We start from the raw sequence: 57671 nt of genomic DNA, 5'->3' as shown, positions 1-57671 counted from the left end.
ACCGATTGGCGTAAAAGCCCATCTCGCGCCGTTTGTGCCGGGTCACAGCGTGGTTCAGATTGATGGCGTACTGACGCAGCAGGGCGCGGTATCCGCTGCGCCTTTCGGCAGCGCCTCCATCCTGCCTATCAGCTGGATGTACATCCGTATGATGGGCGCGGAAGGGCTGAAACAGGCCAGTTCGGTAGCCATCCTGAATGCTAACTATATTGCCACCCGCTTGCAGTCAGCTTATCCCATTCTCTATACCGGGCGAGACGGCCGCGTGGCGCACGAATGTATTCTGGATATTCGCCCGCTGAAAGAGCAGACCGGTATCAGCGAGCTGGATATTGCCAAGCGTCTGATTGACTACGGTTTCCATGCGCCAACCATGTCGTTCCCGGTTGCCGGCACGCTGATGGTGGAGCCGACAGAATCGGAAAGCAAACTGGAACTGGACCGCTTTATCGACGCGATGCTGGCAATTCGTATGGAAATCGATCGCGTAGCAGAAGGCGAATGGCCTGCGGAGGACAATCCTCTGGTCAACGCGCCGCATACCCAAATGGAAATTGTGGGCGACTGGTCGCATCCTTATACGCGTGAGCTGGCGGTGTTCCCGGCAGGCAGCCATAACAAATACTGGCCGACCGTGAAGCGTCTCGATGACGTTTACGGCGACCGTAACCTGTTCTGCTCCTGTGTACCGATGAGCGAGTACGAGTAATTTTCCGCCGCTGGCGACGCTATTATTAAGGGCACATAAGGTGCCCTTTTTTCTATTCGGCGTTTATATGAAAACGCATGGGTAACCGACGGCAGCATTATCGATTCGGCAGGCGGCAGGTAACAGCCCCTCACAGTTTATTTTAGCTTACAGGTGTACTCTGAAATTTTTCTACGCTACGCTGATCGTGCGCGTTTTTCAGGCAGGCTGAGCAGGATTTAGCAAAACGTCGGGTCTGCGCACCCTGCGGCTTCAGCCTGTCTGCTTGAGAAAATGGAGAACATCTGCAATGGCTAATAAAAAATTACTCGACCAGGGCTATTCCCTGGCCGAAGAAATTGCCAACAGCATCAGTCATGGTATCGGATTTATCTTTGGCATCGTGGGGCTGGTTTTGCTGCTGTCGCAAGCGGTAGAAAGCCGGGCAGATACGCTGGCTATCACCAGCTACAGCCTTTATGGCGGCAGTATGATCCTGCTGTTTCTGGCCTCTACTCTCTATCATGCCATTCCTCATCCGCGGGCTAAACTCTGGCTGCAAAAGCTGGATCACTGCGCTATCTATATTCTGATCGCCGGTACCTATACGCCTTTTCTGCTGGTGGGTCTGAAGTCGCCGCTGGCGCATGGCCTGTTGGTAGTGATCTGGAGTCTGGCGCTGGCAGGCGTGCTCTTTAAGCTGGCGTTTATTCACCGCTTTGAGGCATTGTCGGTGATCACTTATATGCTGATGGGCTGGCTTTCGCTGGTGGTGATTTATCAGCTGGCGTTAAAGCTGCCTGCGGGTGGGATCTGGCTACTGGCAGCAGGCGGGATAGTCTATTCACTTGGCGTGATTTTCTATGTTTCAAAGCGCATCCCTTACAATCACGCCATCTGGCATGGCTTTGTCTTAGGGGGAAGCATCTGCCACTTCCTCGCCATTTATCTTTACGTCATGTAACGATAAACCCGGGGCCGCCGCTGGCCCCGGTAAACATTAACTCAGCGCGTAAGGCAGTGGTTGTATCGCCAGCTTGCCGCCTTCATCGCCCTGAACGCGCAGTTCAGCGTCCGGCTCCAGATCGTTATTCAACACTGCCTGCACCCAAACATCGCCATTTTCCAACTGGCAGGCCGCCAGAATGGTGCCGGTGCGACGCCAGTTCTCACCCAGCTTCATCTCCAGCGAGTCATTTGCAGCGGGAATGCGCCCGGCCGAACCCGCCAGCCAATACAAGGCTCGCTTATTCGCTCCGCGGAATTTTGCACGCGCGACCATCTCCTGGCCGGTATAGCAGCCTTTTTTAAAGCTGATGGCATCCAGTGCCTGCATATTCGTCGCCTGAGGGATAAATTGTGCGCTGGTTGCGGCATCAATTACCGGCAATCCGGCTTCGATATTCAGCGCCAGCCATTGCGTGCTGTCATTGAACTGTGCCTGACCGTCAAGTGACTCGCGCAGCGCCTGCGCTTTATCCGCGCTGGTAATTAGCAGGAAGCGTTCTGCGGGAGCACTGAACCAAAGCAGAGTCGACTCTTCCTGCTGAACAACCGGGTTTTCGGCATCAGGCAGCGTGGTGAAGAAACCGGCCAGCGCCGCTCGCGCCTGGAACCCCGCTACGCCAAGCAGCACGGCTTCATCATCGGCTTCAATCGCAACTTTGGCGAAAATGGCATATTTTTTTAGTTCGCTAATCTGCGTGTCCCGCAGGCTACGGCGCTCAAGATAAGCCAGATTTTCGCCGCGATGAAACAGGCGCAGATTGCTCCACATTTTTCCTTTGGCATCACAGTGGGCAGCAGGCAGATGGGCATTGGCGCCGAGGGCCGCAACATCCAGCGTAAGCTGCCCCTGTAAATAGCTGACGCGGTCTGCGCCCGTTACGTTCACCAGCGCCCACTCTTCCAGCGAGATCAGCGTAAGCGGCAGACGCGCCGAAGCCGCAGGTTGACGCGGCGGAAAAGAGAAAGTCGGCATGATTGAGTCCTGAAGTAAGATAAGCCCTGCTACTCATGTTAAAAGAGCCGGGGGGCTTTGCAACCGGTTTTCTGAAAATGACGCACAAAACGCGTGATAACCCTGCAACGTATGCAGCTGTTTTGCAAACCATTACGCAGGATGAAAATTGCTGCATCAACATCCCCGCGAAAAAGCGCTACACTAGCGCCCATATTTGACTGACTGACGATGGGTAAAATGGATATTAGTAATAAAGCTCGTGTTCACTGGGCATGTCGTCGCGGCATGCGCGAACTGGATATCTCCATCATGCCGTTTTTTGAGTTTGAATATGACTCGCTAAGCGACAGCGACAAGCATCTGTTTATTCGACTGTTGGAAAACGACGATCCCGATCTGTTTAACTGGTTGATGAATCATGGTGAACCCGCCGATCCTGAGCTGAAGCGCATGGTGAATTTGATTCAATTGCGAAACCAGCAACGTGGCCCTGTGGCACTCTGACCTGCGGGTTTCCTGGCGTGCCCAGTGGATCTCCCTGCTGCTACACGGCGTAGTGATTCTGGCATTGCTGCTGGCCCCCTGGCCTGCCAGCTATACGGTGGTCTGGATGTTGTTGGTCACGCTTGCGGTGTTTGAATGCGTGCGTAGCCAACGGCGGATCCGCAGTCGGGAAGGGGATATCGCGCTGCTGGAAGGGCGTCAGATGCAGTGGCGGCGACAGCAATGGCAGATCCACGGTCGGCCGTGGATTACCCGGCAGGCAATGTTACTGACGTTACGCTCGGCGAAAGGCGCGCAGGAGAAGCTCTGGCTGCTAAGTGACAGCATGAGCGAAGACGAATGGCGGCAGCTGCGTCAGCAGCTGCTCAATCCGGGCAGGCGTCTCTAAACATAAAAAGCCTGGAAAAGACACCATGAGGTTTGCACGAATTTGATGGGGACACCCTGGTAACGCATGCCGTTCAGGACATGCGTTACCAGGGTAATGCAAAGCCCGTTAATTTTGCTCAATATGCAAAATAAACGGGCTTTGCCGATCCTGTTTTTCTGCAATCAGGTAAGTCAGCCCATAAACCACAAGGAGTGGTTAACGCCACTTCTTACCGAGTCATAAAACATCGTAAAACCATATAAAAACGAAGAGGTACTATGGCGCTTTATAACTTCACTCTGACACTCTCAGGCGTAACGTATGAGACCGAAGGACTGGAAGATGCGCTGTTCGAAAGCGGCTGTGACGATGCGCTGATTTGCGCATATGGCCGTTCTGTTTATCTGGAATTTGACCGTGAAGCTGACTCACTGGACGACGCTATTGCATCAGCAATTGATAACGTGGCATCGCCGATCAGCTTGTCGTAAACCTTCTTCAGTGCGGCTTCTGGCAGGCTTTTGAGTGAATCAGCGCCGTAGGGTCATTACAAAGTCCTTACAGCGCCTCAGCCATTTCCGTCAGGATTTGTTCGCACCACTGGGCAATGCGCTCGTCCGTCTCTTCAAACTGGTTGACGTCATCCAGCGCCAGGCCAACGAACTGTTTACCGTCAGCCGTTAACGGCTTCTTGCTGGTAAATTCGTATCCTTCATTGGGCCAGAAACCAACAAATTTCACGCCTGAAGGCACCAGCACATCATGAAGCATGCCCAGCGCGTCAAGGAACCACTCGCTGTATTCCGCCTGATCGCCCATGCCATAAAGCGCCACAATTTTACCGTGAAGGTTAAGGTCAGGAAGCTCAGTCCAGATAGCTTCCCAGTCCTCCTGTAATTCGCCAAAATCCCAGGTAGGGATGCCAAGGATCAGCATGTCGTACTGCTCCATCAACCGCGGCGAGTCGTCTTTCAGGTTATGCAGCGTGACCAGGTCATCGCCAATAAAATCGCGGATCTTTTCTGCTGCCATTTCGGTGTAGCAGGTGCTTGAACCATAAAACAGACCAATATTCATATGCGCTAAACTCAATTTACTTGGTGCAATGGCGCGAATTATATCAGAATTGAGCTTTGACGGCGGTTTTGCCAACCGGCATCCGCAAAAGGAGATGATGTGCAGGACAGCGACCTGATCGAACAGTTTCTTGATGCCTTGTGGATCGAGCGCAACCTGGCGGAAAACACCGTGGCCTCTTATCGTCTCGATTTAATGTCACTGGCCAGCTGGCTGGCGCATCATGAAAAAGACCTTCGCCACGTCGATTCCGTTGATTTGCAAAGCTTTCTCTCGGAACGGCTGGAGGGAGGTTACAAGGCAAGCAGTTCGGCGCGCTTGCTAAGCGCCATGCGTCGCCTTTTTCAGTATCTCTATCGTGAAAAGCTGCGCGAGGACGATCCGAGTGCGCTACTGGCTTCGCCGAAGCTGCCCCAGCGGCTGCCGAAAGATCTTAGCGAGGCACAGATTGATCGGTTGTTAAATGCGCCGTCGACGGAAATCCCGCTTGAGCTGCGTGATAAAGCGATGCTGGAACTGCTTTACGCCACGGGATTACGCGTCACCGAGCTGGTCAGCCTTACCTTAAATAACGTCAGCCTGCGTCAGGGCGTGGTGAGAGTTATTGGGAAAGGTGATAAGGAACGGCTGGTGCCGCTGGGCGAAGAAGCGCTGCACTGGCTGGAACAGTATATTGAATATGGTCGTCCGTGGCTGCTTAACGGACAAACGCTGGACGTGCTGTTTCCCAGCAACCGTGCGCAGCAAATGACCCGGCAAACTTTCTGGCATCGGATTAAACATTACGCCACACTAGCGGGCATCGACAGCGAAAAACTTTCTCCTCACGTGCTGCGCCACGCTTTTGCCACGCATTTGCTGAACCACGGAGCCGATCTGCGTGTCGTACAAATGCTTTTGGGACACAGCGATCTGTCAACGACCCAAATTTATACCCACGTCGCCACTGAGCGACTGCGTAAGTTACATCAACAGCATCATCCCCGTGCCTGATGTGGAATCAAAACAGCCCGCGAATGAGGCTTTAAGGACCATAAATGAAAAAGCGTTACCTTTTACTTTCTTTGTTGATCTCGGCCGTTACTGGCCTGGCACACGCCGATGATGCCGCTATCCAACAATCATTAAAAAAGCTTGGACTACAGCAAATTGATATTCAGCCCTCTTCGCTTCCGGGGATGAAAACAGTCCTGACCGAAAGCGGCGTGCTCTACGTTACCGAAGACGGCAAGCAGTTTATCCAGGGGCCGCTGTATGACGTCAGTGGCGGGCAGCCGGTCAACGTGACCAACAAGCTGCTGGAGAAAAAAGTCGCCGCGCTGAGCAACGAAATGATCGTGTATAAGGCAGCAAAAGAGCAGCATGTGATCACGGTCTTCACCGATATCACCTGCGGCTACTGCCATAAACTGCACGCCCAGATGGCTGACTATAACGCGTTAGGCATCACCGTTCGCTATCTTGCTTTCCCTCGCGAAGGAATGAACGGACAAGTCGCGAAAGAGATGAAATCCGTCTGGTGTGCGGCCGATCGCAAAAAAGCTTTTGATGCCGCGATGAAAGGCGAAACGGTCGCGCCAGCTGACTGCAATATCGATCTTTCTCAGCAATATAAACTGGGCATTCTGTACGGCATCCAGGGAACGCCCGCTATTCTGCTGCAAAACGGCATGATGATCCCTGGCTACCAGGGACCCCAGGAGATGAAGCAGCTGCTTGATGGTCAGAAAGCGGGCAGCAAATAGCCGTGAACCGTAAAACTGAACTCCGCCGCCGCGTGGCGGCGGAAGGATGCGAGCTTCCTGATAATCTGCATCCCTTATTACGTCGCCTTTATGCTCATCGTGGTGTGCAGCAGCCTGTTGAGCTTGAACGCGGCGCTAAAAATCTGCACTCCTTTTACTCGCTGAGCGGCATCCAGCGCGCGGCAGAAATTCTGCAAAAAGCCATTGCGGATAATTTGTGCATCATGATCGTGGGCGATTTTGATGCCGATGGCGCAACCAGTACCGCACTGACAGTGCTCGCATTGCGCAGCATGGGCGGACGCAACGTTAAATATCTGGTGCCCAATCGTTTTGATGATGGTTACGGCCTCAGCCCCGAAGTGGTCGAGCAGGCCGCTGCACGCGGCGCGCAGCTGATTGTTACCGTCGATAACGGCATTTCATCCCATGCTGGCGTAAGTCTGGCGCATGAGAAAGGCATTGCCGTCGTTATTACCGATCACCACTTACCGGGTGAGACGCTGCCGGACGCCGAAGCAATCGTTAATCCTAACCTGCCAGACTGCGAATTCCCTTCGCGCTCGCTGGCGGGCGTGGGCGTCGCCTTTTATCTGATGCTGGCACTGCGGGCGACCCTGCGCGACAGCGGCGCAGAAACCTTGCCCAATCTGGCCGGGCTGCTGGATTTAGTGGCGCTTGGCACCGTAGCCGATGTGGTGCCGCTGGATGCGAATAACCGCATTCTGGTCTGGCAAGGATTGAGCCGCATACGTGCAGGCCAGTGTCGTGTCGGCATTAAAGCACTACTGGAAATCGCCAATCGCGACGCGCGTCAGCTGGCGGCAAGCGATCTCGGTTTCGCGCTTGGGCCAAGGCTGAATGCCGCTGGGCGTCTTGACGATATGTCCGTCGGGGTAGCCTTACTGCTGAGTGAGGATATTTCTCAGGCGCGGATGCTGGCCAACGAGCTGGATGCGCTGAATCAGACGCGCAAGGAAATTGAGCAGGGGATGCAAACGGAAGCGCTGGCGCTCTGCGATGCGCTGGAGCGCAGTAATGAAGCGCTACCGCTTGGCATTGCAATGTACCATCCTGAGTGGCATCAGGGCGTAGTTGGCATACTGGCCTCGCGATTAAAAGAGCGTTTCCACCGTCCGGTGATCGCGTTTGCGCCAAGCGGCGACGGGACGCTGAAAGGTTCCGGGCGCTCAATTAGCGGACTGCATATGCGCGACGCGCTGGAACGGCTTGATACGCTGAATCCGGGACTGATGCTGAAGTTTGGCGGACATGCGATGGCGGCTGGCCTGTCGCTGGAAGCATCGAAATTTGATGAGTTCCGCCAGCGTTTTGGCGATCTGGTGGGCGAATGGCTGGATGAGGAATCGCTACAGGGCGTGGTCTGGTCAGACGGCGAGCTGATGGCGCAGGAGCTAACGTTACCGACTGCCGAGCTGTTGCGCGAAGCCGGTCCGTGGGGCCAGGCGTTTCCTGAGCCGCAGTTCGACGGTAAATTTAAACTTATCCAGCAGCGGCTGGTCGGCGAGCGTCATTTAAAAGTCATGATCGAACCGCTGGGCGGCGGCCCGTTACTCGACGGCATCGCCTTTAATATTGATACGGCATTGTGGCCGGATCCGAGCGTGAAGCAGGTTGAGCTGGCCTATAAGCTGGATATCAATGAGTTTCGCGGCAACCGCAGCGTTCAGCTGATTATTGAGCATCTCTGGCCGCTGTAGCTGGCTGAGTGCGCCTGTTATCCTGTCGTAGCGGCCAGCCTGGCCGCTACTGACATATCCTCTCAGCCTTAAGCCTCATCCCGACCTTCAATGCTACAAACTACCCGCAAATTCAGTTAAACTGCACAGATCACTCCAGTCTGTTGAAGATCTTAAATCATGTTTGAAATTAATCCGGTAAAGAACCGAATTCAGGATCTCTCTGAGCGCAGCGGCGTTCTTAGGGGGTATCTTTGACTACGATGCCAAGAAAGAACGTTTAGAAGAAGTTAACGCCGAGCTGGAACAGCCGGATGTGTGGAACGAGCCAGAGCGCGCACAGGCGTTGGGTAAAGAACGCTCCTCACTGGAAGCCATTGTTGAGACGCTGGATCAGATGAGCCAGGGTCTGGAAGATGTTGCGGGTCTGCTTGAACTGGCGGTTGAAGCGGATGATGAAGACACCTTCAACGAAGCGGTCGCCGAGCTGGACGGGCTGGATAAGAAACTTGCCGAGCTGGAATTCCGCCGCATGTTCTCTGGCGAATACGACAGCGCCGATTGCTACATCGATATTCAGGCCGGTTCCGGCGGTACAGAAGCGCAGGACTGGGCGAGCATGCTGGTTCGCATGTATCTGCGCTGGGCAGAAGCCAGGGGCTTCAAAACCGAAATCATCGAAGAATCTGAAGGCGACGTTGCCGGTATTAAGTCCGCTACGCTGCGCATCATGGGTGATTATGCCTTCGGCTGGCTGCGTACCGAAACCGGCGTGCATCGCCTGGTGCGTAAAAGCCCGTTCGACTCCGGCGGCCGTCGCCACACCTCATTCAGCTCCGCGTTTATCTATCCGGAAGTGGATGAGAACATCGATATTGAAATTAACCCGGCCGATCTGCGTATTGACGTTTACCGCGCCTCCGGTGCGGGTGGTCAGCACGTTAACCGGACAGAATCTGCGGTACGTATTACCCATATTCCGACCAATACCGTGACCCAGTGCCAGAACGACCGTTCTCAGCATAAAAACAAAGACCAGGCGATGAAGCAGATGAAAGCGAAGCTTTACGAACTGGAAATGCAGAAGAAAAATGCTGAGAAGCAGGCGCTGGAAGACAACAAATCCGATATCGGTTGGGGTAGCCAGATCCGCTCCTATGTGCTGGATGATTCCCGTATTAAGGATCTGCGCACCGGTGTTGAAACCCGAAATACTCAGGCGGTACTGGATGGCGATCTGGACCGATTCATTGAAGCAAGTTTGAAAGCAGGGCTATAAGGAACTGACATGTCAGAACAACAACCGCAGAACGCTGATGCCGCAGTTGAGCTAAATAACGAACTGAAAACGCGTCGCGAAAAGCTCAGCGCGCTGCGCGAGAACGGCGTGGCATTTCCAAATGACTTCCGTCGCGACAGCACTTCTGACCAGCTGCATGCCGGTTATGATGCGAAAGAGAACGAAGAGCTGGAAGAACTGGGCGTTGAGGTCAGCGTTGCCGGTCGTATGATGACCCGCCGCATTATGGGCAAAGCGTCGTTTGTCACGCTTCAGGACGTTGGCGGCCGCATTCAGCTGTACGTTTCCCGTGATGACCTGGCGGAAGGCATCTATAACGAGCAGTTCAAGAAGTGGGATCTCGGCGATATCGTCGGTGCTCGCGGTAAGCTGTTTAAAACCAAAACCGGCGAACTGTCAATTCACTGTAGTGAACTGCGTCTGTTGACCAAAGCGCTGCGTCCGCTGCCGGATAAATTCCACGGCCTTGCCGATCAGGAAACGCGCTATCGCCAGCGCTATCTGGATCTGATCGCTAACGAAGAATCACGCAACACCTTTAAAGTGCGTTCGCAGATTATGGCGGGTATCCGCAGCTTCATGGTCGGCCGCGACTTTATGGAAGTGGAAACCCCAATGATGCAGGTGATCCCAGGCGGCGCTTCCGCGCGTCCGTTCATCACCCATCACAATGCGCTGGATATCGACATGTATCTGCGTATTGCGCCGGAGCTCTATCTGAAGCGCCTGGTGGTGGGCGGCTTCGATCGCGTATTCGAGATCAACCGTAACTTCCGTAACGAAGGCATCTCGCCACGTCATAATCCAGAGTTCACCATGATGGAACTCTACATGGCTTATGCGGATTACAAAGATCTGATCGAACTGACCGAAAGCCTGTTCCGTACGCTGGCGCAGGACGTGCTGGGCACCACCGTAGTGCCTTACGGCGAGCAGGAGTTCGACTTCGGTAAGCCGTTTGCCAAACTGACGATGAAAGAAGCCATTCAAAAATATCGTCCGGAAACCAACCTCGCCGATCTCGACGATTTTGATAAAGCGGCGGTTATTGCGCAGTCGCTGGGCATCAAAATTGAGAAGAGCTGGGGTCTGGGCCGCCTGGTCACTGAGATCTTTGAAGAGACGGCAGAAAGCCATCTGATCCAGCCAACCTTCATTACTGAATACCCGGCTGAAGTGTCACCACTGGCTCGCCGCAACGACGAGAATCCGGAAATCACCGACCGCTTTGAGTTCTTCATTGGCGGCCGTGAAATCGGTAACGGCTTCTCCGAGCTGAACGATGCTCAGGATCAGGCTGAACGCTTCCTGCAACAGGTTAATGCGAAAGATGCGGGTGACGATGAAGCGATGTTCTATGACGAAGACTACGTAACGGCGCTGGAACACGGTCTGCCGCCAACGGCGGGTCTGGGCATCGGCATCGACCGTATGGTCATGCTGTTCACCAACAGCCACACCATCCGTGATGTGATCCTGTTCCCGGCACTGCGCCCTTCAGGAAAATAACAGCCGGCTTGCTGACGGACTCTGAACCCCGCGTTTTCACGTGGGGTTTTTTTTGACGACTATGATTTTATCGCCTCATTCAGCCAGTCTTTAAAGCGAGCGTAGGGAACGTAGAGCGACACGTTCTTGTACAATGTCTTGCCCGTTTTGATGTCGTTGATACGGCTGGAATAGCCTACAATCACGCCGCCTATCGAATCATCCGAAGCGTTATAAACCGCGCCGCCCGACATGCCTTTAACCACGCCAGCGTCAGAAGCCACCACCACGCAGCTCAGTTTGTTGTAGCCGTTATTCAGCCCGGTATTAACCAGGTTGGTGCCGCTTGACGCCACCGGCATCGCTGAAATAAAGCTGTAGCCATACAGGTTGATCTTGTCCCCCATATGGCCGTTGCGAAACTGCGGGGCAGGGATATTGCCGTTGTTATGGTACACCACCGCTAAATCGCACTCGGGGTGCCAGGATTTAACGCGATAAAGTGAATATTTTGCGACGTGAGCCGCCGTCAGGCTGTATTGCGAAGTCAGTGGGATCGTGGTGCCTAAAGTCCCTACGCCCAGTACGGTCGGGATACCGGTCACTGTCATATCAACACGTTTTTCCGCTTCGCTGCTGTACTCATATTTTCCTACTGAGCATCCGGAAACCAGCAGGGCCAGCAGACAGATAGCAAGTCGCATCTTTACTCCTCGGTAATGAATCGATCAGGCACAGCACAATTAACGCCCGTTGAATCCTTCATCGAGGTATCGGCTAACACGTATGAAACTTTATGTATTTAACATGACAACAGGTTTCTTGATTATCAGATAATTGATAATTTTCCGTAATATATCGCGACCCGTATCGCCTGATACTTAACCATAAGCGTCACAAAAGTGCGTAAAATAAAATCAAGTATAGCCAGGCGTGAGGGGAGGGAGAGTGCAGACAAATCAGGATAATGGCGATTTTTGCAGACTTAAGTGCAATTTTCGGCGAGTTTATTGCTCTTTTAGCAATAGTGCTTTGCCAGCCTTGTACTGTAAGTTATTGAGCAACTGTGATTTAATAATATTTGTGATCTGAATCAAAATTTACCATTTGTAATACTTTATCAACCTTGATCGATCCTGGGGCATTTTAGCGCCGGGAGAACGATCGTTTTTTTTGGAGAGTGAGAAATGCCTGTTTCTTTACTGGCGTTGGCGTTAAGCGCGTTCGCTATCGGTACCACAGAGTTTGTCATTATGGGCCTGTTGCCCGAGGTGGCAGGCGACCTGCGGGTCTCGATTCCCTCAGCTGGCTGGCTAATCAGCGGCTATGCGCTTGGCGTGGCAATCGGCGCGCCGATCATGGCATTACTCACGGCAAAACTGCCGCGCAAACGCACGTTGATTCTGCTGATGTCCATTTTTATTATCGGCAACCTGCTTTGTGCGCTGGCTTACAGCTACAACCTGTTAATGATGGCCAGGATAATCACCGCGCTGTGTCACGGTGCCTTTTTCGGCATTGGTTCCGTGGTCGCGGCAAGTCTGGTTGCGCCAGGCAAGCAGGCCTCTGCGGTGGCGCTGATGTTTACCGGTTTAACGTTGGCTAACGTGCTGGGCGTGCCGCTCGGCACCTGGTTTGGGCAGCTGTTTGGCTGGCGTGCCACTTTCTGGGGGGTGGCGGTGATTGGCGTGCTCGCCTTTATTGCTTTAATTGTCAGCCTGCCCACCAATCGTGACGAGAAGCCGGTGAACCTGGCAAGCGAAATCGGTGCGCTGGCAAACGGCAAGCTCTGGCTGTCGCTGCTGATGACGGTTTTCTTTGCCGCCGCGATGTTTGCGCTGTTCAGCTATATCGCACCGCTACTACTACAGGTAACGGGCATGAGCGATAAGGGTGTGAGCTGGACGCTGTTCCTGATCGGCGGCGGACTGACGGTCGGCAATATTCTGGGCGGGAAACTGGCGGACTGGAAAGTCTCTTTCAGCCTGATCCTCAGCTTTTCGCTGATTGCGGTGTTTTCGCTGCTTTTCAGCTGGACCAGCCATGCGCTGTGGCTGGCGGAGGTGACGCTTTTCCTCTGGGCGATGGCCACTTTTGCTACCGTGCCCGGCTTGCAGATCAACGTGGTTCGTCACGGCAAAGATGCGCCGAATCTGGTTTCCACGCTTAATATCTCCGCGTTTAACATTGGTAATGCCTTTGGTGCCTGGGCTGGCGGCGCGGTGATTGCCGGCGGCTATGGCCTGACTTCCGTGCCGGTTGCTGCCGCAGTGCTGGCGGTGGCCGGTTTGCTTGTCTGCCTGCTGACTTTTCGTCGCGCTGGCGGCAAACCTCAACCCGCTCGCGCTTAATGTAATAACGTCTGAAGGCGCTGGTTGAACAGGCTGATGTGCTGCTGCAAATGCGTGCTGAATGCCTCAACCAGCGCGGAAGAAGGGCGATGCCGTGGGCGGATCAAACTCACGGTAAAAGGCACATCAATGCTGAAGCGGCGGATTACCACGCCGCTGGTGGCATAATCCAGCGCGGTGAGCGGATTAACGATCGACACGCCCACGCCCGCTCTGACCATGGCGCAAACCGATGCCGCGCTGTGCGTTTCCATGACCATTCTGCGCTGAACGCCATGTTCATTGAACAGCTGATCCAGCAGTTGCCGGTAGCTGTCGGTGCGCGACAGGCTGATATAGTTTTGTCCGGCAAAATCCTGTGGCGTCAGGCTGGTTTTTTCAGCCAGGTGATGATCCTGCGGAAGAACGCAAACTTCATTTCCGGTAAACAGCTCGGTACGCTCAGTGCCCGCTGGGATATGGCTGGTTTCGATTAACCCTAAATCGTAGCGCTGCGCCGACAGCCACTCCTCCAGCAGGGGGGATTCCTGAGGAATAATATTCAGGCTGACGTCCGGGTAGTGCTGTAAAAAAGGCTGGCAGAGTAACGGCAGCAGCGACTGTGAAAATACCGGCAGGCAGGCAACGGAGAGTTCACCCTGTTTAAACTGCCGTAGTCCTTCCGCCGCACTAATGATTCTGTCCAGGCCATACCAGGAACGCTGCACCTCTTCAAAAAGATGCAGGCCCTGAACGGTAGGTTGCAGGCGGCCACGCACCCGATCGAACAGCTTCAGACCCGCCAGCTTTTCGAAGCGAGCCAGCTCGCGGCTGACGGTTGGCTGCGACGTTTGCAGCATTGCAGCGGCTTCGGTCAGATTACCGGTGGCGATTACCGCATGAAAGATCTCAATATGTCGCAGCGTGATGCCAGCCATAATAGTTCCTGAGGGCGAAAAACGATTATCCATATCATGAATGAATAGACTGCGCTAAAACAGATATTTTCAATCCGTTTTCCGCCGTGGCGTAATAGCGCTATTCATCTCAGGAGAATTTTCATGCCACGGCCTCTTAACAACACTGAAACCGCGCTGACCCGCGACAACCTTTTATCTTTAGCACGGCAGTATGGCGGCCCGGTTTGGGCTTACGACGCGGCGGTTATCAACGAGCGCATCGCTCAGCTTCAGCAGTTTGACGTGGTGCGTTTCGCGCAGAAAGCCTGTTCAAATATTCACATTCTGCGGCTGATGAAGGCGGCAGGCGTAAAGGTGGATTCAGTGTCCCTTGGTGAGATTGAGCGCGCGCTGGTGGCCGGTTTCCAGCCTGGCGGAGATGAAATCGTGTTTACCGCAGACGTGCTGGATACGCCAACACTGGCTCGCCTGGCGGAACTGCAAATCCCGGTCAATGCGGGTTCAGTTGATATGCTGCACCAGCTGGGTCAGGTTTCAGCCGGCCATTCGGTCTGGCTGCGGGTCAATCCAGGTTTTGGTCACGGACACAGCCAAAAAACCAATACCGGCGGCGAAAACAGCAAGCACGGCATCTGGCATGGCGATCTGGCGTTAGCGCTGGAAGCTATTCAGCGCTATCAGCTGAAGCTGGCAGGCATTCATATGCATATCGGTTCGGGCGTAGATTATGGGCATTTGCAGCAGGTTTGCGAAGCGATGGTCGATCTGGTGGTGAACTTCGGTCAGGATTTGGAGGCGATATCAGCCGGCGGTGGCCTGTCGATTCCGTATCACTTTGGCGAAGAATCTATTGATACTGAACACTATTTTGGCCTGTGGGATGCTGCTCGTCAGCGCATTGCACGGCATCTGGGACATGCGGTGAAGCTGGAAATCGAACCTGGCCGTTTCCTTGTTGCCGAATCAGGCGTGCTAATTTCTCAGGTAAGAGCCGTCAAGAACATGGGAAGCCGTCATTTTGTGCTGGTTGACGCAGGTTTTAACGACCTGATGCGTCCGGCAATGTATGGCAGCTACCATCACATCTCTGCGATTGCGGGAGATGGGCGCGAGTTGGAAGGCGACGATACCGTAGACTGCGTGGTGGCGGGGCCACTGTGCGAATCCGGCGACGTCTTTACCCAGCTGGAAGGCGGAAAAGTGGAAACGCGTGCGCTGCCAAAGGTGAAACCTGGCGACTATCTGGTATTCCACGATACCGGCGCTTATGGCGCATCGATGTCTTCAAATTACAACAGCCGGCCGCTGCTGCCGGAGGTGCTGTTTGAAAATGGCCAGCCGCGTCAGATCCGTCGTGCGCAAACCGTGCAGGAACTGCTGGCGCTGGAAATGTAACGGCTTATCCGGTGCGGCAGCGCTTTATGACTCTGTCCGCACCAGGCCGGGCGCGCCGACGGAATGACGACGTACCAGCGTCGGGCTGAACATGTTGGTCACCTCGGGCAGCGGCTGATTATTTGCCAGGGCCAGGGCCAATTCTGCGGCCTGCTGAGCCATGGTGACAATCGGGTAGCGTACCGTGGTCAGTCTGGGGCGCACGTAGCGCGAAACCAGCACATCATCAAAGCCAATCAGCGACATCTCTTCCGGCACGTTGATGCCGTTATCACTCAATACCGCCAGTGCGCCAGCTGCCATCGAATCGTTATAACAGGCGACAGCGGTAAAAGGTTTGCCGCGTCCAAGCAGCTCGGTCATCGCCTGCTCGCCGCCGATTTCATCCGGCTCGCCCAGGGCGACCAGCCGATCGTTACAGGGCAGGTTGTGCTCCCGCAGCGCATCGTAATAGCCTTGCAGGCGATCTTCCGCATCGGAAATCGGGTGGGTCGAACAGATAAAGGCAATATTTTGATGGCCCTGCTGGATCAAATGGCGGGTCGCCAGCCAGGCACCGTAGCGGTCATCCAGCGCGATACAGCGTTTTTCAAAGCCGGGCAGCAGGCGGTTAATCAGCACCATGCCTGGAATCTGCTTCATGAGCGGCACCAGATCGGCATCGGGGATTTTTTTGGTATGCACCACCAGCGCGCCGCAGCGATGGCGAATGAGCTGTTCAATAACCTGACGCTCTTTCTGCTCCTGATGGTAGCCGTTGCCAATCAGTAAAAAGTTGCCGGTTTCATAGGCGACCTGTTCAACGGCTTTCACCATGGCGCCAAAAAACGGATCGGAAACATCACCGACAACCAGCCCCATGGTTTCCGTAGACTGCTGGGCCAGCGCACGCGCATTGGCATTTGGATGATACTGTAGCTGTTCCATTGCGCTGTTAACGGCCAGTCGTGACGCCTCGCTGGCCTTCGGCGAGTTATTGATAACACGTGAGACCGTTGCGACAGAAACGCCAGAAAGCCTGGCAACATCCTTAATGGTGGCCATAGGTCTAATGCCTTCAAGGGTAATCGTTTACATTGTGCTTAAGTGTTGCGGAATTTTCCTGCTACTTCAAGCACACAGAATGTCATCCCTGTCGCAAAGCAGGTGAAAACAACCCTTGTCGACAGGAACAGCTCGTTAATATCGCCGTGGGCTTTCAGGTCAGCACCGATGGAGTTGCTAAATCACGCGTAAAAAATGGTAATCTGAGGATCCAGAAAAAATAACACCTGCCGGATCGTCCGATGACCATAAAAAAAGTGCCGCACCTCGCCCATTGGGGCGCCTTCACCGCCGTTGTTGAAGATGGCAAACTCTTACGCTGTGAACCTTTCTTCGCCGATCGCGATCCGTCGCCAATGCTGAACAGCATTCCTGAACTGGTCTATTCGGACAAGCGTATCCGGCAGCCGATGGTGCGCCGCTCATGGCTTAAATCGCGAGAAAAAAGCGACCGTACGCTGCGTGGACGTGAAGATTTTGTGGCGGTGGACTGGGAGACTGCACTGGATCTGGTCGCGGAAGAAAACCGCCGGGTGCGCGATCGTTATGGCGCGGAAGGGATTTTTAACGGCTCTTACGGCTGGTCTTCGGCGGGAAGGGTAAACCACGCGCGTACGCTGGTTCGCCGCTTCTATTCTGCCGGCGGCGGCGGCATCGATCAGCTGGGAAATTACAGCTGGGGGGCCGCACAGTTTTTCCTGCCTTATGTTATCGGCACCTATATGCCGCTAACCGGACGCGTCACCGACTGGCCGAGCGTGGTGGAACATTGTGAAGTGTTTGTCGCTTTTGGCGGTCTGGCGCTGAAAAATGGACAGGTCGCTTCCGGTGGGGCAGGCCAGCACAGCCTGAAACCTGCGCTGCTTGAACTGGCCGCGAAGGGAACGCCGGTCATTAATATCAGCCCGATGCGGGATGACTGCCCGGAATTTGTTAACGCCGAATGGATCCCGATCCGGCCAAATACCGACGTGGCGCTGATGCTGGCGCTGGGGTTTGAAGTTGAGCGGCTTGGCGCGGCCGATCGCGCTTTCCTCCATTCTCACTGCACCGGCTATCCGCAGCTGCGCAGCTATCTGCTGGGCGAAACTGACGGCATCGCGAAAACGCCGCAGTGGGCCAGCGACATTACCGGCATTCCGGCAGCGCGGATTGAACTGCTGGCGAAGCAGCTGATTGGCAAACGCAGCTTTATGACCTGTTCCTATTCGGTTCAGCGCGCGCATCGCGGCGAGCAGCCTTACTGGATGATGATCGCGCTCTCCTCAATGCTGGGTCAGCCTGGTTTGCCGGGCGCAGGGTTCTCGTTCGGCCATGGTTCGATGAACAGCGTAGGAAATCCGCGTATTGAAGGCCCGGCACCGCTGATGTCTGCCGGGGTGAATCCTGTTGCCGACCGGGCGATCCCGGTGGCGCGTATCAGCGATATGCTGCTTAATCCAGGCGCGCCCTACAGCTTCCAGGGGCAAACCCACACCTATCCTGATATTCATCTTATCCACTGGGCTGGCGGTAATCCGTTCCACCACCACCAGCAGCTTAACCGGCTGGTAGAAGGCTGGCAGCGTCCGGATACGGTTATCGTTCAGGACATTGTCTGGACGCCTGCCGCACAGATGGCCGATATCGTGTTACCGGTGACAACGACGCTGGAGCGTAACGACATTGGCGGATCGTCCCGCGACCGTTTCGTGCTGGCCATGCATCAGGCAATTAAGCCTCAGCACCAGGCACGTAACGATTTTGATATTTTTGCCGATCTTGCCGACCGACTGGGCTATCGCGAAGTCTTTACGGAAAACCGCAATGAAGCACAGTGGATTGAGCATTTGTATCAACAGTGTGCGACAGCGCATCAGCTCAAAGGCCTGCACTGGCCTGATTTCGACAGCTTCTGGAAAGAAGGTTACGTAGAAATTCCCGAGCCGGAAAAGCCGTATGTCTTTATGGAGGCGTTTCGTCAGGATCCGGCAGCAAATCCGATCCAAACCGCCAGCGGCAAAATCGAACTGTTTAGCGAAACGATTAAAGGCTATCAGCTGGCCGACTTTGCCCCGCACCCGGAGTGGCAGCCGCCCGTTGAATGGCTTGGTGCGGATATCAGCCAGCGCTTCCCGCTGCATATGATCTCTATCCAGCCCGGCGACCGTCTGCACAGCCAGATGGATGCGACGCCATCGGTGCAGGCAAATAAAACGGCAGGGCACGAGACGCTATGGATGCATCCGCAGGATGCTAAGCCGCGCGGTATTGCCGATGGCGATGTCATTGACGTCAGTAACGATCGGGGCCGCATGCGGGCAGGCGTCCGGCTTACCGAAGGCGTCAGCCCGAGCGTGGTGCTGATTGCTACCGGCGCCTGGTTTGATCCTGGCTTTGGCAAAGCGTGGCAGCCTTACGATCGTGCAGGGAACCCAAACGTCCTTACGCTGGATATCGGTACCTCTTCTCTGACGCAGGGGCCTAACGCGATGAGCTGCCTGGTAGAAATAAAAAAGGTTTTCTAAAAAGTTAGCCTCTTTTAACTCTTTGTCCCTGTGATATGCTTGATGGATAAATGAACAGGGGGATGTATGAAAAGTACACCAGTCAATGCCGAGAATCTCTCAAACATGTTAACCAAAGCTCGCAAAGCGGGCTCCGTGCGGATTGCAGGCGGCTCCTATGATGAGCGTCGCGCGCAGTTCATTAAAGATGTCATGAGCATGGAAGACGCTCACAGGTTTGAAGGAACAAACCATGGCCAGAAGAAAAAGGATTGCGCACGTTGAAACCAGTGCCTTATTTCAGGCAATCAGTAATGAGTATGGTTTTGATAGCGAGGTCGTGCTTTCATATTATCAGGATATCGATGATCTCCAGCAGTTATGGGAGAAGAATCATGAAGTCTGGGTCTATTCTCAGGGTGAAAAGCATCAATATGGTTGGGTAAAAGAGTCCCACATCAAAGGTGATGGAACGCTTGTTCCTTTCTACATTGGCCTGCACCACACGCGAGTCATGGACGATGATGAAGAAAATGATCCGCTATTGGTTATTTCATTTGAGGAACGCCAGGGGTTGGTCGATCCCGTGCTTATGATTCTTACCATGATTGATCATGCCGATATGTTTGGTGCACTGGGTCCAGCAAAACACAATATGCAACAAATGCGCCTCATCAACCAAAAGTTGGATAATTTGCTAAAAGGCAAATTTTCTGATGACAAAAGCTAATTAGCCTCCAGCCTGAAAAGTTGCAAAACCGTAGTCTAATCACATGGCTGGTTACATTTTGCGGGTAACTGTTGCGAATAGGCGCTGGCGAGCCGCCTCGTCAGATTGCTACAGTTTAAGTCCCAGAGGTATTGATGGGTGAACATCAAAAAGTTTTTACTTTGTTTCACCGACCTGCGCAGATGCGCAGGTTTTTTTTATCTCAATCTCCTGCTGTCCGCTAACTTTCTGAATTAATTATCTGCATCAGGTTTGTCGACCGTCATAAAACCGCCAGTAATCACGATCTGAAACACAGTTTCTCTGTCATCATCACCGCATTTTTTGTATAACTCCCCGACAGTTATCCTCCAGCCATTAATAGAAGAGCTATGCCCCGCTTAAAGAAATCACTGGCCAAAGACCAGGCAAAAACGCCATTCCATCCTGTTCGCTTTCGTCTTATTTGCTTAGGGGTATTTGGCTGTCTGGTGCTGCTGCTGGCATGGGTAGGGGATTTACAGCTTATCAACCATCCGATGCTGGAAAAGCAGGCGGATGAACGCTCACTGCGTACCGTTACGCTACCGACCAATCGCGGTACGTTGCTGGATCGTAATGGCGAAGCGCTGGCGCTGAGCGTGCCTTCGCGCGACATCATTGCCGATCCCCAGCGGGTACTGGAAGCGCATCCCGACTTCACCAGTGCAAAATGGGAATATCTGGCGAACGCGCTCGACCAGCGCCCTGAGCAGCTGGCTCAGCAGATCAAGGCGAATCCTCACCGTCGCTTTCTCTACCTGGGGCATAAAATTGAGCTGGGGATCGCGAAAGATATTTCTCAGCTGCATCTGGCCGGCATTTCTACCGTTTACGACGACAGCCGCTTTTATCCCATGAGTGAAGCGACCGCGCCGCTGATCGGCATCGTCGGCGCAGACAACACCGGACTGAACGGGCTGGAAAAAGGCTTTGATAAAGTATTGCAGGGCACGCCGGGCGAAGAAAAATACCGCCAGGATGCCCACGGCAACATTATTGCGATGATCAATTACGAGCCGCCTCGCCAGCCGCCGACCGTGCAGCTGAGCATCGACAAATTCGACCAGTACACCATGTACAGCAAACTCCGCGACGGCGTATTGCTGAACAAAGCGGACTCTGGTGCGGCGGTATTAGTCAAAATCGATACCGGTGAAATTTTGGGGATGGCCTCTTACCCTTCGTACAACCCAAATAACTTTGTCAACGTTTCGCCTGCCCAGATGCGTAATGCGGCGATCAACGACAGCTATGAACCGGGATCTACCGTTAAGCCGCTGGTGGTCATGGAAGGACTGAACCGTAAGCTGGTTCGCCCGGATTCGGTGCTGGACACCACGCCGTATCGCGTTAACGGGCATTTAATCCGTGACGTAGGCCACTGGCCGCGCCTGACCATGACCGGTATTTTGCAAAAATCGAGTGATATCGGCGTCTCGCATATCGCTCTGGCGATGCCCGCAGAAGTGCTGGTGAACACTTTCCACTCCTTTGGCCTCGGAAAACCCACCGGTTTGGGGCTGACGGGCGAAAGCGTTGGCTACTTCCCGCTGCACCGCGAGCGCTGGGCCGACATTGAACGCGCGACGTTCTCGTTTGGTTACGGCTTGCGCGTCACGCCGTTACAGATTGCTCGTGAATACGCCACGCTTGGCTCATTCGGCGTTTACCGGCCGCTCTCCATCACTAAAGTGACGCCTCCGGTAATCGGAACGCGCGTGGCAGACGAAGATAACGTGCGCTCGGTAGTACATATGATGGAAAGTGATGCGTTGCCCGGCGGCAGTGGCGTGCGTGCGGCGGTGCCCGGCTATCGGTTAGCGATTAAAACCGGTACGGCGGAAAAAATGGGTGCCAGCGGTAAATATGACGGCGGCTATATCAACTACACCGCTGGCGTCGCGCCAGCCAGTAACCCTCAGGTCGCGTTGGTAATTATGATTAACCATCCCACCGCAGGCGATCACTTCGGCGGATCGGTAGCCGCACCGGTATTCGGCAACATCATCGGTCCGGTACTAAAGCATATGAATATTGCGCCAGATGCGCTTTATGCCACGCATAGCGGCTAACTTCACCAACAGCAAGCTGTTTATCCAAACCCACGGCTCGCGTGGGTTTTTTTTTGAACCTCTTACCTCGCCATTCCACCTTTAACCGCTAAACATCCCTAAAAACCCGCGGCTGTTCACGCGATCGAAAACATCCGCTACTGTTAAATTAATCTTATCTGTTTCCCGCGTAATGGGATCTAAACTGTATCTGTCAAAGCATGGATGGCTCTGTTTTTCCGCTATTGCGATTTAAGAGGATCATCGTGCGAATTCATCAATCTGTTCCTGTACATTCATTTAATCATCCTTTGTCGTTGCTGGCCGTTTTAATCGCTACGCTTCTGCTGAACGGCTGTGGCGGCGGCGGTGGCGGCGGTGGCAGTAATAACGACAGCGAGACTGTTACCCCAACACCCACAACGCCCACAACGCCCACAACCCCAACGACACCGGTAACCACAACGACACCGGTAGCAACGACGCCGACAACCAACGTGGTGACGTACGGCAAAGTAAAAGTCGGGATCGTTGACTCAGGGCTGGCAGCCGGTCGGCCGGATATCAACTACGACAACGTACATTTTACTTCTTACCTGTCCGGCGGCAGTCAGACCCTGAATGATAATGGCGGAAGCGCCGGGCACGGCACCGTGGTTGCCCTGGCGCTGGCGGGTATTGCCAGTGGGAGCTATACCGGAGGCGTTGCGCCAGACAGTGATTTATGGATCGCCCAGGCTTCCAGCAACAATCTTTTTTATTATTCCGATACGCAGAAGGCGATCGCGGGCCTGCTGAACAGCGGGGTAAAAATCATCAACATGTCCTACGCCTCCAGCGAGCGTCTGACCAGCGCAGCAGCACTGGAAAGCGCGCGTACCAGCGGGCGCTACGATCTGCTGCGTGACAGCCTGAGCAGCATCGTGCAGGCGAACGCGCTTGGCGTAGTGGTCACCGGTAACGGCGGGACGTCCACGCCTTCACCTAACGCGCAGGTGCCGCTGATTTATAACGATCCCAGCTTGCAAAAGGGGCTGATTGCCGTCACCGGCTATATTCCAGGCTATACCGTAGCGCAGGGCAGTCGTCCCCCTGAGCTGTGGGTTTTTGATGCCTGTGGCGATGCTGCCGCCTGGTGTCTGGCGGCGCCGGGTTATGCCGATTATCTACAGGATGACGGAACGCTGGCCCGTGAATATGGCACTTCTTTCGCCGCGCCGCGCGTGGCCGGAGTGGCATCAAGAGTGTCGGCACAGTTCCCGTGGATGACCGGTTACAACCTCCAGCAAACGCTGTTAACCACGGCGACTTACCACACCGATGCCGTAGCGGGCGTGGCGGCGGACACGGCCAATGGACGTCCTTATAACGACACCTTTGGCTGGGGGGATGTCAATGTCGATAAAGCGCTGAAGGGGCCGGGCATGTTTTACGGCGCTGATTTTACCGCTGCGCTGACCTGGGGCAGTTACACCTTCGCTAACGATATCAGCGGCGACGGTGGGTTAATCGTTAGCGGTGACAGCGACGCGGGCGGCGTACTGACGCTGACCGGTAACAATACTTACACCGGGTCTACCCGAGTGCAAAGCAACAGCCTGTATATTGACGGAACCGTGGCCAGCGATGTGCAGGTTACAGGCAGCGGTCTGTTGGCCGGTAAAGGTATTATTGGCGGCAACCTGAGCAACCAGGGAACGGTGGTCACTACGTCCGCCGGTGGCCTGCATGTTGTTGGCAGCTATCAGCAGAGTGCCGACGGAACGCTGCGGATCACACTCTCCCAGCCGTTGACGGTTGCGGGGCCAGCCACGCTGAATGGCGCATTGCAGGTCTATCTGCCTTCTGACACCTATATTGTGCAAACCAGCGAATCGCTGTTGCAGAGCACGCAGGGGATCAGCGGGCAGTTTTCCAGCGTAGACACTGGCGTATTCCTGACCGGCTCGGTGAATTACAGCGCTAACAGCGTCAACGGTAGCTTCCAGCGCGTGAATACCGTCACGGCGGCAGAAGCGGCAGGGCTGACCGGGGCGGCAACCCTGAAAAGCGCCGCAAACGTTGAACAGGCGCTACGGGTTGCGGACAGCCTGTCGACTCAGACAGCGCGATCGGCACAACAGGATGAGCTGTTATCAGCCGCCGCTGCGTTTCAACAAATTGGCAGCAGCGCAGAAGCCGGTGCCACGCTGGACTCGCTTTCCGGTCAGGCGCATTCCAGCGGTAATGCGATCCTTTTCAACAGCCTTGATTACCAGAACCAGTTGTTGAATAACCGCCTCGATCCGGCACAGCAAAAGCCTTACGGCATGTGGGCGGAAACCGGCACGCTGCATGGCGATCTGCAACAGGACGGCTATCTGGGAAGCCACTATCGTATTAATACCACCGCAATCGGCGTTGACAGCGACTTCGACGTCACCGGCCTGAGACTGGGTGCTGCCGTGACGGACAGCGAAATCAGAGCCAGCTATGACGGTAGCGGCGGCAACAGCAGCAACAGCTTGCAGGGCGTGATGTTCTACGGTCAGTACGCCGTGACGCCAGAATGGATTTGGCAGGGCAACCTGAGCTATCAGCATGGCGATACGGAACTTAACCGTGTACTGCTGCTCAATGGCATTCAGGCCACCTCGTCAGATACGCGCAACGACAGCTGGCAGGCACTGGTCAAAACGGGCTATCGCTGGTCGCTGAACGATCGTCTGACGCTGGAGCCCTATGCCGGAATGAAGCTGAGCCAGCTCTATACTGGCGGCTTTAACGATGAAGGCAACGCATTGGGTCTGGAAGGCGACAGCGCCCGTTACAGCCGTACTGTAGGGATGAGCGGGCTCAACCTTAGCGCACCGCTATTAGAGATGGGTCAGTGGTGGTCGATGCTGTCGGTTTATGGCGAACATCAGCACGCGTTTACCAATCCATCCATGGACGTCACTGCCCGCTGGGTGGGAACGGGCGATGAAGGCGAGCGTTTTGCTATCCCCGGCATGACGCTCGACCAGGATTCCCAGTGGTACGGGATGAGGCTGGACGTGGGCAAAGCCAAAGATGCCCGCCTGTTCCTGCGCATGGATAAACATGTGGCGGATAAAGGCGACGAATCGGTGTTCCGTGGTGGTGTGGATATCGCGTTCTGATTGCGTCTACTGATTAAATCCTGGCCGGGAGGTCAGGGTTTTTTCCGCTGTTGATCATGACCAGCTGCCGTAAGGGTAAGTTTTGCCTTTGATAAATTCTTTTATATCCTGGTCGTAGCCAGAGGAAAAATCACTTTTAGTGACGTTCCTGCAGAGGTCCAGCTTATCTCCTGAGACGGTTTTCAGTTTTATTACCGGTACCGGGTAATTATCCCCGCCGCCACTGTTCTGTAACCAGACCCGTACCTTACCTTCCGGGGCCAGCCCAAACAGCATGGTGTCATACCAGGCGGGCTCTTCCGGACGATATTTATTCCAGGCGGGCGCGATCATCTTCCGCCACACCGACTCCGGAAAAAACATACTCGTCTCATAAACCTTTTTATCAATGAGTGAGTCCCAGCAGAACACCCTATACTGCGGCGGAGATTTTGCCTGATTGAAATGGATTGAGCTGCGCCTGATCTTTTCGCTCCATGTCCCTACTGAGTAGGGATTACCTTGGGTGCTGTCCAGCGTATAAAACTGGTACAGGTACCCTGAGGTGCCCACAATTCCCACCCGAGTTACCATGGCTGGCAGCGCATTCGGCGTGAAGAAGGCAAACTTCCATTTGCCATACGGCAGCTTTATAGTCGCCTTTAGCAAAAGGGGGAGCCTTGTGCGGCCCCTGACAGCCGGTCAGGGCGTTGAGCAAAACCGAGCGTCTCCGAAAGCGATACGCTTCCCTCGGCCCATAGCGGCGTGGCTGATGGGGATTAGGGTCACAGGGACGCTTATGCATATTTACCAGACGGAAACCCCTGTCATGGGCGTCGTCAAATTCATACTCTTCACGGATGTGCATCCAGGCAAAAATGGGGGAAATAATGCGCTCATACTCTTCGGGCGCAAGGTCATCTTTTGGCAGATAATAGAGATAAATTCCTGGCAGGCTGAAGCTCATCATCCCTTCCCTGGGTGATTAAAAGAGTCACCAGCGTATTTTTTCTGACCAGTGAAATATTGATTAAAAATAAAAAAAGGTCAGAGCAAAGGGGAAGATTGGGATAATTGTGCTGCTGCTTGCAGAGTAGCCCGTTAAAACGGCCCGGAAATCCACACAACTCTTAACTGATTTTTTGCACAAAAGTTACAACCCTCTCCGGACGGAAAGGGTAGGGTAATAGCATCACTGCCTGACACCGCATTCCTCAGGTGGTGCCAGCCCCTTTCCGTGTTGGTAGCGCTGTCAGGGGCAACTTTCCTGCTGGCAAAAAGCCCCAGAAAAACCGGAAGCGTTTCGACATTTAATTTAGCAAAAACTTAACACTGTCAATCTGACGGCGCTTCTATAATCATCCTCTTTTTTGAGAATATTCACTCTCGTTACTATTTTATTTAATTGAGAATTCACCATGCGCTTAACGATCCTTCCAGCGAGCCTGATTTTTTTACTGGCCGCCTGTGACCAGAGCTCCTCGCCGGTGGCCAGCAATCAACCTACATCGGTCGGTGTGGCGACGCTGAAAAGCGAGCCGGTAACGCTATCCACTCAACTACCCGGCCGGACCACCGCCGTCCGCACGGCAGAAGTCCGCCCGCAGGTAAGCGGTATCATTCTTAAACGACTGTTTACCGAAGGCGGCGAAGTAAAAGCGGGCGATCCGCTGTATCAAATCGATCCTGCCAGCTACCAGGCCGCTTACGACAAGGCCGAGGCGACGCTGACGAATGCGAATAAGCTGGCTAAACGCTACAAGCCACTGGCAGCTGCACACGCGATTAGCGGGCAGACCTATGACGATGCCGTTGCCGCCGCACGCGAAGCGCAGGCCGATCTGGAAACTGCACGGGTGAATCTTAACTACACCAACGTTCGCGCGCCGATTTCCGGCCATATCGGACGTTCTCTCTCCACCGAGGGCGCGCTGGTTACTAACGGACAAACCAGCTATCTCACCACTATCCAGCAGCTTGATCCTATCTATGTTGACGTCAGCGAATCCTCACAGGATCTGCTGCGGCAGCGTCGTGCGCTGGCGGAAGGCAAGCTGAAGGCAACCGGCGAAAACGCCGCAGCGGTCAAACTGACGATGGAAGATGGCTCGACTTATGCGCAGGAAGGCAGGCTGGAATTCTCTGAGGTGACGGTCGATCAGAGCACCGGTAGCGTGACGATGCGCGCGGCCTTCCCGAATCCACAACGCGTGCTGTTGCCAGGCATGTTCGTTCACGCCAGCTTCCCACAGGGGGTTGCCGATAGCGGCATTCTTGTACCGCAGGAAGCGGTGATGCACGACACCAAAGGCAAGCCTTACGTCTTCGTGGTAAAGGCAGATAACACCATCAGTCAGCAGAGCATTACCACGGGTGAAATGATTAGCGGCAAATGGCTGGCGACATCGGGCCTGAAATCCGGCGATCGCGTCGTGGTGGAAGGGCTGCAAAACGTGCGTTCGGGCAACAAGGTCAACCCAACGGAAGCCGCGGCGAAAGCGGCACCGCAGGCCAACCTGACTACCACCGACCCTTCAGCGCAGTAGAGGAAACCTGATGTCTAAATTCTTTATTGAGCGTCCCATCTTTGCCTGGGTGGTGGCGATCATCGTGATGCTGGTTGGCGGCCTGGCGATCCTTAAGCTACCGATCAACCAGTATCCCAATATTGCACCGCCGGCGATTTCGGTGCAGGTGACATACCCGGGAGCCAGTGCTGAAACCGCGCAGAATACCGTGGTACAGGTGATTGAGCAGCAGCTGAACGGCATTGATAACCTGCGTTACATTGAATCGCAGAGCAACAGCGACGGCAGCGCAACGATTATCGTGACCTTCAATCAGGGTACCGATCCCGATACCGCGCAGGTTCAGGTACAAAACAAGGTTTCGCTGGCGGAGTCGCAGCTGCCCAGCGAAGTGACCGAACAGGGCATCAACGTCCGGAAATATCAGGCCAACTTTATGCTGGTGGTCAGTCTGATCTCCACCAACGGGAAAATGAGCAACGGCGACCTCGCTGACCTGCTGGTTTCCAAACTGGAAGACCCGGTTTCGCGCACCAAAGGCGTTGGCGACTTTATGGTGATGGGATCGGAATACGGCATGCGTATCTGGCTCGATCCGGGAAAACTCTACAAATATCAGCTGATCCCCAGCGATGTTTCCACGGCTATCAGTCAGCAAAACGTGCAGATCTCCAGCGGCAAGCTGGCCGGTTTGCCGTCGATTCCCGGCGCAAAATTCAGCGCAACGATTGTCGGCAAAACCCGACTTCAGTCCGTTGCGCAATTTGAAAACATCCTGCTGAATGTGAATGCAGATGGTTCTCAGGTGCGCCTGAAAGACGTGGCAAAAGTCGATCTCGGCCCGCAGGATTACAGTATTTCCGCCACCTATAACGGCAAACCTTCTGCCGGTATGGCGCTGCGTCTGGCAAGCGGCGCTAACGTGCTGGACACCATCAATGCCGTACGCGCCACGGTTGATGGGGTGAAATCTTCGCTGCCTGACGGTGTGGAAGTCACCTTCCCGTACGATACCGGGCCGGTCGTTAGCGCCTCGATTGAGGAAGTGGTGAAAACGCTGTTTGAAGCGATCGGACTGGTCTTTCTGGTGATGCTGGTGTTCCTGCAAAACCTGCGGGCCACGCTAATTACTACCATGGTTGTTCCGGTTGTGCTGTTGGGCACCTTCGGCATTCTTTCCGCCTGTGGTTACACCATCAACACGCTGACGATGTTCGGCATGGTGCTGGCAATAGGGCTGTTGGTGGATGATGCCATCGTGGTGGTGGAAAACGTCGAGCGCGTGATGCATGACGAAGGGTTAGATCCGAAGGCCGCAACGATAAAATCGATGGAGCAAATTCAGGGCGCGCTGTTTGGTATTGCCCTGGTGCTGTCGGCGGTGCTGCTGCCAATGGCCTTCTTCAGCGGATCGACCGGCGTTATCTACCGCCAGTTCTCTGTCACTATCGTTTCCGCAATGGCGTTGTCGGTACTGATGGCGCTGATCTTCACGCCCGCACTCTGTGCGACGCTGCTGAAACCCGGCTCGGCGGATCATAAAACTACCGGCATGGCGGGCTGGTTCAACCGCAAATTCGATGCGGGTACGCTGCACTATACCCACAGCGTTGGCGCGGTGATCTCGAAGCGGAATCTGTTTTTAGCAATCTATCTGCTGCTGATTGTCGCTACCGGCTACCTGTTCACCCGTGTTCCCACGTCGTTCCTGCCGGATGAAGATCAGGGAGTGATGATGATGCAAACCACGCTGCCCGCCAACGCCTCATCCGAGCGGACGCAACAGGTGCTGGATGATATCCAGGCATGGCTGCTGAAAAACGAACCGGAAGTCAGTTCGGTCTTCTCGCCAAACGGATTCAGTTTCTCCGGACGTGGCGAAAACACCGCCATGTCGTTCGTCTTGCTCAAGCCATGGGCGCAGCGTAACAGCGACCAAACCGTTCAGAAACTGGCTGCCCGCACCATGGCCCACTTCGCCACGCTAAAAGAGGCCAAAGTCTTTGCGCTGGTGCCGCCGGCGGTAATGGAACTGGGCAACGCCACCGGTTTTGATTTCTATCTTCAGGATACCAACAACAAGGGACACGAAGCGCTGATGGCGGCGCGTAACCAGTTCCTCGGCATGGCGGCACAGGATAAACGCCTGATGGCAACCCGACCGAACGGCATGGATGACGAACCGCAGTATCACCTGATCATTGATGATGAACGCGCCCGCGCGCTGGGTCTGAGCCTGGAAGATATCAACGACACGCTTTCGACCGCCTGGGGTTCGAGCTACGTAAACCAGTTTATCTATAACGGCCGCGTGAAGAAGGTCTACATCCAGGGCAACGCCGGTTCACGCGTCACGCCAGAGGATTTGAACAAATGGTACTTCCGTAATACCAGCGGCGACATGGTGCCGTTCTCCGCTTTTGGCAGCGGCGAGTGGCAATACGGTTCGCCTCGCTATGAGCGTTTCAACGGCATTTCGGCGGTAGAAATTATGGGCTCGCCAGCCAGCGGCTACAGTTCGGGCGATGCCGTCAAAGCGGTGAATGAAATTGCGGCCAAACTGCCGCCGGGCTTCAAGGTCCAGTGGCATGGCATGTCCTATGAAGAACAGACGTCCGGCTCGCAAACGCCTGCGCTGTATACCATTTCTATTCTGGTGGTCTTCCTCTGTCTGGCCGCGCTGTACGAAAGCTGGTCTATTCCTTTCTCGGTGATCATGGTGGTGCCGCTGGGCGTGCTCGGCACGATTCTGGCGGTACTGATGCGCGGGCTGGAAAACGACGTGTTCTTCCAGGTTGGCCTGTTAACCACCGTCGGGCTGGCGGCAAAAAACGCCATTCTGATCGTCGAATTCGCCAAAGAGCTGCATGAGAAGGAAGGGAAGGGACTGGTGGAAGCCGCGCTGGAGGCGGCCCGGTTACGTATCCGGCCAATCATCATGACCTCAATGGCCTTTGTGCTGGGCGTGATGCCGCTGACGATTTCCAGCGGCGCAGGTGCCGGAAGCCAGCACTCAATTGGTACCGCCGTTGTCGGCGGAATGATCACCGCCACGTTCCTGGCCATCTTCTTTGTACCGATGTTCTACGTGGTAGTGGCGCAGCGTTTTTCGGGCAAAAAAACAAACACTGAGGTTAAGTAATGCGTAAGACTTTTTCACTGGCTGTAATGCCGCTGGCGGTAATGCTGGTGCTGAGTGGCTGTACCATGGAACCGAAATATGCGCGTCCTGCGCTGCCGGTAGCGGCGCATTATGACCAGCAGGGAAACAAAGCGGGCAACGGCGCGGACATCAGCTGGCAAAACTTTTTCACCGATCCGGTGATGCACAAGCTGATTGCCAGCGCGCTTGAGAATAACCGTGACCTGCGGGTCGCGGCGCTAAATGTTGATGTGGCGCGTTCACAGGTACAGATTGACCGGGCAGCGCTGCTGCCTTCCATCGACCTGAGCGGCTCGCAAACGGCGGCTCATCTGCCGGGCAATCTGTATAACACCGCCTCAACCGGGCCGGTGACTTATCACGAGTTCAACACCAGTCTGGGCGTCAGTGCCTGGGAGCTGGACTTCTTCGGTCGCCTGCGCAGCCTGCGCGATGAGGCGCTGGAGAGCTATCTCGCCACCGCCGCCACGCAGCGGGCGACGCAGATCAGCCTGATTTCGGAAGTCGCGTCGGCTTATCTTTCGTTATGTGCGGATAACGAGCTGCTGACGCTGGCGCAGAGCACGGTAAAAAGCCAGCAGGATTCTTACAACCTGACCAAACGCAGCGTGGACGGCGGCGTCAGCAGCGAGCAGGATCTGGTGCAGGCGGAAACGTCGGTGCGTGCCGCGCAGGCTGATGTGGCGTCTTACACACGCCAGGTACGGCAGGATGTGAACGCGCTGGCGCTGCTGGTCGGTACCGATTTGCCTGCCGATATGCTGGCCAATGCGCGGCTGAAAAAGGACTGGCACTTCCCGGCTACGCCAGCCGGACTGCCGTCCGATCTGCTAACGCGTCGTCCGGATATTATTGCTGCTGAACACACGCTGAAAGCGGCCAATGCCAATATCGGCGCGGCCCGTGCGGCCTTCTTCCCGAGTATCAGCCTGACCGCGTCGGGCGGATCCACCTCCAGCAGTCTTGGGCATTTGCTGGAAGGCGGCACGGCGGCCTGGTCGTTTGGACCGAGTATCAATCTCCCTATCTTTGACGGCGGCGTGAACTCCGCTAATCTTGATGTCGCTCATTTGCAAAAGCGTATTGAAATCGCGGACTACGAGAAATCCATTCAGACCGCCTTCAAAGAGGTCGGCGACGCGCTGGCCGGGCAGGATACGTATCAGGACGAGTTGAATGCGCGTAAGCAGGATGAGCAGGCCAACCAGCGAAACTATGACTTTGCCCATATCCGCTATCAGGAAGGCGTGGATAACTATTTGAACGTGTTGGTGGCGCAGCGTTCACTGTATGCGGCGCAGCAATCGCTAATAACCACGCAGTTAGGGCAGTTAAACCAGCAAATTACACTGTATAAAGCGCTGGGTGGTGGTTGGAAATCATGATTTACGCGTGTTGATTACGCAATCCTTACGTTACAAGGATGGAAATTAATCAGCGTGCTCAATCATAATAGCGCTGGCCATTTTTTGGCCCGCGTTTTTCAGGCGGTGGCGGAGTGCTGCCGTTTCTTTGTTATTGCTGATTTTACAGAGCCTCATGACCCCAACGACTGCGAAAACCTCATCCCTACGACGTAAAAAGATCCTTTTACTGCTTCTGGTCATCCTCGTTGCACTACTGGCATGGCGCTTCTGGCCGAAAGGTTCCGGTGCGCCACAAGGCGCGGGGGGGCCTGGTGGTCCCGGCGGCCCCGGTGGCCCCGGCGGCATGATGATGTCAGGCCCAACGCCGGTACATGCAGGCGTCGTCACCACGGCGGACGTGCCGGTTTATCTCACTGCGTTGGGCACGGTGATCCCTAATGCAACCGTCACCGTTACCAGCCGGGTTGATGGCCAGCTGACCAACGTCTTTTTCACTGAAGGGCAGAAGGTCGCCGCAGGGCAGCTGCTCGCGCAGATCGATCCGCGCAGCTATGAGGCGACGATGGCGCAGTACCAGGGCGATCTTAATCAGAACCAGGCGCTGTTGAACAGCGCGCAGTTAACGCTGGCGCGTTACCGCAAACTCTATTCGCAGGATTCATTATCCCGTCAGGACCTGGATTCTCAGGTTGCAACGGTGGGGCAGTATAGCGGTGCGGTAAAAGCCGATCGGGCGCAGATTGCCGCGGCAAAACTCAATATTGAATTTGCCCGCATCACGTCACCTATCTCTGGTCGGGTTGGCCTGCGTTTAGTTGATGAAGGAAATATGGTGCACAGCAGCGATACGACCGGCATTGTCACCGTTACGCAGACCCAGCCTGCCGCCGTTACGTTCAGCGTGCCGCAAAGCAATATATCCACGCTGATAAAGGCGCTGCACAACGGCCAGAGTTTACCGGCCGCCGCCTTCGATCAGGATGGCAACAGCCAACTGGCGACCGGCAGCGTGAAATTTATCAGCAACCAGATCGACACCAGCACCGGCTCAATCGAGCTGAAAGCGCTGTTTTCCAATGAAGATGAGGCGCTCTATCCGAACCAGTTTGTGAATCTGCGGCTGCAAACCGGCACGCTGAAACAGGCCACGGTGATCCCCGCCCAGGCGTTGCAGCTGAGCAGCGACGGCAGCTTTGTCTACGTGATTAATAAAGACCAGACCGTGACGCGCAAAGCGGTAAAAACCGGCCCGACGCTGGGCGATTCGCAGCAGGCGATCCTGGAAGGTGTCACCGCAGGCGAGCAGGTTGTGACCGTGGGCATCGATCGTCTGAGCAGCGGCAGCAAAGTCTCTGTGGTAACGGCTGACGAAACCAAAGCGGCCAGCGGGAACGCGAAAGCGCAATGAATCCTTCCCGCCTGTTTATCGAGCGCCCGGTCGCGACAATTTTGCTGATGATCGGCGTGCTGATCTCCGGCATCTTTGCCTATAAATTTCTTTCCACCTCGGCGCTGCCGCAGGTGGACTATCCCACTATTCAGGTGACGACGCTCTATCCTGGCGCCAGTCCCGACGTGATGGCATCCAGCGTTACCGCGCCGCTGGAGCGCCAGCTCGGGCAGATGGCGGGCCTGAGCCAGATGGCGTCCAGCAGCTCAAGCGGTTCCTCGGTAATTACGCTGAAGTTCTCTCTTGACCTCTCGCTGGACGTGGCCGAACAGGAAGTGCAGGCGGCGATCAATGCGGCAGACAGCCTGCTGCCGTCCGATCTGCCCAATCCGCCGACCTATAAAAAGGTGAACCCGGCGGACACGGCGGTTATCACCCTGGCGGCCAGCTCGGATACGCTGCCGCTGATTAAGGTGCAGGATCTGGTTAACACGCGGGTTGCGCTGAAGCTGTCGCAGATTTCCGGTGTGGGAATGGTGACGCTGGCCGGGGGGCATCAGCCCGCTATTCGGGTGCGGATGGATCCGAAAGCGCTGGCGGCGCACGGCCTGACGCTGGAAGATGTCAACACGCTGATTAGCAACAGTAACGTCAATGGGTCGAAAGGGGGCTTTGACGGCACATATCACTCGGTGACCATTGATGCCAACGATCAGCTACGCACCGCCGAAGAATATGGCAACCTGATCCTGACGTATCAGAACGGCGCGGCGCTCAGGCTGCATGATATTGCCCATATCGAAGAAGCGGCGGAGAATACCTATCAGTCTGCGTGGGCCAATAATACGCCTGCCATCGTGATTGCCGTGCAGCGTCAGCCCGGCGCTAACGTCATCTCGGTTGTCGATAATATTAAAGCCCAGCTGCCTGCGTTGCAGGCGGCGCTGCCGGATGGCGTAAAAATCCAGATCCTCTCCGACCGCACGCAGACTATTCGCGCTTCCATCAGCGACGTGCAGTTTGAGCTGATGCTGTCGATTGCGCTGGTGGTGATGGTCACTTTCCTGTTCCTGCGCAACGTTGCAGCCACGCTGATCCCCAGCGTGGCCGTTCCGCTGTCGCTGGTCGGCACCTTTGGCGTGATGTATCTCTCGGGCTTCAGCCTGAATAACCTGTCGCTGATGGCGCTGACCATTGCCACCGGCTTCGTTATCGATGACGCCATCGTAGTGGTGGAGAACATCTCCCGCCGGCTGGAGCAGGGCGAAACGCCCATGGAAGCGGCGCTGAAAGGCTCGGCGCAAATCGGTTTTACCATCATCTCACTGACCTTCTCGCTGATCGCTGTCCTGATCCCGCTGCTGTTTATGGGCGATGTAGTAGGGCGGTTGTTCCGCGAGTTTGCCATCACCCTGGCGGTGTCGATTCTGGTTTCAATGCTGGTTTCCCTGACGCTGACGCCAATGCTCTGTGCTTATCTGCTGCGGCATATCCCGGAAGAGAAGCAGACGCGTTTTTACCGCAAAGGCGGACAGTTCTTCGATAAGCTGATTGCGGGTTATGACCGTCTGCTGACCATTGTGCTTAACCATCAGCGCCTGACGTTGCTGGTGGCGCTGGCAACGCTGGTGTTTACCGCCTTGCTTTATCTCATTATTCCAAAAGGCTTTTTCCCGTCGCAGGATACCGGTTTGATTCAGGGTGTGACGGTTGCCTCGCAGGATGTTTCCTTCAGTGAGATGGCAAAGCGACAGCAGCAGCTGGCGGAAATCGTGCTGAAAAATCCGGCGGTGGACAGCCTGTCGTCCTCCATCGGTATTGATGGCACCAATACCAGCCTGAACAGCGGTCGTTTGCAGATCAACCTGAAGTCTTTTGACGAGCGCGACGAACGTGCCGATGCGGTGATTGCCGAGCTGCAACAGGCGACGAAAAACGTGCCGGGGATCCAGCTTTATATGCAGGCTGCGCAGGATCTGACGGTTAACGATCAGGTCACGGCGGATAAATATCAGTTCTCGCTGGACGATGCCGACAGTGAAAACCTGGTAAGCTGGTCGCCTAAGCTGGTGGCGGCGCTGCAAAAGCGGCCTGAGTTCAGCTCGGTAGTGAGCAACCTTCAGGATCAGGGACAGGTGGCTTACGTTGAGTTGAACCGCGATGCCGCCGCGCGCTATGGCATTACCGCCTCTGACGTCGATACCGCGCTTTATAACGCGTTTGGCCAGCGGCTGGTCTCGACGATTTTTACCCAGTCAAACCAGTATCGCGTGGTGCTGGAAGTTGCGCCGCAGTATCAGCAGTCACCGGCCTCGTTTAACGATATCTGGCTGGCGGCCTCTTCCAGCACGGACAGCAGTTCCAGTTCGGCAAGCAGCACCAGCGCTTCGTCATCAAGCTCCTCTTCTGCCAGCAGTTCATCAAGCGGCAGCAGCACGACCACCAGCACCGGCATGGTGCGTCTGACCTCAATTGCCAAAATTCATCAGCGGATTGGATCGCTGGTGCATATGCGCCTGAATCAGTTCCCGGCGGTCACGGTCTCTTTCAACCTCAACGACGGCTACTCGCTGGAAGAGGCACAGAAGGCGATTGCAGAAACGCAGGAAAGCCTGAAACAGCCTTCCAGTATTACGCTGCGCTATCAGGGCGAAGCCGATGCGTTCCAGAGCGCCACCAGCAACACGCTGTGGCTGATCCTGGCTGCCTTGATGACCATGTACGTGGTGCTGGGCATTCTGTATGAAAGCTTTATCCATCCGGTGACTATTCTTTCCACGCTGCCGTCGGCAGCGGTCGGCGCGTTGCTGACGCTGCTGCTGGCGGGCAGCGAGTTCAGCCTGATTGCGTTAATCGGCGTGATACTGCTGATTGGCATAGTGAAAAAGAATGCGATTATGATGATCGACTTTGCGCTGGATGCGGAGAAAAACCAGCATCTCAGCCCACGTGAGGCGATCCATCAGGCCTGTCTGCTGCGTTTCCGGCCGATTTTGATGACGACCATGGCGGCATTGCTGGGGGCGCTGCCGCTGATGCTGGCATCCGGGTCGGGCGCGGAGCTGCGCCAGCCGCTGGGTCTGGTGATTGTCGGCGGGCTGATTTTCAGCCAGGTGCTGACGCTGTTCTCCACGCCGGTCATTTATTTGTGGTTTGACCGTCTGGCAGAGCGTGGCCGTCGCAGAATGCGTAAGGCGCGTGGATGAATATTTCCCGCTTCTTTATCTTCCGGCCCGTCACGACCCTGCTGTTGACGCTGGCCCTGCTGCTGCTCGGCGCGCTGGGCTATCGTCTGCTGCCCGTTGCGCCGCTGCCGCAGGTTGATTTTCCGACCATTATGGTTTCCGCCAGCCTGGCGGGAGCCAGCCCGGAAACCATGGCTGCGACGGTCGCCACGCCGCTTGAACGTTCGCTGGGGCAAATCGCGGGCATTACCGAGATGACCTCCAGCAGCTCGCAGGGTTCCACTAATATCATTTTGCAGTTCGAGCTGAACCGCGATATCAACGGTGCGGCGCGTGACGTGCAGGCCGCGATCAATGCAGCGCGCAGCCTGCTGCCGAGCAGTATGGCCTCGCTCCCCACCTACCGTAAGGCCAACCCGTCTGACGCACCGATTGTGATGCTGGCGCTGACGTCATCGACCCGTTCCAAAGGCGAACTTTACGACCTGGCCGAAAGCAAAATCGAGCAAAAAATTGCGCAGGTGCAGGGCGTAGGCGATGTCTCGCTAATGGGAAGCGCGCTGCCCGCGGTCAGAATCGATCTGCAACCGCAGATGTTGACGCATTTCGGCGTCTCGCTCGATAAAGTGCGGGAAGCGGTGGCCAACAGTACCACCAATCTGCCTAAAGGCATGTTGCAGGGCGACAAACAGTCGTGGGTGGTGGATGGTAACGGACAGCTTGAGCAGGCCAGCCAGTATCGTAACCTGATCGTTAGCTATCAGGACGGCCGCGCCATCCGTCTGAGCGATGTCGCGACCGTTTATGACTCCGTCGAAGACAAATACAACCTCGGTTATTACAACGATTCACCGTCGGTGATGATTGGCGTAACCCGCCAGGCGGGCGCCAACATGCTGGAGACGATTGATGCGATCAAAGCGCAGCTTCCCGCTCTGGAAAAAGATCTGCCCGCGGATACGAAACTCCATATCGTTGTGGATCGTTCGCCTAACGTTCGTGATTCACTGTATGACACCGAAGAAACGCTGCTGATCGCCATGATGCTGGTGATTGGCGTGGTGTTTGTTTTCCTGCGTAATTTGCAGGCGGTGGTGATCCCGGCACTGGCGCTGCCGGTGTCGCTGATAGGCACCTGTGCGGTGATGTATTTGCTGGGCTACAGCCTGGATAACCTCTCGTTGATGGCGCTGATTATCGCTACCGGTTTTGTGGTCGACGACGCCATCGTGGTGCTGGAAAACATCACGCGCTATATCGAGGAGGGGCTAAGCCCGGTGCGTGCTGCGTTAAAAGGCGCACACGAGGTGAGTTTTACCGTGCTGTCGATGACGCTGTCGCTGGTGGCGGTGTTCATTCCCATCTTGCTGATGGGCAGCATTGTCGGACGCCTGTTCCGCGAATTTGCCGTCACGCTGACCGTTTCCCTGATCATCTCCATGATCGTCTCGCTCAGCCTGACGCCAATGCTCTGTTCGCGCCTGCTGAAACGCAAGCCGGAAGTGACACGGCAACCGCATCCGGTTTACCAGTGGATCGAAAACGGGCTAAATCGTCTGCTGGCAGCCTATTCCCGCGCGCTGAACTGGGTGATGCGTCATCAGCGCCTGACGTTGTTCAGCCTGATCCTGACGGTGATCCTCAATCTGTTCCTCTATTCGGTGGTGCAGAAAGGCTTCTTCCCTAATCAGGATACCGGCCTGCTGATGGGCATGCTGCGCGCCGATCAGAACGTCTCTTTCCAGGACATGAAGCCGAAGCTGCAACAGTTCGCCAAAATGATCCAGCAGGACCCGGCGGTCGATGGCGTGATGTCATCGATGGGCAGCGGGGCGTTCGGCTCGCGGAATACAGCGAATTTCTTTGTGCATCTGAAGGACTATAAGCTGCGCGACGCGACCGCAACGGAAGTTGCCAACCGCCTGAGCGGGAAAACGAAAAATATTCCCGGCGTCGAGCTGTTTCTGATGGCGGCGCAGGATATTCACATTGGCGGACGCAGCGCCAACGCCAGCTATCAGTACAGTTTGCAGGCTGACGATCTGGATACGCTGCGCGTCTGGACGCCAAAAGTGAAAGCCGCACTGGAAGCGATCCCGCAGTTAACCAGCGTGGACTCCGATTCTCAGACCGGCGGTCAGGAAGTGATGATCAATATCGATCGCGACCGCGCCAAAAGGCTCGGCGTCGATGTGAATATGATTGATACGATGCTGAACAACTCTTTTGCTCAGCGGCAGGTGGCGACGCTATATAAAACGCTGAACCAGTATCACGTGGTGATGTCGTTGCAGGATGCTTACACCCGCGATCCCGAGATGCTCAATAAGCTGTATGTGGTGAACGATTCTGGCGAGCAGATCCCGCTTTCCGCCTTTGCCAGCTTTAGCGGCGCGAATGCACCGCTGTCGGTCGCGCACCAGGGGCAGTCTGCAACCAGCACGATCGCCTTTAACCTGGCGGACGGCGTCTCGCTGGAGCAGGCGCAGGCGTTAATCAAAACCGCGATGGCGAAGATTGCCTTGCCGGATACCGTTCAGGCGGGCTTCCAGGGCACGGCGAAAGCCTTTGCCGATCTTACTTCTTCCATGCCGTGGCTGATCCTGGCGGCGCTGATTGCCGTCTATATCGTGTTGGGCATGCTCTATGAAAGCTATATTCACCCGCTGACCATTCTCTCCACGCTGCCTTCTGCCGGGGTCGGCGCGCTGTTGCTGATGTTGCTGACCGGAACGCAGCTGACGGTCATCGCGCTGATCGGCATCCTGTTACTGATCGGCATTGTGAAAAAGAACGCCATTATGATGATCGACTTTGCGCTGGCCGCCGAGCGTAATCAGGGGCTTTCACCTCAGCAGGCGATTACGCAGGCGTGCCTGATGCGCTTCCGTCCGATTATGATGACCACGCTGGCCGCGTTCTTTGGTGCACTGCCGCTGGCGCTCGGCAGCGGGGGTGATGCCGATCTGCGCAGTCCGTTAGGGCTGGCCATTGCGGGCGGTCTGGCGCTGAGCCAGTTATTAACGCTGTTCACCACGCCGGTGGTGTATCTCTATCTTGACCGCGCCAGCCGTGCTACCAAACGGCAGTGGGCACGCCTCAGAGCTAATTAATGATGAAAATGAATAAACTCACACCCGTTTTGCTGGCGTTGCTTCTCAGCGGCTGCGCCGTGGGGCCTGATTACCATCGCCCGACGGTCAACGTGCCAACGCAGTATAAAGAGGCAAAAGGCTGGCGTGAGGCCACGCCGCAGGATGCGCAAAGCAAAGGCGAATGGTGGACGGTCTACCATGATGCCACGCTGAGCGGATTACTGAGCCAGGTCTCTGTTTCTAACCAAAACGTCGCGCAGTATGAGGCGCAATATCGCCAGGCGAAGGCGCTGGTTTCGGAATCTCGTTCCGATCTGTTCCCCAGCGCGACCTGGACCGGTTCCTCTACGCGCAGCGGAGCCGCGGGGAGCAGTACCAGCGGCTCCGGCCAACGAACGACCAGCAACAGCCAGTCTCTGGAAGCCAGCGCCAGCTGGGAACTGGATATCTGGGGCAAGCTCAGGCGCACGCTGGAAGAGAACAAAGCCAGCGCGCAGGCCAGCGCGGCCGAACTGGCTAACATTACCCTCAGCGCGCAGTCTGAGCTGGCGCAGGACTACTTCCAGCTGCGGATAATGGACCAGCAGATTGCGCTGTATCAGCAAAGCGTTGACGCCTATCAGCGCTACCTGACGGTGATTAATAATAAATATCAGGCAGGTAGCGAATCCCGCGCCACGCTCGCTCAGGCACAGATGCAGCTGGAAACCGCCCGGGCTTCCGCGCTGGATCTCAGCTGGCAACGTGCGCAGGCTGAGCACGCCATTGCACTGCTAATCGGTAAGACGCCAGCGGAATTCACGCTGCCGGCGGCAGAACTGAAGGCGACGCTACCGGCGATTCCGCACGCCGTGCCATCCTCGCTTCTTCAGCGTCGCCCGGATATTGCCTATGCAGAACGCAACGTAGCGGCGGCTAATGCGGCGGTCGGCGTGGCCATTGCGGGTTATTATCCCGATCTGACCCTGAGCGCGACCGGTGGGTTCACCAGTTCCGCCCTGCATAATCTGATTTCGCTGCCAAATCGCGTCTGGTCGCTTGGCCCGTCGCTCAGCGGCACGCTGCTGGACTTTGGCGCGACCTCATCTAAAGTGGAACAGGCCAGAGCCGCTTATGATGCCGACGTTGCCAGCTATCGTCAGGCGGTATTGACCGGCTTCCAGGAAGTGGAGAACTATCTGGTGGAGCTGAACACCTTGCAGGAAGAGATGCTGGCGCAGCAGCGCGCAACGGCCGCTGCCCAGGATTCAGCCCGCGTTACGCGCAATCAATATGAAGCCGGCATGATCGATTATCTCGACGTGGCGACCACGGAAAACAGCAGCCTCAGCCAGCAGCAAAGCCTGCTGTCATTGCAAAGCACGCAGTGGGTCGCCAGCGTTCAGCTTATCGCCGCGTTAGGCGGCGGCTGGGCCTTATAAGTGCGTTCAGCCATAAAAAAACGGACCCTGGGGTCCGTTTTTTCTAAGCGTGCTTTATTGAGTAAGCCCTGTTATCAAAACATTCCCTCTTCATCGTAAATGATTTCTCACCAGAACATACTTCGGCGAGAGACAGCTTGTGTATGGCGATTATTTCTCTTGCCGGGACTCGCAGTAATATTTATTGGGCAAAATATTTTCTGTGCTTGCCGGATTACATTAAAAATCCAGAAGTGCCAAAGGTATCGGAACCCCCATATCCAGCATGGACAGCCGTAAAACGTATAGCACCCATGGCGAAAGGGTGACGCATAAAGGCAAAGTTTATCGCCACAATATTTCACCTACTGCATTGTCTTGTGTCGCTATATCCTGCATCGTTACAGGCAGTTTTTTAGCTAAGGAGATGGCATGTTATTTTCATTTTTTCGCCTGCTTTTTCGCGTGGCGTTTCGTACCTCACTCGGCGGCGATCTGTCGGCTCTGCATAAAGAGAAAGTGCTGATTGTTCCCAATCACATGTCGTTTCTGGATGGCATGCTGCTGGCGCTGTTTCTGCCGATTAAACCGGTATTTGCGGTCTATTCCTCCATCAGCGAACAGTGGTACATGCGCGGGTTGCGTCCGCTGATCGATTTCGTTCCGCTGGATCCCACCAAGCCACTGTCGGTTAAGCATCTGGTAAAACTGATCAATACCGGACGACCGGTGGTCATCTTCCCGGAAGGGCGTATTACCGTCACCGGCTCCCTGATGAAAATTTACGACGGTGCGGGTTTTGTCGCGGCAAAATCTCAGGCTACCGTGGTGCCCATGCGCATTGAAGGCGCGGAATACTCGCCTTTTGGCCGTCTGGGTGGGGTGTTTAAGCGTCGCCTGTTTCCCCGCATCAGCCTGACCGTGCTGCCTGCTACCACCATTCCGATGCCGGAAGCCAAAACCGCACGTGAGCGTCGCAAGCTGGCCGGTGAGCATCTGCATCATATTATGATGGAAGCGCGTATGGCGGTGCGCCCGCGTGAAACGCTCTATCAGGCTTTTCTCTCTGCCCGTCACCGTTACGGACTGTTTAAGCCCTGTATTGAAGACGTCAATTTCCGTCCTGACAGCTATACCGGCCTGCTGAAAAAGGCGCTGGGCGTGGGGCGCATACTGGAGCGTTATACCTCATCTGGTGAATATATCGGTCTGCTGTTGCCGAATACGACCGTCACGGCGGCGGCGATCCTTGGCGCGACGATGCGCGGCCGCGTGCCGGCAATGCTGAACTATACGGCAGGCGTCAAGGGACTGGGCAGCGCGCTGCAAGCCGCTGAGGTGAAAACCGTGTTCACGTCCCGTCAGTTTATGGAGAAAGGCAAGCTCTGGCATCTGCCGGAAGAACTGACGCAGGTGAAATGGATTTTCCTTGAGGATCTGAAGGATACCGTCACTACTCAGGATAAGCTCTGGATCTTAAGCCGCCTGCTTCTCCCTCGTCTTGCGGCCGTCCCGCAGCAGCCGGAAGAGGCGGCGATGGTGCTGTTTACCTCTGGCTCCGAGGGCCACCCAAAAGGCGTGGTGCATTCGCATAAAAGCCTGCTGGCCAACGTCGAGCAAATCCGCACCGTGGCTGACTTTACGCCGCGCGACCGTTTTATGTCGGCGCTACCGCTGTTCCATGCGTTTGGTCTGACGGTTGGCCTGTTTACGCCGCTGATGACCGGCGCCCAGGTGTTCCTCTACCCAAGCCCGCTTCATTACCGCATCGTGCCTGAGCTGGTTTATGACCGGAACTGTACGGTGTTGTTCGGCACCTCGACTTTCCTTGGCAACTACGCCCGTTTCGCCAATCCTTACGATTTTGCGCGCTTGCGCTATGTTGTCGCCGGTGCGGAAAAACTTCAGGAAAACACGCGCCAGGCGTGGATGGATAAATTTGGCATCCGCATTCTTGAAGGCTACGGCGTCACGGAGTGCGCACCTGTGGTGGCGATCAACGTCCCGATGGCCGCTAAAAATCATACCGTTGGCCGTATTTTACCGGGTATGGATTCGCGCCTGATTGCGGTGCCGGGTATTGAGCAGGGCGGCCAGCTCCAGCTACGCGGGCCAAATATTATGAAAGGCTATCTGCGCGTGGAGAAGCCAGGCGTGCTGGAAGCGCCTCAGGCCGATAATGGCGAAGGGCAAATGGAAGCCGGCTGGTATGACACCGGCGATATCGTTAGCTTTGACGAACATGGTTTCTGTCAGATTCAGGGGCGCGCGAAACGCTTTGCCAAAATTGCCGGTGAGATGGTGTCGCTTGAGACCGTGGAGCAAATAGCCCTGAAAGCCTCGGCAGAGAAACAGCACGCTGCCTCGATGAAGCCGGACGGCAATCGGGGAGAAGCCCTGGTCTTGTTTACTACCGACAGCGATTTAACCCGCGATCGGTTGCAGCGCGCCGCTCGCGAGTCAGGAAGCCCTGAACTGGCCGTGCCGCGTGATATTCGCTACCTGCAACAGCTGCCGTTGTTGGGCAGCGGGAAGCCCGATTTTGTTACCCTAAACGGCATGGCGCTTGCGGAGAATAAAGATGAGTAAGACCCGCGAAAGCCTGTTTTCCCGCAGCATGCTGGCGGTGATTGCCGCCCAGTTCTTTTCTGCATTCGGCGACAATGCCCTGCTGTTCGCGACGCTGGCAGTGCTAAAACAGCAGGTGTATCCCGACTGGAGCCAGCCGGTGCTGCAAATGGTTTTTGTCGCTACCTATATCATTCTCGCGCCGTTTGTCGGTCAGGTGGCGGACAGCTTTGCGAAAGGCCGGGTGATGATGTTCGCCAACGGCCTGAAGCTGCTGGGCGCGCTGGCGATCTGTTTTGGTTTTAATCCGTTTATCGGCTACAGCCTGGTGGGCGTCGGCGCGGCAGCCTATTCTCCGGCTAAATATGGCATTTTAGGCGAGATAACCGGCGGCGAAACGCTGGTTAAAGCCAATGGACTGATGGAGTCGTCGACCATTGCGGCGATCCTGATCGGATCCATCGCCGGTGGCGTGCTGGCCGACTGGAACCTGCTGGCGGCGCTGATTGCCTGTGTGGTGGCGTATGGTCTGGCGGTTGCGGCGAATCTGCTGATCCCAAAACTGGCTGCCGCACGTCCTGGACAAACGTGGCATCCCGTACAGATGTCGGCAAGTTTCTTCCGCGCCTGCCGCCTCCTGTGGCGTGACGGTGAAACCCGCTTCTCGCTGGTGGGCACCAGTTTGTTCTGGGGCGCAGGCGTCACGTTACGTTTCCTGCTGGTATTGTGGGTGCCCGTGGCGCTGGGTATTACCGACAACAAAACACCGACGTTGCTGAACGCGATGGTCGCCATCGGTATTGTTGTTGGGGCGATTGCCGCAGCAAAAATTGTCACGCTAAAAACGGTCGGCCGCTGTATGCCCGCAGGCGTGCTGATTGGCGTTGCCGTGGTGTTTTTCTCGTTGCAGCACACTGCCGCTGGCGCTTACGCGCTGCTGGTGATCATTGGCATGCTGGGCGGCTTTTTTGTGGTGCCGCTGAACGCACTGCTACAAATGCGTGGTAAAGAGAGCGTCGGTGCGGGGAACGCTATCGCCGTACAGAATCTTGGTGAAAACAGCGCAATGCTGCTGATGCTGGGCATCTATTCCGTGGCGATTAAGCTGGGTGCGCCGCCGGTAGCGACAGGAGTCGGGTTTGGTGCGCTGTTTGCGCTGGCGATTGCGGTACTCTGGGGATGGCAGCTGGCGCAAAAGCGCAGACAAATCTAAAGCGCGTGGAACTCAGGCCCGGAGCAAGCGACCAGCGCCATGAATGGCTCTGGTCGCGCCGGCATGGAAGCCGTTTCTGGCATCTTTGTGAAAGGCCTGAGTTTCTCTTGCCTGCACCCTGCCAAAAATATCCGGGCGGGACTTTTCCCGCCCTGTTGACCATTAAGGGGCCGGGAAAGTATAACGACGGTGAATCGCTTCCAGCGCCTGCATCACCTCTTCATCCAGCGTCAGATTGTAGCTGTCAATATTGATCTTAAGCTGTTCCAGCGTGGTAGCACCCAGCAACGTGCTGGCGACAAACGGCTGCTGACGCACAAAAGCCAGCGCCATCTGCGAAGGATCTAAATTATGCTTTTTGGCCAGCGCGACATATTCCGCAATGGCCAGCTGTGCCTGTTCGCCGCTGTAACGCGTAAAGCGGCTGAATAGCGTATTGCGAGCGCCTTCCGGTTTTGCGCCGTTGAGATATTTTCCGCTTAGCGTACCAAACGCCAGGCAGGAATAGGCCAGCAGCTCTACGCCTTCGTGCTGGCTGATTTCTGCCAGGCCAACCTCAAAGCTGCGGTTCAGCAGGCTATAGGGGTTCTGGATACTGACGATGCGTGGCAGCTCATGCTTTTCTGCCAGTTGCAGGTAGCGCATCACGCCCCATGGCGTTTCGTTAGACACGCCAATGTAGCGAATTTTTCCAGCCCGAACCTGTTCGTTTAGCGCCTCCAGCGTTTCCAGCAGCGTAACCGTTGCCGTACTCTCGGCATAGTCATAATTCAGCTTGCCGAAGTAATTGGTCTGCCGCTGCGGCCAGTGCAGCTGATAGAGATCCAGATAATCCGTGTTAAGCCGTTTCAGGCTGGCATCCAGCGCCTCGCGGATATTTTTACGATCCAGCGCCTGGCCCGGACGAATAGACGCGTCGGTGCCGCGTATCGGACCAGCGACTTTAGAGGCCAGCACGATTTTGTCACGGCTGCCGCGAGCCTTCAGCCAGCTGCCGATATATTTTTCCGTGAGTCCCTGCGTTTCCGGGCGCGGCGGCACCGGATACATTTCGGCGGTATCAATAAAATTAATACCTGAACGTAGTGCTAAATCCAGCTGGGCATGAGCATCGGCTTCGCTGTTCTGTTCGCCAAACGTCATAGTGCCTAAACCAAGGCGGCTAACTTCCAGCGTGCTGTGGGGGATACGATGATAGTGCATTTGCCGGCTTCCTTTTTTTCATTATTAAAAGCTGAACCTGGACCTTTTGCTACTGCAAAGCGCGGAGATACTGCCGCAGTCCGGCTTTTGACTATAACCGTCAGGTGCAAGAGGGGGAAGAGGCGATTTATCGGGAAGTGCTACGGCGCCACCCCAGCGTTAATATTGCGGTGGCGAAAGCGGATCGGATGCCTGGCGTTCTGCTATAAAAGATTAACGTTCCACAATCGATGAGACGTCATCACCATTGATTTGTAATTCATGACCTGAGCTATCGGTATATTTGACCAGGCCCGTATCTTTATCTATTTCAGGTTTTCCCTGCGTCATAATCATCTTGCCATCCCGGGTTGCCATCACGTAATCGCTACTACATCCACCGAGCAGTGTGGCCAGCATCAGCACCACTGCGCCAGACAGTACCTTCATATTTTGCTCCCTTAGCTGCTGTAACTTGTTGGAGTAGTAATAGCGTATTTTTGCGCAATACGTAACCGCAGAACTCTGAATTTATGGCATCAGCACGTCAGAACATTGACATTTTTCGTAAAGTGATATGACCAGGGGGCAGGAGGAAACTGGCCGGCAAAACCGGCCAGGCACTATTAAGCGTGATTCTTTTTATTACGCAGCAAATTCAGGCACTCTACGGCCATAGAGAAGAACATGGCGAAATAGATATAGCCTTTAGGCACGTGGACGCTGAAACTTTCCAGCATCAGCGTAAAGCCAACCAGGATCAGGAAACTCAGCGCCAGCATTTTCACCGAAGGATGACGCTCGACAAATTCGCCAATCGTACGGGCCGCGAACATCATCACGCCAACGGAAATAACCACCGCCGCCATCATGATAATCAGATGATCGGAGAGCCCGACCGCCGTAATGACCGAATCAAGGCTGAAGATAATATCCAGCAGCATAATCTGCACGATAGCGCCGAAAAATGAGTGAACGTTGGTCTGATGCTCTTCTTCGCCGCCTTCAATGGTTTCATGGATTTCCTGGCTGGATTTCCACAGCAGAAACAGGCCGCCAAACAGCAGAATCAAATCACGGGCGGAGAAGCTGTGATCCATCACGGTAAACAGCGGCGTAGTCAGACGAATAACCCAGGCGATAGACGCTAACAGGCCCAGACGCATCAACATTGCGCCTGCAAGGCCCAGACGGCGGGCTGCATGCTGCTGCTTTTTGGGAAGTTTGGCGACAACCAGAGAGAGGAAAATAATATTATCAATACCCAGAACGATTTCAAGAATCGTTAGCGTACCCAGCGCCAGCCAGGCATTGGGATCTGCAATCCAATCAAACATACTAACATCGCATCCTAAACGAAAGGTAAACGAAGAGTATACCTGGTCAGGCGGCAAGCAGCTAAAGCTTTACAGTAAAAAATGGCGGGCAAGCAGGGGGGCAGTAAAGGTTTTTTTCAGGTAAAAGCCGCGTGGCAACGTCATGATCGGTTGACCATTTTCACCAATCCCTTCGGTAAGCGCTTTACTGTTCGCGGCTTTTGGCCGGATTTGCAGCACTTCGCCATGCCGCGCGGTGATACGTTCGACCTGGCCAAGCACAATCATATCCATCAGTTCTTCCCAGTCACAGCGCAGCAAAGTCTCTTCTTGCTGGCTGGGACTCCACAGCAGCGGTGCACCGACCCGACGTATCGCCAGCGGAATAGTGCGTTCGCCTTCCACCGGAACCCACAGCACTCGGGTCAGCTTATGACGCACGTGACTGGTTTCCCACGTTACGCCGCTGTTACCCGTCAGGGGAGCGACGCAGACGAAAGTTGTTTCCAGCGGGCGTCCCAGCGCATCGATCGGGATGGTTTTCAGCTCCACGCCAATCTCCGCAAAATCCTGTTCTGGCTTACTGCCGGCGCTGGCACCCAGGTAGCGTTCAAGCAGCATGCCGACCCAGCCTTTATCCCGGCGAAGATCGGGCGGGATCAGCAGACCGGCTCGTAACGCCAGCTCGCCCAGCGTATAACCTGCCAGCCGCTGCGCCCGCTCCAGCAGGATCGTTTCATTTTCAGGGGGCGTAACCGCAACAAAATCAGATGCCATGAATAACCTTTTTGAACTGATTAAAAAATAACCACTCTTTTTGCCTGCCGAAGGCTAACCGACTCTGGCGGTGCAAAAGTCGAATAATAGCATGATAAATCATGGCTTTTTATTTTGCCTCCCGCTCATGACTAAGCCATGCCACAAGGTTATGCGCGAGTTGTCACCGACAATGAACAGGATCTTACACGTAGTTATCCACAGAAAAATGGGATAAGTCGCTTTTTACAATAATACTGTTTTGATTTACAGCCTTGACGGCACCATTTTACCATTTTTTCACCCTTTTTTGCTTATCATCGCACCATAAGCTGTGGATAAAAGGTGCATTGTTCGATCTTTGGTCAGTTGGTGATCATGCCTTTGTGACCGGAGTATGAAGGGTGTCGAAGCTGCGCCATTCTCCAGATAATTCCTATGATATTTAGCAGGTTAAGCTGCGGACATTCCTCTGCCTTTTACCTGGCCTGGAAAGTTTTCCCCAAATGTTAACCGAGTTCTGCACAAAGCTATCCACAGAAAAGGTGAATAAGATCGAGTAAAATCGGCAAATTCTGTTTATAACTTTGTTTCCAACTGCGAGTTATCCCGTGATTAGCGCCGTTCAAGGCCGCAAAGCAGTGGTTTACCGCCTGTGAGGAGTATGAAACAATCAGAACATCCGAGTTTTAGTTTGAGGTAGTCCAGTGATCGATGATGATGGCTACCGCCCGAATGTTGGTATCGTAATTTGTAACAGGCAGGGACAAGTGTTGTGGGCCAGAAGATATGGTCAGCACTCCTGGCAGTTTCCTCAGGGAGGCATTAATCCTGGCGAAACCGCGGAACAAGCGATGTATCGAGAACTTTTCGAAGAAGTCGGTTTGCACCGCAAGGATGTCCGTATTCTTGCCTCTACCCGAAACTGGTTACGCTATAAGTTGCCAAAACGTTTGGTGCGTTGGGACACAAAGCCGGTTTGTATCGGCCAGAAACAGAAGTGGTTTCTTCTGCAATTATTGTGCAATGACGCGGATATCAACATGCAGACCAGCAGCACGCCGGAATTTGACGGCTGGCGCTGGGTCAGCTTCTGGTATCCGGTGCGCCAGGTAGTCTCTTTCAAGCGCGACGTTTATCGCCGGGTGATGAAAGAATTTGCTGGCGTAGTAATGCCGCTGCAGGAGAACGCCGTACAGCGCAATGCGCTTTATCGACGGAAAAGAGGGTAAGCCACTCCGATGATGCTTACACAGCTGCGCGAGATAGTGGAAAAAGTGGCAGGGGCGCCCCGGCTGACCGAGGCGCTGGATATCCTGGTTAACGAGATCTGCCTGGCGATGGATACCGAAGTGTGTTCGGTCTATCTGGCCGATCACGATCGTCGCTGCTATTACCTGATGGCGACTCGCGGCTTGAAAAAGCCACGAGGCCGCACCGTCGCACTGGCCTTTGACGAAGGGATCGTCGGGCTGGTCGGGCGTCTTGCCGAACCGATTAACCTCGCCGATGCGCAGAGCCACCCCAGCTTCAAATATGTTCCTGCCGTCAAAGAGGAGCGTTTCCGTTCTTTTTTAGGCGTACCGATTATCAGCCGCCGTCAGCTGCTTGGCGTGCTGGTTGTTCAGCAGCGGGAACACCGCCAGTTTGATGAAAGCGAAGAATCGTTTTTGGTTACGCTGGCAACCCAAATGGCGACAATTCTGTCGCAGTCACAGCTTAATGCCCTGTTTGGTCAGTATCGCCAAACCCGTATTCGTGCGCTGGCCGCAGCACCTGGCGTTGCCGTTGCCGAAGGCTGGGTCGACAGCACACAGCCGTCGCTGGAAAATGTTTTCGCTGCCTCCACGCTGGACACCGCGCGCGAGCGTGAAAGATTGTCGCTGGCGATGGATGAAGCCTCCGGCGAGTTTCGCCGCTACAGCAAGCGGTTCACCTCCAGCGTGCATAAAGAAAGCGCGGCGATCTTCGATCTCTATTCCCACCTGCTGAGCGACAATCGCCTGAAAAAAGATCTCTATACCGAGATCGATAACGGATCGGTAGCCGAATGGGCCGTAAAAAAGGTCATTGAGAAGTTTGTCCATCAGTTCGCCAGCTTACAGGATAGCTACCTTCGCGAACGGGCTGGCGACTTGCGCGTGCTGGGGCAGCGCCTGCTTTTTCACCTCGATGACACCGTGCAGGGCACTAATACCTGGCCTGAACGCTTTGTGCTGGTCGCTGATGAACTGACGGCGACAACGCTGGCGGAGCTGCCGCACGATCGTCTCGCAGGCGTCGTGGTTCGTGACGGTGCGTCGAATTCTCACGCGGCGATCATGGTTCGCGCGATGGGCATTCCAACGGTGATGGGTGCTGATATTCAGCCGGAGTTGCTGAACGGCCGGCTATTGGTCGTGGATGGCTATCGCGGCGAGCTGCTGGTCGATCCAGAACCGATGCTGGTGCAGGAATATCAACGTCTTATCAGTGAAGAAAACGAGCTGAGCAAGCTGGCAGAAGACGTGGTGGAATGCCCGGCAGCGCTGAAATCGGGCGAGCCGGTAAAGGTGATGCTCAATGCCGGATTAAGCGCCGAGCATGAGCAGGCGCTGGGTAGCTGGGTTGACGGCGTGGGGCTGTACCGCACGGAAATTCCTTTCATGCTACAAAGCGGCTTCCCTTCTGAAGAGGAGCAGGTCGCGCAGTATCAGGGCATGCTGCAACTGTTTCTGGAAAAGCCGGTGACGCTGCGAACGCTCGATGTGGGAGCGGATAAACAGCTGCCCTACATGCCTATTAGCGAGGAAAACCCTTGCCTGGGCTGGCGTGGCATCCGTCTGACGCTCGATCAACCAGAGATCTTTCTTGTCCAGGTACGGGCAATGCTACGCGCCAACGTCGCCAGCGATAATCTGAGCATTTTGCTGCCGATGATCACCAGCATTGATGAAATTGATGAGGCGATCAGGCTGATCGAGCGTGCGGCTCGGGAAGTAGAAGAGATGCTCGGCTACGCCATTCCAAAGCCCCGCCTCGGCGTGATGATTGAAGTGCCGTCAATGATCTTTATGATCGGCCACCTGGCAAAACGCGTCGACTTTATTTCCGTCGGCACCAACGATCTGACCCAGTATTTGCTGGCCGTCGATCGTAACAATACCCGAGTAGCGAACCTGTACGACAGCCTGCATCCGGCGATGCTGCGGGCGTTAAAAACCATTGCTGAAGAAGCGAAGCTGGCCGGTATCGAACTGTGCCTGTGTGGTGAAATGGCGGGAGATTCCAGCTGTGTTGCGCTGCTGATTGGTCTGGGCTATCACCACCTCAGCATGAATGGCCGCAACGTGGCCCGGGTAAAATACCTGCTTCATCATATCGATTATGAAGAGGCGCAAAAGCTGGCGGAAACCAGCCTCCGGGCACAGCTGGCCAGCGAAGTCCGCCATCTGGTCGCCGCCTTTATGGAGCGACGTGGCTTAGGCGGATTGATCCGCGGCGGACGTTAGGCTGCAACAAAGTTACAGTTCCGGCGGGATGGCCTTTGCTGCCTGTGCTATGATGCGCGCCTTATATGCAGCGCCTTGCGCGCACTGGTTTATTCACTCCGGCGCCTGCGGGCCAGGGACTATTAAAAATGGTGAAAGATGACTAACGGCTATCTGGCTTTCCCCCAATTTGATCCGGTGATTTTCTCTGTCGGGCCGATTGCTCTGCACTGGTACGGTTTGATGTACCTGGTCGGCTTTATATTTGCCATGTGGCTGGCCGTGCGCCGCGCCAACAAGCCGGGCAGCGGCTGGACGAAAGATGAAGTCGAAAACCTGCTCTATGCCGGTTTCCTCGGCGTTTTCCTCGGTGGCCGTATCGGTTACGTGCTGTTTTACAACCTGCCGCTGTTTCTGGATAACCCGCTTTATCTGTTTAAGGTCTGGGATGGCGGCATGTCGTTCCACGGCGGCTTAATCGGCGTGATTTGCGTCATGCTGTGGTTTGCCCGTCGCACCAAACGTAATTTCTTCCAGGTAGCGGATTTTATTGCGCCGCTGATCCCGTTTGGTCTTGGCGCTGGCCGCCTGGGCAACTTTATCAATGGTGAGCTTTGGGGCCGCGTCGCGCCCGATTTGTCGTGGGCGATGCTGTTCCCCGGCTCGCGTGGCGAAGATATCGCCCTGGCTGCCACTCATCCAGAATGGCAGTCGCTGCTGGCGACCTATGGCGTACTGCCGCGCCATCCTTCTCAGCTTTACGAGCTGATACTTGAAGGGGTGGTACTGTTTATCATTCTGAATATCTTTATCCGTAAAAACCGCCCAATGGGCGCTGTCTCTGGCCTGTTCCTGATTGGTTACGGCACGTTCCGCTTTATTGTGGAATTCTTCCGTCAGCCGGATGCGCAGCTGGGCCTGTTCGACAACGCCATCAGCATGGGGCAAATTCTTTCGACGCCAATGATTTTCGCTGGCGTGATTATGATGATTTGGGCTTACCGCCGTCGAACTACGCAGCAACTACGTGAGGAAAAATGAAACAGTATCTGGAATTAATGCAAAAAGTGCTGACCGAAGGCACGCCGAAAAATGACCGTACCGGCACCGGCACGCTGTCAATTTTTGGTCATCAGATGCGTTTCAACTTGCAGGAAGGTTTTCCGCTGGTCACGACTAAAAAATGTCATCTGCGCTCCATTATCCACGAGCTGCTTTGGTTCCTGAAGGGCGAGACGAATATCGCCTATCTGAAGGAAAACAAAGTCACTATCTGGGATGAGTGGGCGGATGAAAATGGCGATCTCGGTCCGGTTTACGGCAAACAGTGGCGTAGCTGGGGCGCGCCAAACGGTGAGCAGATCGACCAGCTGGCTAAAGTGATGCAGCAGTTGAAAAACGACCCGGATTCCCGCCGCATCATCGTTTCTGCCTGGAACGTTGGCGAGCTGGACGAAATGGCGCTGGCACCCTGTCACGCTTTCTTCCAGTTCTACGTGGCGGACGGGAAGCTTTCCTGCCAGCTCTACCAGCGCTCCTGCGATGTTTTCCTCGGCCTGCCGTTTAACATCGCCAGCTATGCGCTGTTGGTGCATATGGTCGCGCAGCAGTGTGATTTGCAGGTCGGTGATTTTGTCTGGACGGGCGGCGATACGCACCTGTACAGCAACCATATGGAACAAACCGATCTGCAACTGACTCGTGAGCCGCGTCCGCTGCCGAAGCTGGTTATTAAGCGTAAACCCGCCTCACTGTTCGACTATCGCTTCGAAGATTTTGAAATCGAAGGATACGATCCCCATCCAGCCATCAAAGCGCCGGTCGCGATCTGATGCTCATAACCAGGAGCGGATTTATCCGCTCCTGAACGTCCGTTTGCCTTCTCACACTTCATTTCTCCTGCAAAAAAGCATGCCGCCGTTCTGCGCCGGTAGCCGTCTTTTTGCGAGCAATCCCGCAGGTCAGTACCCGTAGCACTGCAAACGGAATTAAAGGCCGGAGCACGTCTCGCAACGCTGATATTGGTCTGTGGATCGCTTTTAGCAAAAAAGCCACCCTGTGAAGATGAACAGGACAAGCGGATTTACCTTACTGGAACTGCTGGTGGTAATGGTGATTGCCACTACGCTGATGCTGGGCGGCGTTATGGGCTGGCGCCACTGGCAGCAGCAGCAGCGGCTCAACGCCAGCGCGCGCCAGATCCAGCACTTTTTACTGCGGCTGCGCAACGACGCTAACGGGCACAACCAACAGATACTGCTGTGGCAAATAAGCGGTCAGCCCTGGTGTCTGGGCGGTGGGCCAAAAACGACGTGCGGGCACAAACAGCGCAGAACGCTGACTGCCAGCTGGGAAGAGATCGGTCTGCTCTCTCTGACGGAGGGAATGGGGTTTTATGGACGACGTAACGTTGCCAAACCGGGACGGATTGTCATCGCCAGCGAGGCCGGTGAGCGGCATATCATCGTTTCATCACGGGCCAGAGTGCGCATTTGTCAGGATGCCTGCCCATGAATCAGCGTGGTTTTACCCTGCTGGAAATGCTGATTGCTCTGGCTATCAGCAGCGTGTTGATGCTGGGCATCGCGCGTTTTCTGCCTGCTTTACAGATGAATAACCTGCGCACCCTGATGGCATTTCAGCTTCATGAAGAGTTAAGGCTGATGATGAACTCGCTGGAAAAAGCGGTGCGCCGCGCCGGTTATTGCGCCGGGGAATGCGTGGGAGAAGGGCTCACAATCAGCACCGCTGGCGGCATGTGCCTGTTAGTGCGCTGGGATGAAAACAGCAACGGAAAATGGGAGGGAACGAATAATGAAAACAGCGATTATTATGGCTACAGATTGCGTAACGGCAACCTCGAAACCCAGCGTGGCGTAAGCAGCTGCGAGTCCGCAGGTTGGGAAAAACTGAACGATCCTGCCTCTGTTGCTATTAGCGCGTTCCAGATAACACGAGCGGATCGGCAAATACGTCTGCTACTGAGCGGATACGCCACCGCTTTTCCCGACGTTCCGCTTACGCTGGAAAGCTGGATAACGGCAGGAAATTTATGAACTCACGGCAACAAGGGAGCGGCGCGCTGATAGCGGTAATCATATTATTACTGATGTCGGCGATGCTGCTCAATGCCACCCGTCAGCAGGCAGAGGATGCTCTGAGTCTGGTGGCCGATGAGCGTATCTGGTTTCAGCAGGCAAGCCTGGCGGAATCGGCGCTGAACTGGGGCAAGCAACGGCAGTGGCCGGAAGGGGAAGCTGGCTGGCAGTGTCAGATCGAATCCTTTTTCCGCTGGCGGGCCTGTTTGCTGATTGAGCAAGAGCGCGTACTGTTGAAGGGGGACAGCGGGGCGGGAACGCTGGCTTTTTATCAGTGGGTGAGCCGGGTTACGGGTACGGAGAAACTCCTCGCTCAGCCGCACGGCTGGCTTGACTATTGCCCATACACCGAAGAGAAAAGGTGTTTTTCAGATGAATAAACAGGGGGGTTTTAGCCTGCCGGAAACGCTGGTAGCGTTACTGCTGTTCTCGCTGAGTTTTACCGCGCTGTTGCATTATCAGCTTGCACAAGCGAAAGGATTTCAGCTTCAGATACAGCAGCGAGAAGCCTGGTATCGTGCCTGGCTTCGATTCGAAGGCTATGAGGCAGCAGGCTGGGAGACAACGCTCGGTAAAAAAATGGGGCCAGCTGGCTGTCAATTGCTAACATCAACCGCAGTCAGCCCGGCAGGACGCGAAGCAACGCTGCAACAGTTACGCTGTAATAAAAACAGCGATTAGCTTGTATTCTCATATTATGAGAACTGGCTTCAGGATATCTTTTTGCCGCTGCCAGTAAAATAGTATTAATGGCAATATCGTAAAGGTTTAAAGCCGATGCATCCATTAGTTTTCTCAGGGGTGTATTTAACGTGCAAACTATTTTTTCAGTAATGCATTGAAAATATAAATCCCCCACGCGTTAAACACTTCAGTTGTTGACGATGGATTTTATCTGAATGGATATTTTAAAAACAGGAGATTAAATAACATTAACCCGTAATGGATGCATGATTTTGATACCTTTATTCTGTTTAACACGGATGTCATGGAAGAACGATTATGAAAAGATTTGCGAAGTATTCACTATTTTTAAGTCTTGCACTGGGATTTGCCGATCAGATTCAGGCCGAAGCGGTTAAAGATGTTACGGTAGACTACCGACACGGCTATCGCCTGCGCGATCGTACTCATTACGACAAGCTGGCTTTAGGCGCCAACCTTCCTGATAATTACGCTTTTATAGTGGAAACCAAGTTTAAAACGGGTGGGCCAGATCCGAAAGACAAGTTTTACTATGATACCGTCCTGAACGTTGTGGAAATGACGTTACTGAAAACGTTTAACTACGGTAACTGGACGGTTTCGCCATTTATTCAGCCGGAATTCAGCTCTGTCAGAACAGAATGGAAATTTGGTGTAGCCCCCTGGTATAAAATTAATGACAGTTGGTCACTCGGCGGTTTATATCGTCTGGAGCTTAGCGATTACGCCCATGACAGCCAGTGCGATGATGTGGGCCATGATAATTGCAGTTTGGATCGTCACCGGACGGTTAATCGATTCGATGCTTATTTTCGCTACCGTTTGGAAAATCTGATTAGCACGTATAAATTTATTTATATGCATGGCGATGACAAACTTTTTGCCAACAAGAAAAGTAATTATGAACAGGAACTTCAGTTCGATTATATCCTTGGCGACAATAAAGAGTGGAGACCTTATGTGACTTTTGCGGATATTGGCAGAAGCGCTTACTCCAGCGAGCGGCAGCTCCGCTTACGTATGGGCGTGGTCTACACCTTTAAATAATGCTTGCTGATTGCTAAACCGTCTGGCCGATGCATTTGCAACGGCCTTCGGCTCGGGTACAGTGTTCACGCAGAGCATTAGTCCCAAAGCAGGAGCAGACATGTTTACCGTTTATCACTCGAATCAGCTGGATTTGCTGAAGACGCTGGCAGCTTTTCATATCGAAAATCAGCCGTTGCGTAACCCCTTCCAGGCGGAAGTGGTGCTGGTGCAAAGTCCGGGGATGGCACAGTGGTTACAAATGTCACTGGCAGAGCAGTTTGGCATCGCGGCCAATATCGCTTTTCCTCTGCCAGCTTCTTTTATCTGGGATATGTTCGTCCGCGTTTTACCCGGCATTCCTAAAGAGAGCGCCTTTAATAAAGCCAGCATGAGCTGGAAGCTGATGGCTATCCTGCCAGAAATGCTGACGCGGACCGAATTCGCTATGCTGAAGCACTACCTCACCGATGACGAGGATAAAAGAAAACTTTTCCAGCTGGCAGCACGTATTGCCGATCTGTTCGACCAGTATCTGGTGTACCGGTCAGAATGGCTGAACAGCTGGGAAAAAGGGCAGCAAATAGCCGATCTGGGCGAAGCTCAGCAGTGGCAGGCGCCGCTGTGGGCCGCGTTGGTGGAATACAACCGCGAATTAGGGCAACCGGAATGGCATCGTGCAAATCTCTATGCCCGCTTTATCTCTACGCTGGAAAACAGTGCCAGCCGTCCGCCCAATTTACCGGAGCGCGTATTTATTTGTGGTATTTCTGCATTGCCGCCCGTGTATCTGCAAGCCTTACAGGCGCTGGGTAAACATATCGATATTCATCTGTTGTTTACTAACCCCTGTCGTCATTATTGGGGCGATATTCAGGACTACGCTTTTTTGGCGAAGCTGCAAAGCCGCCGCAGGCAGCATTTTAATCAACAGGGCGAAAGTGCGCTGTTCCGTCAGTCAGATGCAAGCAGCCTGTTTAACGATGCGGGCGAGCAGCAGCTCAGTAATCCGCTGCTGGCCTCTTGGGGTAAGCTTGGACGCGATAACCTGTTTTTGCTGGCACAGATGGAGTGTCGGGAAATTGACGCTTTTGTCGACATCGAGCCGGGCAACCTTCTGCACAGCTTGCAGCGCGATCTGCTTGAGCTGGAAGACAATGCCGTTATTGGGTTAAAGCAGGAAGAGTGGGAGACCAGCCACAGCAAACGGATCCTCGATCCTGAAGATCGATCCGTCAGTATTCATCTTTGCCACAGCCCTCAGCGCGAGGTTGAAGT

The 57671-nt window shown here is 54.9% G+C and carries 46 protein-coding genes and 1 pseudogene (2 of these 47 running past the window's edge); 36 read left to right on the top strand and 11 right to left on the bottom strand.

Annotated elements, in window-relative coordinates; all coding sequences use genetic code 11:
- Both gcvP and EHV07_RS18680 read left to right on the top strand, forming a co-directional pair.
- Positions 1–709 carry the end of an aminomethyl-transferring glycine dehydrogenase gene (gene gcvP / locus EHV07_RS18685; RefSeq protein WP_147199668.1) on the top strand. 2165 nt of this gene lie to the left of the window's left edge, so 709 of the gene's 2874 nt are visible here — the last part of the coding sequence; its start codon lies off the left edge, out of view; its stop codon occupies positions 707–709.
- Between the two features lie 289 nt (positions 710–998).
- Entirely contained in the window at positions 999–1652 is a 654-nt protein-coding gene (locus EHV07_RS18680) for a hemolysin III family protein (protein ID WP_147199667.1), read from the top strand.
- A 36-nt stretch (positions 1653–1688) separates the two neighbouring features.
- Here the strand turns inward: EHV07_RS18680 and ygfZ are convergent, their stop codons facing one another.
- Positions 1689–2669 (bottom strand): tRNA-modifying protein YgfZ, encoded by a 981-nt coding sequence (gene ygfZ / locus EHV07_RS18675; RefSeq protein WP_147199666.1) that lies wholly within the window; start codon positions 2667–2669, stop codon positions 1689–1691.
- Between the two features lie 219 nt (positions 2670–2888).
- Between ygfZ and sdhE the strand changes: the two genes are divergently transcribed.
- The 3 genes and pseudogenes from sdhE to EHV07_RS18660 form a co-directional block, all read left to right on the top strand.
- Positions 2889–3155 (top strand): FAD assembly factor SdhE, encoded by a 267-nt coding sequence (gene sdhE, locus EHV07_RS18670; RefSeq protein WP_147199665.1) that lies wholly within the window; start codon positions 2889–2891, stop codon positions 3153–3155.
- Positions 3136–3543 (top strand): protein YgfX, encoded by a 408-nt coding sequence (locus EHV07_RS18665; RefSeq protein WP_147199664.1) that lies wholly within the window; start codon positions 3136–3138, stop codon positions 3541–3543. Before sdhE ends, EHV07_RS18665 begins: the two co-directional genes overlap by 20 nt.
- A gap of 260 nt (positions 3544–3803) precedes the next feature.
- Positions 3804–3998 (top strand): annotated as a pseudogene (locus EHV07_RS18660) (DNA-binding protein); the annotation flags it as partial.
- A gap of 85 nt (positions 3999–4083) precedes the next feature.
- Here EHV07_RS18660 and fldB read toward each other — a convergent pair.
- Positions 4084–4602, bottom strand: a complete 519-nt coding sequence (gene fldB / locus EHV07_RS18655) for a flavodoxin FldB (protein ID WP_147199663.1) — start codon at positions 4600–4602, stop codon at positions 4084–4086.
- A 99-nt stretch (positions 4603–4701) separates the two neighbouring features.
- On the opposite strand from fldB, the gene xerD reads away from it, so the two are divergent.
- The 5 genes from xerD to lysS all read left to right on the top strand — a co-directional run bounded on the left by xerD (position 4702) and on the right by lysS (position 10856).
- Positions 4702–5595: a site-specific tyrosine recombinase XerD gene (xerD, locus tag EHV07_RS18650; protein ID WP_147199662.1), complete on the top strand. Its 894-nt coding sequence runs from the start codon at positions 4702–4704 to the stop codon at positions 5593–5595.
- Between the two features lie 44 nt (positions 5596–5639).
- Positions 5640–6347, top strand: coding sequence for a bifunctional protein-disulfide isomerase/oxidoreductase DsbC (gene dsbC / locus EHV07_RS18645; RefSeq protein ID WP_147199661.1), 708 nt, complete (start codon positions 5640–5642; stop codon positions 6345–6347).
- 2 nt (positions 6348–6349) lie between these two features.
- Positions 6350–8068, top strand: coding sequence for a single-stranded-DNA-specific exonuclease RecJ (recJ, locus tag EHV07_RS18640; RefSeq protein ID WP_147199660.1), 1719 nt, complete (start codon positions 6350–6352; stop codon positions 8066–8068).
- Between the two features lie 159 nt (positions 8069–8227).
- Positions 8228–9326, top strand: a protein-coding gene (gene prfB, locus EHV07_RS18635) for a peptide chain release factor 2 (protein WP_147199659.1) whose coding sequence is annotated in 2 segments (ribosomal slippage) — positions 8228–8302 and positions 8304–9326 — 1098 coding nt in all. Because the reading frame shifts where the segments join, the coding sequence is not laid out codon by codon here.
- Positions 9327–9335: 9 nt separating this feature from the next.
- Positions 9336–10856 (top strand): lysine--tRNA ligase, encoded by a 1521-nt coding sequence (gene lysS / locus EHV07_RS18630; RefSeq protein WP_147199658.1) that lies wholly within the window; start codon positions 9336–9338, stop codon positions 10854–10856.
- A gap of 59 nt (positions 10857–10915) precedes the next feature.
- Here lysS and EHV07_RS18625 read toward each other — a convergent pair whose 3' ends face one another.
- Entirely contained in the window at positions 10916–11539 is a 624-nt protein-coding gene (locus EHV07_RS18625) for a serine protease (RefSeq protein WP_147199657.1), read from the bottom strand.
- A 483-nt stretch (positions 11540–12022) separates the two neighbouring features.
- Here EHV07_RS18625 and EHV07_RS18620 point away from each other — a divergent pair, with 483 nt between their 5' ends.
- Entirely contained in the window at positions 12023–13186 is a 1164-nt protein-coding gene (locus EHV07_RS18620; protein ID WP_147199656.1) for an MFS transporter, read from the top strand.
- Here EHV07_RS18620 and EHV07_RS18615 read toward each other — a convergent pair.
- The gene (locus EHV07_RS18615; protein ID WP_147199655.1) at positions 13183–14103 is read right to left on the bottom strand and encodes a LysR family transcriptional regulator; all 921 of its coding nucleotides are present in this window, start codon (positions 14101–14103) and stop codon (positions 13183–13185) included. The two genes, EHV07_RS18620 and EHV07_RS18615, sit on opposite strands and share 4 nt — an antisense overlap.
- 123 nt (positions 14104–14226) lie before the next feature.
- Here EHV07_RS18615 and lysA point away from each other — a divergent pair, with 123 nt between their 5' ends.
- Positions 14227–15480 (top strand): diaminopimelate decarboxylase, encoded by a 1254-nt coding sequence (gene lysA / locus EHV07_RS18610; protein WP_147199654.1) that lies wholly within the window; start codon positions 14227–14229, stop codon positions 15478–15480.
- A 24-nt stretch (positions 15481–15504) separates the two neighbouring features.
- Here lysA and galR read toward each other — a convergent pair whose 3' ends face one another.
- Positions 15505–16524, bottom strand: a complete 1020-nt coding sequence (gene galR / locus EHV07_RS18605) for an HTH-type transcriptional regulator GalR (RefSeq protein WP_147199653.1) — start codon at positions 16522–16524, stop codon at positions 15505–15507.
- 242 nt (positions 16525–16766) lie between these two features.
- Between galR and EHV07_RS18600 the strand changes: the two genes are divergently transcribed.
- The 5 genes from EHV07_RS18600 (at position 16767) to EHV07_RS18580 (ending at position 24952) form a co-directional block, all read left to right on the top strand.
- Entirely contained in the window at positions 16767–19031 is a 2265-nt protein-coding gene (locus EHV07_RS18600) for a molybdopterin guanine dinucleotide-containing S/N-oxide reductase (RefSeq protein WP_147199652.1), read from the top strand.
- A 66-nt stretch (positions 19032–19097) separates the two neighbouring features.
- The gene (locus tag EHV07_RS18595; protein ID WP_147199651.1) at positions 19098–19295 is read left to right on the top strand and encodes a hypothetical protein; all 198 of its coding nucleotides are present in this window, start codon (positions 19098–19100) and stop codon (positions 19293–19295) included.
- Positions 19264–19740 carry a hypothetical protein gene (locus EHV07_RS18590; RefSeq protein ID WP_147199650.1) on the top strand — a complete coding sequence of 159 codons (477 nt, stop codon included), beginning with the start codon at positions 19264–19266 and terminating at the stop codon, positions 19738–19740. Before EHV07_RS18595 ends, EHV07_RS18590 begins: the two co-directional genes overlap by 32 nt.
- Positions 19741–20111: 371 nt before the next feature.
- Positions 20112–21833, top strand: a complete 1722-nt coding sequence (locus EHV07_RS18585; RefSeq protein ID WP_147199649.1) for a penicillin-binding transpeptidase domain-containing protein — start codon at positions 20112–20114, stop codon at positions 21831–21833.
- A gap of 245 nt (positions 21834–22078) precedes the next feature.
- Positions 22079–24952: a S8 family serine peptidase gene (locus tag EHV07_RS18580; RefSeq protein WP_254446270.1), complete on the top strand. Its 2874-nt coding sequence runs from the start codon at positions 22079–22081 to the stop codon at positions 24950–24952.
- Positions 24953–25006: 54 nt separating this feature from the next.
- Here the strand turns inward: EHV07_RS18580 and EHV07_RS24700 are convergent, their stop codons facing one another.
- Both EHV07_RS24700 and EHV07_RS24955 read right to left on the bottom strand, forming a co-directional pair.
- The gene (locus EHV07_RS24700; RefSeq protein WP_254446365.1) at positions 25007–25525 is read right to left on the bottom strand and encodes a DUF2931 family protein; all 519 of its coding nucleotides are present in this window, start codon (positions 25523–25525) and stop codon (positions 25007–25009) included.
- The gene (locus EHV07_RS24955; protein WP_254446378.1) at positions 25449–25901 is read right to left on the bottom strand and encodes a hypothetical protein; all 453 of its coding nucleotides are present in this window, start codon (positions 25899–25901) and stop codon (positions 25449–25451) included. The genes EHV07_RS24700 and EHV07_RS24955 overlap by 77 nt, the downstream gene beginning before the upstream one ends.
- Before the next feature lie 448 nt (positions 25902–26349).
- Here EHV07_RS24955 and EHV07_RS18570 point away from each other — a divergent pair, with 448 nt between their 5' ends.
- The 9 genes from EHV07_RS18570 to lplT all read left to right on the top strand — a co-directional run bounded on the left by EHV07_RS18570 (position 26350) and on the right by lplT (position 44840).
- Positions 26350–27477 carry an efflux RND transporter periplasmic adaptor subunit gene (locus EHV07_RS18570; RefSeq protein WP_147199647.1) on the top strand — a complete coding sequence of 376 codons (1128 nt, stop codon included), beginning with the start codon at positions 26350–26352 and terminating at the stop codon, positions 27475–27477.
- A 10-nt stretch (positions 27478–27487) separates the two neighbouring features.
- Positions 27488–30601: an efflux RND transporter permease subunit gene (locus EHV07_RS18565; protein ID WP_147199646.1), complete on the top strand. Its 3114-nt coding sequence runs from the start codon at positions 27488–27490 to the stop codon at positions 30599–30601.
- The gene (locus EHV07_RS18560; RefSeq protein ID WP_147199645.1) at positions 30601–32007 is read left to right on the top strand and encodes an efflux transporter outer membrane subunit; all 1407 of its coding nucleotides are present in this window, start codon (positions 30601–30603) and stop codon (positions 32005–32007) included. Before EHV07_RS18565 ends, EHV07_RS18560 begins: the two co-directional genes overlap by 1 nt.
- Positions 32008–32161: 154 nt before the next feature.
- Positions 32162–33397 (top strand): MdtA/MuxA family multidrug efflux RND transporter periplasmic adaptor subunit, encoded by a 1236-nt coding sequence (locus EHV07_RS18555; RefSeq protein WP_147199644.1) that lies wholly within the window; start codon positions 32162–32164, stop codon positions 33395–33397.
- The gene (locus EHV07_RS18550) at positions 33394–36585 is read left to right on the top strand and encodes an efflux RND transporter permease subunit (RefSeq protein ID WP_147199643.1); all 3192 of its coding nucleotides are present in this window, start codon (positions 33394–33396) and stop codon (positions 36583–36585) included. The genes EHV07_RS18555 and EHV07_RS18550 overlap by 4 nt, the downstream gene beginning before the upstream one ends.
- Positions 36582–39677, top strand: a complete 3096-nt coding sequence (locus EHV07_RS18545) for a multidrug efflux RND transporter permease subunit (protein ID WP_147199642.1) — start codon at positions 36582–36584, stop codon at positions 39675–39677. The genes EHV07_RS18550 and EHV07_RS18545 overlap by 4 nt, the downstream gene beginning before the upstream one ends.
- 2 nt (positions 39678–39679) lie before the next feature.
- Entirely contained in the window at positions 39680–41080 is a 1401-nt protein-coding gene (locus EHV07_RS18540) for an efflux transporter outer membrane subunit (protein ID WP_147200669.1), read from the top strand.
- A 411-nt stretch (positions 41081–41491) separates the two neighbouring features.
- A complete protein-coding gene (aas, locus tag EHV07_RS18535) occupies positions 41492–43648 on the top strand; it encodes a bifunctional acyl-ACP--phospholipid O-acyltransferase/long-chain-fatty-acid--ACP ligase (RefSeq protein ID WP_147199641.1) in 2157 nt (718 codons plus the stop codon).
- Positions 43641–44840, top strand: coding sequence for a lysophospholipid transporter LplT (gene lplT / locus EHV07_RS18530; protein ID WP_147199640.1), 1200 nt, complete (start codon positions 43641–43643; stop codon positions 44838–44840). The genes aas and lplT overlap by 8 nt, the downstream gene beginning before the upstream one ends.
- Before the next feature lie 162 nt (positions 44841–45002).
- On the opposite strand, the gene EHV07_RS18525 is transcribed toward lplT, so the two are convergent.
- From EHV07_RS18525 to mutH, 4 genes are all read right to left on the bottom strand, one after another.
- The gene (locus tag EHV07_RS18525) at positions 45003–46043 is read right to left on the bottom strand and encodes an NADP(H)-dependent aldo-keto reductase (RefSeq protein ID WP_147199639.1); all 1041 of its coding nucleotides are present in this window, start codon (positions 46041–46043) and stop codon (positions 45003–45005) included.
- A 213-nt stretch (positions 46044–46256) separates the two neighbouring features.
- On the bottom strand, positions 46257–46472 hold the full coding sequence (locus EHV07_RS18520) for a YgdI/YgdR family lipoprotein (RefSeq protein WP_147199638.1): 216 nt from the start codon (positions 46470–46472) through the stop codon (positions 46257–46259).
- Between the two features lie 176 nt (positions 46473–46648).
- The gene (locus EHV07_RS18515) at positions 46649–47359 is read right to left on the bottom strand and encodes a TerC family protein (protein ID WP_147199637.1); all 711 of its coding nucleotides are present in this window, start codon (positions 47357–47359) and stop codon (positions 46649–46651) included.
- A gap of 69 nt (positions 47360–47428) precedes the next feature.
- A complete protein-coding gene (gene mutH / locus EHV07_RS18510; protein WP_147199636.1) occupies positions 47429–48115 on the bottom strand; it encodes a DNA mismatch repair endonuclease MutH in 687 nt (228 codons plus the stop codon).
- 686 nt (positions 48116–48801) lie between these two features.
- Here mutH and rppH point away from each other — a divergent pair.
- The 10 genes from rppH to recC all read left to right on the top strand — a co-directional run.
- Complete coding sequence (rppH, locus tag EHV07_RS18505; RefSeq protein WP_147199635.1) at positions 48802–49326, top strand: RNA pyrophosphohydrolase; 525 nt, start codon at positions 48802–48804, stop codon at positions 49324–49326.
- 12 nt (positions 49327–49338) lie between these two features.
- On the top strand, positions 49339–51585 hold the full coding sequence (gene ptsP, locus EHV07_RS18500; RefSeq protein WP_147200668.1) for a phosphoenolpyruvate--protein phosphotransferase: 2247 nt from the start codon (positions 49339–49341) through the stop codon (positions 51583–51585).
- A 138-nt stretch (positions 51586–51723) separates the two neighbouring features.
- The gene (gene lgt / locus EHV07_RS18495; RefSeq protein ID WP_147199634.1) at positions 51724–52605 is read left to right on the top strand and encodes a prolipoprotein diacylglyceryl transferase; all 882 of its coding nucleotides are present in this window, start codon (positions 51724–51726) and stop codon (positions 52603–52605) included.
- On the top strand, positions 52602–53396 hold the full coding sequence (thyA, locus tag EHV07_RS18490; RefSeq protein ID WP_147199633.1) for a thymidylate synthase: 795 nt from the start codon (positions 52602–52604) through the stop codon (positions 53394–53396). The genes lgt and thyA overlap by 4 nt, the downstream gene beginning before the upstream one ends.
- A 232-nt stretch (positions 53397–53628) precedes the next feature.
- Entirely contained in the window at positions 53629–54078 is a 450-nt protein-coding gene (locus EHV07_RS18485; RefSeq protein ID WP_147199632.1) for a prepilin-type N-terminal cleavage/methylation domain-containing protein, read from the top strand.
- Positions 54075–54620, top strand: a complete 546-nt coding sequence (locus EHV07_RS18480; protein ID WP_371419648.1) for a prepilin peptidase-dependent protein — start codon at positions 54075–54077, stop codon at positions 54618–54620. Before EHV07_RS18485 ends, EHV07_RS18480 begins: the two co-directional genes overlap by 4 nt.
- Positions 54617–55042, top strand: a complete 426-nt coding sequence (locus EHV07_RS18475) for a DUF2509 family protein (protein WP_147199631.1) — start codon at positions 54617–54619, stop codon at positions 55040–55042. The genes EHV07_RS18480 and EHV07_RS18475 overlap by 4 nt, the downstream gene beginning before the upstream one ends.
- The gene (locus EHV07_RS18470) at positions 55035–55343 is read left to right on the top strand and encodes a prepilin-type N-terminal cleavage/methylation domain-containing protein (protein ID WP_147199630.1); all 309 of its coding nucleotides are present in this window, start codon (positions 55035–55037) and stop codon (positions 55341–55343) included. The genes EHV07_RS18475 and EHV07_RS18470 overlap by 8 nt, the downstream gene beginning before the upstream one ends.
- A 321-nt stretch (positions 55344–55664) precedes the next feature.
- Positions 55665–56414, top strand: coding sequence for an oligogalacturonate-specific porin KdgM family protein (locus EHV07_RS18465; protein WP_147199629.1), 750 nt, complete (start codon positions 55665–55667; stop codon positions 56412–56414).
- Positions 56415–56514: 100 nt separating this feature from the next.
- Positions 56515–57671: the 5' end (the start) of an exodeoxyribonuclease V subunit gamma gene (gene recC, locus EHV07_RS18460; protein WP_147199628.1), read on the top strand. Its footprint extends 2212 nt past the window's final position; only the first 1157 of its 3369 coding nucleotides appear in the window; it begins with the start codon at positions 56515–56517; the stop codon falls past the right edge of the window.

It is taken from the genome of Pantoea sp. CCBC3-3-1 (assembly GCF_007981265.1).
Lineage (GTDB): Bacteria > Pseudomonadota > Gammaproteobacteria > Enterobacterales > Enterobacteriaceae > Erwinia.
This window is presented reverse-complemented; position numbering and strand designations above follow the sequence as displayed.

What these genes read in the sequence shown, in the direction of transcription:
- EHV07_RS18555 (WP_147199644.1), top strand. Translation starts at nt 32,162, where the DNA reads ATGACCCCAACGACTGCGAAAACCTCATCCCTACGACGTAAAAAGATC.
- ptsP (WP_147200668.1), top strand. Translation starts at nt 49,339, where the DNA reads ATGCTTACACAGCTGCGCGAGATAGTGGAAAAAGTGGCAGGGGCGCCC.
- EHV07_RS18485 (WP_147199632.1), top strand. Translation starts at nt 53,629, where the DNA reads ATGAACAGGACAAGCGGATTTACCTTACTGGAACTGCTGGTGGTAATG.
- EHV07_RS18625 (WP_147199657.1), bottom strand. Translation starts at nt 11,539, where the DNA reads ATGCGACTTGCTATCTGTCTGCTGGCCCTGCTGGTTTCCGGATGCTCA.
- EHV07_RS18515 (WP_147199637.1), bottom strand. Translation starts at nt 47,359, where the DNA reads ATGTTTGATTGGATTGCAGATCCCAATGCCTGGCTGGCGCTGGGTACG.
- EHV07_RS18470 (WP_147199630.1), top strand. Translation starts at nt 55,035, where the DNA reads ATGAATAAACAGGGGGGTTTTAGCCTGCCGGAAACGCTGGTAGCGTTA.
- thyA (WP_147199633.1), top strand. Translation starts at nt 52,602, where the DNA reads ATGAAACAGTATCTGGAATTAATGCAAAAAGTGCTGACCGAAGGCACG.
- EHV07_RS18620 (WP_147199656.1), top strand. Translation starts at nt 12,023, where the DNA reads ATGCCTGTTTCTTTACTGGCGTTGGCGTTAAGCGCGTTCGCTATCGGT.
- EHV07_RS18520 (WP_147199638.1), bottom strand. Translation starts at nt 46,472, where the DNA reads ATGAAGGTACTGTCTGGCGCAGTGGTGCTGATGCTGGCCACACTGCTC.
- lysS (WP_147199658.1), top strand. Translation starts at nt 9,336, where the DNA reads ATGTCAGAACAACAACCGCAGAACGCTGATGCCGCAGTTGAGCTAAAT.
- EHV07_RS18680 (WP_147199667.1), top strand. Translation starts at nt 999, where the DNA reads ATGGCTAATAAAAAATTACTCGACCAGGGCTATTCCCTGGCCGAAGAA.
- EHV07_RS18550 (WP_147199643.1), top strand. Translation starts at nt 33,394, where the DNA reads ATGAATCCTTCCCGCCTGTTTATCGAGCGCCCGGTCGCGACAATTTTG.
- lysA (WP_147199654.1), top strand. Translation starts at nt 14,227, where the DNA reads ATGCCACGGCCTCTTAACAACACTGAAACCGCGCTGACCCGCGACAAC.
- sdhE (WP_147199665.1), top strand. Translation starts at nt 2,889, where the DNA reads ATGGATATTAGTAATAAAGCTCGTGTTCACTGGGCATGTCGTCGCGGC.
- EHV07_RS18540 (WP_147200669.1), top strand. Translation starts at nt 39,680, where the DNA reads ATGAAAATGAATAAACTCACACCCGTTTTGCTGGCGTTGCTTCTCAGC.
- EHV07_RS18525 (WP_147199639.1), bottom strand. Translation starts at nt 46,043, where the DNA reads ATGCACTATCATCGTATCCCCCACAGCACGCTGGAAGTTAGCCGCCTT.
- EHV07_RS18600 (WP_147199652.1), top strand. Translation starts at nt 16,767, where the DNA reads ATGACCATAAAAAAAGTGCCGCACCTCGCCCATTGGGGCGCCTTCACC.
- galR (WP_147199653.1), bottom strand. Translation starts at nt 16,524, where the DNA reads ATGGCCACCATTAAGGATGTTGCCAGGCTTTCTGGCGTTTCTGTCGCA.
- EHV07_RS18475 (WP_147199631.1), top strand. Translation starts at nt 54,617, where the DNA reads ATGAACTCACGGCAACAAGGGAGCGGCGCGCTGATAGCGGTAATCATA.
- lgt (WP_147199634.1), top strand. Translation starts at nt 51,724, where the DNA reads ATGACTAACGGCTATCTGGCTTTCCCCCAATTTGATCCGGTGATTTTC.
- mutH (WP_147199636.1), bottom strand. Translation starts at nt 48,115, where the DNA reads ATGGCATCTGATTTTGTTGCGGTTACGCCCCCTGAAAATGAAACGATC.
- EHV07_RS18570 (WP_147199647.1), top strand. Translation starts at nt 26,350, where the DNA reads ATGCGCTTAACGATCCTTCCAGCGAGCCTGATTTTTTTACTGGCCGCC.
- fldB (WP_147199663.1), bottom strand. Translation starts at nt 4,602, where the DNA reads ATGAATATTGGTCTGTTTTATGGTTCAAGCACCTGCTACACCGAAATG.
- EHV07_RS18615 (WP_147199655.1), bottom strand. Translation starts at nt 14,103, where the DNA reads ATGGCTGGCATCACGCTGCGACATATTGAGATCTTTCATGCGGTAATC.
- dsbC (WP_147199661.1), top strand. Translation starts at nt 5,640, where the DNA reads ATGAAAAAGCGTTACCTTTTACTTTCTTTGTTGATCTCGGCCGTTACT.
- ygfZ (WP_147199666.1), bottom strand. Translation starts at nt 2,669, where the DNA reads ATGCCGACTTTCTCTTTTCCGCCGCGTCAACCTGCGGCTTCGGCGCGT.
- EHV07_RS18480 (WP_371419648.1), top strand. Translation starts at nt 54,075, where the DNA reads ATGAATCAGCGTGGTTTTACCCTGCTGGAAATGCTGATTGCTCTGGCT.
- EHV07_RS18565 (WP_147199646.1), top strand. Translation starts at nt 27,488, where the DNA reads ATGTCTAAATTCTTTATTGAGCGTCCCATCTTTGCCTGGGTGGTGGCG.
- lplT (WP_147199640.1), top strand. Translation starts at nt 43,641, where the DNA reads ATGAGTAAGACCCGCGAAAGCCTGTTTTCCCGCAGCATGCTGGCGGTG.
- EHV07_RS24700 (WP_254446365.1), bottom strand. Translation starts at nt 25,525, where the DNA reads ATGGTAACTCGGGTGGGAATTGTGGGCACCTCAGGGTACCTGTACCAG.
- aas (WP_147199641.1), top strand. Translation starts at nt 41,492, where the DNA reads ATGTTATTTTCATTTTTTCGCCTGCTTTTTCGCGTGGCGTTTCGTACC.
- EHV07_RS24955 (WP_254446378.1), bottom strand. Translation starts at nt 25,901, where the DNA reads ATGATGAGCTTCAGCCTGCCAGGAATTTATCTCTATTATCTGCCAAAA.
- EHV07_RS18545 (WP_147199642.1), top strand. Translation starts at nt 36,582, where the DNA reads ATGAATATTTCCCGCTTCTTTATCTTCCGGCCCGTCACGACCCTGCTG.
- EHV07_RS18595 (WP_147199651.1), top strand. Translation starts at nt 19,098, where the DNA reads ATGAAAAGTACACCAGTCAATGCCGAGAATCTCTCAAACATGTTAACC.
- EHV07_RS18590 (WP_147199650.1), top strand. Translation starts at nt 19,264, where the DNA reads ATGGCCAGAAGAAAAAGGATTGCGCACGTTGAAACCAGTGCCTTATTT.
- EHV07_RS18560 (WP_147199645.1), top strand. Translation starts at nt 30,601, where the DNA reads ATGCGTAAGACTTTTTCACTGGCTGTAATGCCGCTGGCGGTAATGCTG.
- EHV07_RS18465 (WP_147199629.1), top strand. Translation starts at nt 55,665, where the DNA reads ATGAAAAGATTTGCGAAGTATTCACTATTTTTAAGTCTTGCACTGGGA.
- EHV07_RS18585 (WP_147199649.1), top strand. Translation starts at nt 20,112, where the DNA reads ATGCCCCGCTTAAAGAAATCACTGGCCAAAGACCAGGCAAAAACGCCA.